General features: G+C 37.8%; 69 protein-coding genes, 1 tRNA gene and 4 pseudogenes (2 of these 74 cut by a window edge). 29 read left to right on the forward strand and 45 right to left on the reverse strand.

Annotated elements, in window-relative coordinates; translation table 11 throughout:
• From trpE to hybG, 6 genes and pseudogenes are all read left to right on the forward strand, one after another.
• A protein-coding gene (gene trpE / locus AT683_RS07020) for an anthranilate synthase component I (protein WP_005687196.1) crosses the window boundary here: on the forward strand, positions 1-482 show its 3' portion. It extends 1075 nt beyond the left edge of the window; the window shows 482 of its 1557 coding nt (coding positions 1076-1557); the start codon falls outside the window, past its left edge; the stop codon is at positions 480-482.
• Between the two features lie 12 nt (positions 483-494).
• Positions 495-1082 carry an aminodeoxychorismate/anthranilate synthase component II gene (locus AT683_RS07025; protein WP_005687195.1) on the forward strand — a complete coding sequence of 196 codons (588 nt, stop codon included), beginning with the start codon at positions 495-497 and terminating at the stop codon, positions 1080-1082.
• Positions 1083-1130: 48 nt separating this feature from the next.
• Positions 1131-1517 carry a tautomerase family protein gene (locus AT683_RS07030; RefSeq protein ID WP_005662273.1) on the forward strand — a complete coding sequence of 129 codons (387 nt, stop codon included), beginning with the start codon at positions 1131-1133 and terminating at the stop codon, positions 1515-1517.
• Positions 1518-1569: 52 nt separating this feature from the next.
• Entirely contained in the window at positions 1570-2571 is a 1002-nt protein-coding gene (gene trpD / locus AT683_RS07035; protein WP_005687194.1) for an anthranilate phosphoribosyltransferase, read from the forward strand.
• Between the two features lie 40 nt (positions 2572-2611).
• A complete protein-coding gene (trpCF, locus tag AT683_RS07040; protein ID WP_050846017.1) occupies positions 2612-4042 on the forward strand; it encodes a bifunctional indole-3-glycerol-phosphate synthase TrpC/phosphoribosylanthranilate isomerase TrpF in 1431 nt (476 codons plus the stop codon).
• A 130-nt stretch (positions 4043-4172) separates the two neighbouring features.
• Positions 4173-4437: pseudogene (hybG, locus tag AT683_RS07045) on the forward strand (hydrogenase maturation factor HybG).
• A 34-nt stretch (positions 4438-4471) separates the two neighbouring features.
• Here the strand turns inward: hybG and valS are convergent.
• From valS to AT683_RS09925, 8 genes and pseudogenes are all read right to left on the reverse strand, one after another.
• Positions 4472-7336: a valine--tRNA ligase gene (gene valS, locus AT683_RS07050; protein WP_050846014.1), complete on the reverse strand. Its 2865-nt coding sequence runs from the start codon at positions 7334-7336 to the stop codon at positions 4472-4474.
• Positions 7337-7366: 30 nt separating this feature from the next.
• Positions 7367-8110, reverse strand: coding sequence for a PDDEXK family nuclease (locus AT683_RS07055; protein WP_038441166.1), 744 nt, complete (start codon positions 8108-8110; stop codon positions 7367-7369).
• A gap of 1 nt (position 8111) precedes the next feature.
• Positions 8112-9080: a DNA (cytosine-5-)-methyltransferase gene (dcm, locus tag AT683_RS07060; protein ID WP_038441168.1), complete on the reverse strand. Its 969-nt coding sequence runs from the start codon at positions 9078-9080 to the stop codon at positions 8112-8114.
• Between the two features lie 206 nt (positions 9081-9286).
• Positions 9287-9577: a hypothetical protein gene (locus AT683_RS09460; RefSeq protein WP_080291967.1), complete on the reverse strand. Its 291-nt coding sequence runs from the start codon at positions 9575-9577 to the stop codon at positions 9287-9289.
• A 42-nt stretch (positions 9578-9619) separates the two neighbouring features.
• Positions 9620-9859, reverse strand: a complete 240-nt coding sequence (locus AT683_RS09465; RefSeq protein ID WP_080358920.1) for a hypothetical protein — start codon at positions 9857-9859, stop codon at positions 9620-9622.
• Entirely contained in the window at positions 9849-10019 is a 171-nt protein-coding gene (locus tag AT683_RS09700; RefSeq protein ID WP_011961939.1) for a hypothetical protein, read from the reverse strand. Before AT683_RS09700 ends, AT683_RS09465 begins: the two co-directional genes overlap by 11 nt.
• An 84-nt stretch (positions 10020-10103) precedes the next feature.
• The gene (locus tag AT683_RS07070) at positions 10104-10538 is read right to left on the reverse strand and encodes a DNA polymerase III subunit chi (protein ID WP_050949183.1); all 435 of its coding nucleotides are present in this window, start codon (positions 10536-10538) and stop codon (positions 10104-10106) included.
• 105 nt (positions 10539-10643) lie between these two features.
• Positions 10644-10997: pseudogene (locus tag AT683_RS09925) on the reverse strand (oxidoreductase); the annotation flags it as partial.
• Positions 10998-11193: 196 nt separating this feature from the next.
• Here AT683_RS09925 and AT683_RS07080 point away from each other — a divergent pair.
• From AT683_RS07080 to AT683_RS07090, 3 genes are all read left to right on the forward strand, one after another.
• Complete coding sequence (locus tag AT683_RS07080; RefSeq protein ID WP_050951526.1) at positions 11194-12099, forward strand: glycosyltransferase family 8 protein; 906 nt, start codon at positions 11194-11196, stop codon at positions 12097-12099.
• A gap of 190 nt (positions 12100-12289) precedes the next feature.
• Positions 12290-13684 carry a class II fumarate hydratase gene (fumC, locus tag AT683_RS07085; protein WP_005687184.1) on the forward strand — a complete coding sequence of 465 codons (1395 nt, stop codon included), beginning with the start codon at positions 12290-12292 and terminating at the stop codon, positions 13682-13684.
• 127 nt (positions 13685-13811) lie between these two features.
• A complete protein-coding gene (locus AT683_RS07090; RefSeq protein WP_005656697.1) occupies positions 13812-14420 on the forward strand; it encodes a chalcone isomerase family protein in 609 nt (202 codons plus the stop codon).
• 98 nt (positions 14421-14518) lie between these two features.
• Here AT683_RS07090 and rnm read toward each other — a convergent pair whose 3' ends face one another.
• From rnm to AT683_RS07125, 7 genes and pseudogenes are all read right to left on the reverse strand, one after another.
• Positions 14519-15343 (reverse strand): RNase RNM, encoded by an 825-nt coding sequence (rnm, locus tag AT683_RS07095; protein ID WP_042594661.1) that lies wholly within the window; start codon positions 15341-15343, stop codon positions 14519-14521.
• Positions 15343-16362 carry a quinone-dependent dihydroorotate dehydrogenase gene (gene pyrD, locus AT683_RS07100; protein ID WP_005687177.1) on the reverse strand — a complete coding sequence of 340 codons (1020 nt, stop codon included), beginning with the start codon at positions 16360-16362 and terminating at the stop codon, positions 15343-15345. Before pyrD ends, rnm begins: the two co-directional genes overlap by 1 nt.
• A 166-nt stretch (positions 16363-16528) precedes the next feature.
• Positions 16529-16702, reverse strand: a pseudogene (locus AT683_RS07105) (DUF2213 domain-containing protein); the annotation flags it as partial.
• Between the two features lie 140 nt (positions 16703-16842).
• A complete protein-coding gene (locus AT683_RS07110) occupies positions 16843-18153 on the reverse strand; it encodes a phage minor head protein (RefSeq protein WP_075913359.1) in 1311 nt (436 codons plus the stop codon).
• Positions 18053-19387 carry a DUF1073 domain-containing protein gene (locus tag AT683_RS07115; RefSeq protein WP_011272621.1) on the reverse strand — a complete coding sequence of 445 codons (1335 nt, stop codon included), beginning with the start codon at positions 19385-19387 and terminating at the stop codon, positions 18053-18055. The genes AT683_RS07110 and AT683_RS07115 overlap by 101 nt, the downstream gene beginning before the upstream one ends.
• Position 19388: 1 nt before the next feature.
• A complete protein-coding gene (locus AT683_RS07120) occupies positions 19389-20732 on the reverse strand; it encodes a PBSX family phage terminase large subunit (RefSeq protein WP_011272620.1) in 1344 nt (447 codons plus the stop codon).
• Positions 20719-21231, reverse strand: a complete 513-nt coding sequence (locus AT683_RS07125) for a terminase small subunit (RefSeq protein ID WP_011272619.1) — start codon at positions 21229-21231, stop codon at positions 20719-20721. The genes AT683_RS07120 and AT683_RS07125 overlap by 14 nt, the downstream gene beginning before the upstream one ends.
• Positions 21232-21275: 44 nt before the next feature.
• On the opposite strand from AT683_RS07125, the gene AT683_RS07130 reads away from it, so the two are divergent.
• Positions 21276-21554 (forward strand): helix-turn-helix domain-containing protein, encoded by a 279-nt coding sequence (locus tag AT683_RS07130; protein ID WP_011272618.1) that lies wholly within the window; start codon positions 21276-21278, stop codon positions 21552-21554.
• 1 nt (position 21555) lies between these two features.
• Here the strand turns inward: AT683_RS07130 and lysC are convergent, their stop codons facing one another.
• The 6 genes from lysC to AT683_RS07155 all read right to left on the reverse strand — a co-directional run bounded on the left by lysC (position 21556) and on the right by AT683_RS07155 (position 23997).
• Positions 21556-21837, reverse strand: a complete 282-nt coding sequence (gene lysC / locus AT683_RS07135; protein ID WP_005693951.1) for an Rz1-like lysis system protein LysC — start codon at positions 21835-21837, stop codon at positions 21556-21558.
• A complete protein-coding gene (locus AT683_RS07140; protein ID WP_011272617.1) occupies positions 21749-22072 on the reverse strand; it encodes a DUF2570 family protein in 324 nt (107 codons plus the stop codon). Before AT683_RS07140 ends, lysC begins: the two co-directional genes overlap by 89 nt.
• Positions 22065-22667: a glycoside hydrolase family 19 protein gene (locus tag AT683_RS07145; protein ID WP_032826234.1), complete on the reverse strand. Its 603-nt coding sequence runs from the start codon at positions 22665-22667 to the stop codon at positions 22065-22067. The genes AT683_RS07140 and AT683_RS07145 overlap by 8 nt, the downstream gene beginning before the upstream one ends.
• The gene (locus AT683_RS07150; protein WP_005650535.1) at positions 22636-22992 is read right to left on the reverse strand and encodes a phage holin, lambda family; all 357 of its coding nucleotides are present in this window, start codon (positions 22990-22992) and stop codon (positions 22636-22638) included. Before AT683_RS07150 ends, AT683_RS07145 begins: the two co-directional genes overlap by 32 nt.
• A gap of 123 nt (positions 22993-23115) precedes the next feature.
• Positions 23116-23253: a hypothetical protein gene (locus tag AT683_RS09705; protein WP_015702297.1), complete on the reverse strand. Its 138-nt coding sequence runs from the start codon at positions 23251-23253 to the stop codon at positions 23116-23118.
• 75 nt (positions 23254-23328) lie between these two features.
• Positions 23329-23997 (reverse strand): P22AR C-terminal domain-containing protein, encoded by a 669-nt coding sequence (locus tag AT683_RS07155; RefSeq protein ID WP_038441183.1) that lies wholly within the window; start codon positions 23995-23997, stop codon positions 23329-23331.
• Positions 23998-24354: 357 nt separating this feature from the next.
• Here AT683_RS07155 and AT683_RS07160 point away from each other — a divergent pair, with 357 nt between their 5' ends.
• Positions 24355-25320, forward strand: coding sequence for a P63C domain-containing protein (locus AT683_RS07160; protein ID WP_005666914.1), 966 nt, complete (start codon positions 24355-24357; stop codon positions 25318-25320).
• Between the two features lie 49 nt (positions 25321-25369).
• On the opposite strand, the gene AT683_RS07165 is transcribed toward AT683_RS07160, so the two are convergent.
• The 10 genes and pseudogenes from AT683_RS07165 to AT683_RS07210 all read right to left on the reverse strand — a co-directional run bounded on the left by AT683_RS07165 (position 25370) and on the right by AT683_RS07210 (position 30516).
• On the reverse strand, positions 25370-25741 hold the full coding sequence (locus AT683_RS07165) for an antiterminator Q family protein (RefSeq protein ID WP_005650528.1): 372 nt from the start codon (positions 25739-25741) through the stop codon (positions 25370-25372).
• A 30-nt stretch (positions 25742-25771) separates the two neighbouring features.
• Entirely contained in the window at positions 25772-26437 is a 666-nt protein-coding gene (locus AT683_RS07170) for an HNH endonuclease signature motif containing protein (protein ID WP_058222221.1), read from the reverse strand.
• Positions 26421-26974: pseudogene (locus AT683_RS07175) on the reverse strand (recombination protein NinG). The gene AT683_RS07170 and the pseudogene AT683_RS07175 overlap by 17 nt, the downstream one beginning before the upstream one ends.
• 92 nt (positions 26975-27066) lie before the next feature.
• Complete coding sequence (locus AT683_RS07180; protein WP_042593421.1) at positions 27067-27483, reverse strand: recombination protein NinB; 417 nt, start codon at positions 27481-27483, stop codon at positions 27067-27069.
• A 36-nt stretch (positions 27484-27519) separates the two neighbouring features.
• On the reverse strand, positions 27520-27744 hold the full coding sequence (locus AT683_RS07185) for a hypothetical protein (protein ID WP_005633909.1): 225 nt from the start codon (positions 27742-27744) through the stop codon (positions 27520-27522).
• Entirely contained in the window at positions 27741-28376 is a 636-nt protein-coding gene (locus AT683_RS07190; protein ID WP_038440679.1) for a replication protein P, read from the reverse strand. Before AT683_RS07190 ends, AT683_RS07185 begins: the two co-directional genes overlap by 4 nt.
• Positions 28361-29119: a helix-turn-helix domain-containing protein gene (locus tag AT683_RS07195; RefSeq protein ID WP_011272607.1), complete on the reverse strand. Its 759-nt coding sequence runs from the start codon at positions 29117-29119 to the stop codon at positions 28361-28363. The genes AT683_RS07190 and AT683_RS07195 overlap by 16 nt, the downstream gene beginning before the upstream one ends.
• Positions 29116-29790, reverse strand: a complete 675-nt coding sequence (locus AT683_RS07200) for a phage antirepressor KilAC domain-containing protein (RefSeq protein ID WP_011272606.1) — start codon at positions 29788-29790, stop codon at positions 29116-29118. The genes AT683_RS07195 and AT683_RS07200 overlap by 4 nt, the downstream gene beginning before the upstream one ends.
• Positions 29791-29838: 48 nt before the next feature.
• The gene (locus tag AT683_RS07205; RefSeq protein ID WP_011272605.1) at positions 29839-30279 is read right to left on the reverse strand and encodes a YmfL family putative regulatory protein; all 441 of its coding nucleotides are present in this window, start codon (positions 30277-30279) and stop codon (positions 29839-29841) included.
• Between the two features lie 48 nt (positions 30280-30327).
• A complete protein-coding gene (locus tag AT683_RS07210; protein WP_005650512.1) occupies positions 30328-30516 on the reverse strand; it encodes a transcriptional regulator in 189 nt (62 codons plus the stop codon).
• A 110-nt stretch (positions 30517-30626) separates the two neighbouring features.
• Between AT683_RS07210 and AT683_RS07215 the strand changes: the two genes are divergently transcribed.
• The 4 genes from AT683_RS07215 to AT683_RS07230 are packed head-to-tail and all read left to right on the forward strand — an operon-like array spanning position 30627 to position 33222.
• Positions 30627-31325, forward strand: a complete 699-nt coding sequence (locus tag AT683_RS07215; RefSeq protein ID WP_005650509.1) for a LexA family transcriptional regulator — start codon at positions 30627-30629, stop codon at positions 31323-31325.
• Positions 31326-31376: 51 nt separating this feature from the next.
• Entirely contained in the window at positions 31377-32456 is a 1080-nt protein-coding gene (locus AT683_RS07220) for a hypothetical protein (protein ID WP_011272604.1), read from the forward strand.
• Positions 32457-32458: 2 nt separating this feature from the next.
• Positions 32459-32794, forward strand: a complete 336-nt coding sequence (locus AT683_RS07225) for an STAS-like domain-containing protein (protein WP_005666912.1) — start codon at positions 32459-32461, stop codon at positions 32792-32794.
• Positions 32791-33222: a hypothetical protein gene (locus tag AT683_RS07230; protein WP_038441203.1), complete on the forward strand. Its 432-nt coding sequence runs from the start codon at positions 32791-32793 to the stop codon at positions 33220-33222. The genes AT683_RS07225 and AT683_RS07230 overlap by 4 nt, the downstream gene beginning before the upstream one ends.
• A gap of 313 nt (positions 33223-33535) precedes the next feature.
• Here the strand turns inward: AT683_RS07230 and AT683_RS09470 are convergent, their stop codons facing one another.
• Positions 33536-33706, reverse strand: a complete 171-nt coding sequence (locus AT683_RS09470; protein ID WP_005650502.1) for a YegP family protein — start codon at positions 33704-33706, stop codon at positions 33536-33538.
• 14 nt (positions 33707-33720) lie between these two features.
• Here AT683_RS09470 and AT683_RS07235 point away from each other — a divergent pair, with 14 nt between their 5' ends.
• Both AT683_RS07235 and AT683_RS09710 read left to right on the forward strand, forming a co-directional pair.
• On the forward strand, positions 33721-33942 hold the full coding sequence (locus tag AT683_RS07235) for a hypothetical protein (protein WP_005650500.1): 222 nt from the start codon (positions 33721-33723) through the stop codon (positions 33940-33942).
• A gap of 327 nt (positions 33943-34269) precedes the next feature.
• Complete coding sequence (locus tag AT683_RS09710; RefSeq protein WP_005650499.1) at positions 34270-34428, forward strand: hypothetical protein; 159 nt, start codon at positions 34270-34272, stop codon at positions 34426-34428.
• Here AT683_RS09710 and AT683_RS07240 read toward each other — a convergent pair.
• Positions 34406-34609 carry a hypothetical protein gene (locus AT683_RS07240; protein ID WP_005650497.1) on the reverse strand — a complete coding sequence of 68 codons (204 nt, stop codon included), beginning with the start codon at positions 34607-34609 and terminating at the stop codon, positions 34406-34408. The genes AT683_RS09710 and AT683_RS07240 overlap by 23 nt on opposite strands.
• A 600-nt stretch (positions 34610-35209) precedes the next feature.
• Here AT683_RS07240 and AT683_RS07245 point away from each other — a divergent pair.
• Positions 35210-36481, forward strand: a complete 1272-nt coding sequence (locus AT683_RS07245; protein WP_005666905.1) for a hypothetical protein — start codon at positions 35210-35212, stop codon at positions 36479-36481.
• 337 nt (positions 36482-36818) lie between these two features.
• Positions 36819-37070, forward strand: coding sequence for a phage antirepressor Ant (locus tag AT683_RS09480; RefSeq protein ID WP_011272603.1), 252 nt, complete (start codon positions 36819-36821; stop codon positions 37068-37070).
• A gap of 578 nt (positions 37071-37648) precedes the next feature.
• Here AT683_RS09480 and AT683_RS09930 read toward each other — a convergent pair.
• Together AT683_RS09930 and AT683_RS07260 are read right to left on the reverse strand one after the other, a co-directional pair.
• Positions 37649-37858 (reverse strand): tyrosine-type recombinase/integrase, encoded by a 210-nt coding sequence (locus AT683_RS09930; protein WP_224056841.1) that lies wholly within the window; start codon positions 37856-37858, stop codon positions 37649-37651.
• A gap of 396 nt (positions 37859-38254) precedes the next feature.
• Positions 38255-38340: transfer RNA gene (locus AT683_RS07260), tRNA-Leu, on the reverse strand.
• Positions 38341-38623: 283 nt separating this feature from the next.
• Here AT683_RS07260 and fnr point away from each other — a divergent pair.
• From fnr to AT683_RS07275, 3 genes are all read left to right on the forward strand, one after another.
• Complete coding sequence (gene fnr, locus AT683_RS07265; RefSeq protein WP_005662331.1) at positions 38624-39397, forward strand: fumarate/nitrate reduction transcriptional regulator Fnr; 774 nt, start codon at positions 38624-38626, stop codon at positions 39395-39397.
• Positions 39398-39518: 121 nt separating this feature from the next.
• On the forward strand, positions 39519-40448 hold the full coding sequence (uspE, locus tag AT683_RS07270) for a universal stress protein UspE (RefSeq protein ID WP_011272600.1): 930 nt from the start codon (positions 39519-39521) through the stop codon (positions 40446-40448).
• A 197-nt stretch (positions 40449-40645) separates the two neighbouring features.
• Positions 40646-41482 carry a DUF4198 domain-containing protein gene (locus tag AT683_RS07275; RefSeq protein WP_011272599.1) on the forward strand — a complete coding sequence of 279 codons (837 nt, stop codon included), beginning with the start codon at positions 40646-40648 and terminating at the stop codon, positions 41480-41482.
• Between the two features lie 83 nt (positions 41483-41565).
• Here the strand turns inward: AT683_RS07275 and purN are convergent, their stop codons facing one another.
• Both purN and purM read right to left on the reverse strand, forming a co-directional pair.
• Positions 41566-42204 carry a phosphoribosylglycinamide formyltransferase gene (gene purN, locus AT683_RS07280; RefSeq protein WP_011272598.1) on the reverse strand — a complete coding sequence of 213 codons (639 nt, stop codon included), beginning with the start codon at positions 42202-42204 and terminating at the stop codon, positions 41566-41568.
• Between the two features lie 54 nt (positions 42205-42258).
• Positions 42259-43293 (reverse strand): phosphoribosylformylglycinamidine cyclo-ligase, encoded by a 1035-nt coding sequence (gene purM / locus AT683_RS07285; RefSeq protein WP_011272597.1) that lies wholly within the window; start codon positions 43291-43293, stop codon positions 42259-42261.
• 179 nt (positions 43294-43472) lie between these two features.
• On the opposite strand from purM, the gene AT683_RS07290 reads away from it, so the two are divergent.
• The 3 genes from AT683_RS07290 to trpA are packed head-to-tail and all read left to right on the forward strand — an operon-like array spanning position 43473 to position 46247.
• A complete protein-coding gene (locus AT683_RS07290; RefSeq protein WP_005656623.1) occupies positions 43473-44231 on the forward strand; it encodes an SDR family oxidoreductase in 759 nt (252 codons plus the stop codon).
• Between the two features lie 16 nt (positions 44232-44247).
• Complete coding sequence (gene trpB, locus AT683_RS07295; protein ID WP_005656622.1) at positions 44248-45441, forward strand: tryptophan synthase subunit beta; 1194 nt, start codon at positions 44248-44250, stop codon at positions 45439-45441.
• Positions 45441-46247, forward strand: a complete 807-nt coding sequence (gene trpA, locus AT683_RS07300; RefSeq protein WP_005660361.1) for a tryptophan synthase subunit alpha — start codon at positions 45441-45443, stop codon at positions 46245-46247. The genes trpB and trpA overlap by 1 nt, the downstream gene beginning before the upstream one ends.
• Positions 46248-46390: 143 nt before the next feature.
• Here trpA and AT683_RS07305 read toward each other — a convergent pair whose 3' ends face one another.
• Complete coding sequence (locus AT683_RS07305; protein WP_005660359.1) at positions 46391-47344, reverse strand: oxidoreductase; 954 nt, start codon at positions 47342-47344, stop codon at positions 46391-46393.
• 58 nt (positions 47345-47402) lie between these two features.
• On the opposite strand from AT683_RS07305, the gene ybaK reads away from it, so the two are divergent.
• Positions 47403-47879, forward strand: coding sequence for a Cys-tRNA(Pro) deacylase (ybaK, locus tag AT683_RS07310; protein ID WP_005631703.1), 477 nt, complete (start codon positions 47403-47405; stop codon positions 47877-47879).
• A gap of 138 nt (positions 47880-48017) precedes the next feature.
• On the opposite strand, the gene cspD is transcribed toward ybaK, so the two are convergent.
• From cspD to thiI, 5 genes are all read right to left on the reverse strand, one after another.
• On the reverse strand, positions 48018-48236 hold the full coding sequence (gene cspD / locus AT683_RS07315) for a cold shock domain-containing protein CspD (RefSeq protein ID WP_005652728.1): 219 nt from the start codon (positions 48234-48236) through the stop codon (positions 48018-48020).
• A gap of 148 nt (positions 48237-48384) precedes the next feature.
• Entirely contained in the window at positions 48385-48543 is a 159-nt protein-coding gene (locus AT683_RS07320; protein ID WP_005656618.1) for a YoaH family protein, read from the reverse strand.
• Positions 48536-49255: a tRNA pseudouridine(65) synthase TruC gene (gene truC / locus AT683_RS07325; RefSeq protein ID WP_005656617.1), complete on the reverse strand. Its 720-nt coding sequence runs from the start codon at positions 49253-49255 to the stop codon at positions 48536-48538. Before truC ends, AT683_RS07320 begins: the two co-directional genes overlap by 8 nt.
• Positions 49249-49569 carry a YqcC family protein gene (locus AT683_RS07330; protein ID WP_005656616.1) on the reverse strand — a complete coding sequence of 107 codons (321 nt, stop codon included), beginning with the start codon at positions 49567-49569 and terminating at the stop codon, positions 49249-49251. Before AT683_RS07330 ends, truC begins: the two co-directional genes overlap by 7 nt.
• 14 nt (positions 49570-49583) lie before the next feature.
• Entirely contained in the window at positions 49584-51041 is a 1458-nt protein-coding gene (gene thiI / locus AT683_RS07335) for a tRNA uracil 4-sulfurtransferase ThiI (RefSeq protein ID WP_038441218.1), read from the reverse strand.
• Positions 51042-51199: 158 nt separating this feature from the next.
• On the opposite strand from thiI, the gene xseB reads away from it, so the two are divergent.
• The 3 genes from xseB to dxs are packed head-to-tail and all read left to right on the forward strand — an operon-like array spanning position 51200 to position 54263.
• Positions 51200-51454, forward strand: a complete 255-nt coding sequence (gene xseB, locus AT683_RS07340) for an exodeoxyribonuclease VII small subunit (protein WP_005656614.1) — start codon at positions 51200-51202, stop codon at positions 51452-51454.
• Complete coding sequence (ispA, locus tag AT683_RS07345; RefSeq protein WP_038441220.1) at positions 51454-52344, forward strand: (2E,6E)-farnesyl diphosphate synthase; 891 nt, start codon at positions 51454-51456, stop codon at positions 52342-52344. Before xseB ends, ispA begins: the two co-directional genes overlap by 1 nt.
• Positions 52345-52385: 41 nt before the next feature.
• On the forward strand, positions 52386-54263 hold the full coding sequence (dxs, locus tag AT683_RS07350; RefSeq protein ID WP_048949914.1) for a 1-deoxy-D-xylulose-5-phosphate synthase: 1878 nt from the start codon (positions 52386-52388) through the stop codon (positions 54261-54263).
• A gap of 35 nt (positions 54264-54298) precedes the next feature.
• Here the strand turns inward: dxs and AT683_RS07355 are convergent, their stop codons facing one another.
• Positions 54299-54751: a ClpXP protease specificity-enhancing factor gene (locus AT683_RS07355; protein ID WP_005650453.1), complete on the reverse strand. Its 453-nt coding sequence runs from the start codon at positions 54749-54751 to the stop codon at positions 54299-54301.
• On the reverse strand, positions 54751-54927 hold the final stretch of the coding sequence (gene sspA, locus AT683_RS07360; protein ID WP_005656607.1) for a stringent starvation protein SspA. 462 nt of this gene lie beyond the right edge of the window; only the last 177 of its 639 coding nucleotides appear in the window; its start codon lies beyond the right edge, outside the window — the gene reads right to left on this strand; it ends in the stop codon at positions 54751-54753. The genes AT683_RS07355 and sspA overlap by 1 nt, the downstream gene beginning before the upstream one ends.

The raw sequence follows: 54927 nt of genomic DNA on the forward strand, positions 1-54927 counted from the left end.
AAGCGGAACATTTAATGTTAGTTGATTTAGCGCGTAACGACATTGCTCGAGTTTGCCAAAATGGTACCCGTAAAGTGGCAGAATTAATGCAAGTGGATCGCTATTCTCACATTATGCATTTAGTGTCTCGTGTGGTGGGTAAATTACGCCCTGAATTAGATGCACTTCACGCCTATCAAGCCTGTATGAATATGGGCACATTAACTGGTGCACCAAAAATTAAAGCGATGCAGCTTATTTATCAATTTGAGCAACAAAAACGCCATAGTTACGGTGGTGCGGTGGGTTATCTCACGTCTGATGGACATTTTGATACCTGTATCGTGATTCGTTCTGCTTTCGTACAAAATGGGATAGCCCATGTACAAGCAGGTTGCGGTGAAGTATTGGATTCTGATCCACAAATGGAAGCCGATGAAACACGCCATAAAGCAGCGGCTGTCTTAAAAGCAATTCGTCAAGTTAATACACAAGCAAAATAAGGAAGAATTATTATGGCTAATATTTTATTTTTAGATAACTTCGATTCCTTCACTTACAATCTTGTGGATCAATTTCGTGTATTAGGTCACAACGTCACAATTTATCGTAATGACTGCGACTTAGAAAAACTGGTAGAAACCGCACTCAATATCAATACACTTGATACCATTCTTGCACTTTCTCCAGGGCCAGGAACACCATCAGAAGCGGGGATTTTACTGCCATTGATCGAACGCTTAAAAAATCAAGTGCCGATTATTGGAATTTGTTTAGGCCATCAAGCGTTGATTCAAGCCTTTGGTGGTAAGGTTGTTCACGCTGGCGAAGTGTTGCATGGTAAAGTTTCTCGTATATCCCATGATAACGAAGCTATGTTTAAAGATCTTGCTAATCCAATGCCTGCGGCGCGTTATCATTCTTTAATGGGACAAGATTTACCAAAAGAATTTATCGTCAATGCGGAATATAATGGCATTATCATGGCAATTCGTCATCGTGATTTACCCATTTGCGCATTCCAATTTCACCCTGAAAGTATTTTAACTGTGCAAGGTTCGCAATTATTACAACAATCAATTGAATGGTTGTTAAATAGATAAGACAGAAAAAAGTGCGGTGATTTTTAACCGCACTTTAAAGGAGAAAAAATGATCACCGTATTCGGACTTAAATCCAAACTCGCACCACGTCGTGAACAACTCGCGGAAGTAATTTATAACAGTCTTCATCTCGGATTAGACATTCCAAAAGGCAAGCACGCGATTCGCTTTTTGTGTTTAGAAAAAGAAGATTTTTACTACCCTTTTGATCGTAGCGATGATTACACCGTCATCGAAATTAACCTGATGGCTGGTCGTATGGAAGGTACAAAAAAACGCTTGATAAAAATGCTATTTAGCGAATTAGAGTACAAACTCGGTATTCGAGCTCACGATGTGGAAATTACGATTAAAGAACAACCGGCACATTGCTGGGGTTTCCGAGGAATGACAGGCGATGAGGCACGCGATTTAGATTACGATATTTATGTTTAATAAAATATAGAAAATTAACAAATCCATATACAAAGAAAAACAGGAATAAACTATGCAACACAACCAATTATTAGAGCAACTTTATAGCGGACATTCACTTTCAACCTCAGAAAGCACCGCACTTTTTAATGCAGTCATCCAAGGTGAGCTTTCCAATGAACAAATTGCTGCAATGCTTATTGCTTTAAAAGTGCGGGAAGCAAATACTGAGGAAATTACGGGTGCGGTTGCCGCCTCATTACAAAATGCCAAAGTATTTCCACGTCCAGATTATCCTTTTGCGGATATTGTAGGAACGGGTGGTGATGGACAAAACACCATTAATATTTCCACAGCCAGTGCGATTGTTGCGGCATCAATGGGAGCAAAAGTGGCAAAACATGGCAATCGTAGCGTGTCGAGTAAATCAGGTGCTAGCGATGTGCTTACCGCACTTGGCGTTAATGTGAACGTCACACCAGAGCAAGCTCGACAAGCATTAGATGAAATTGGTGTCTGTTTTTTATTTGCTCAACAATATCATTCTGGCTTCCGTCATGTTGCACCAGTCCGTACCGCTTTAAAAACGCATACTATATTTAATATTTTAGGGCCGCTTATCAATCCTGCTCGCCCAACTTATCATTTACTTGGCGTATATGCGCCTGAATTAGTAAAAACCTATGCTGAAACCGCAGTTGCCTTAGAACATCAACATTCCTTTGTTGTACATGGTTCTGGCTTAGATGAAGTCGCATTGCACGGCGAAACACAAGTGGCAGAAATTAAAAATGGCAAAATTGAATATTTCACTTTAACGCCTGAAGATTTTGGCTTAAAAACGCAATCCCTCGAAAGTCTTCGCGGTGGTGAACCACAAGAAAATACCCAATATCTGACCGCACTTTTACAAGGCAAAGGAAAGGCTGAACATGCTAATGCGGTGGCTGCAAATACGGCATTATTATTGAAATTATTCGGTTACGATGATTTAAAACAAAATGTGCAAAATGTATTGGCGCATCTTGCATCAGGTAACGCCTTTAAAACATTACAGAAATTAACCACATATTAATAAAAAGCTAATTTGATACACCACAATAAGAAGAAAAATGATGATCACTCAAGATTTTACCAAACCCATTGATTCCGCTACGGTGCTACAAAAAATCGTGCTTGATAAAGCACAATGGGTTAAAGCAAAAGAAAAGGAATTTCCCCTTTCACAATTTAAACAAAACATTCAAAACTCTGACCGCTCTTTTTATGATGCGTTAGCAAAAGGTACGCATCAAAAGCCCGCTTACATTTTGGAATGTAAAAAAGCCTCCCCTTCTAAGGGATTAATTCGTGCTGAATTTAATTTGGAAGAAATCGCCAATGTCTATAAACATTATGCCTCTGCTGTATCTGTTCTGACAGATGAAAAATACTTCCAAGGCAATTTTGAGTTCTTGCCGTTAGTTCGCGGTATCGTGAGCCAACCTGTGCTTTGCAAAGATTTTATGATTAGCGAATATCAAGTTTACCTTGCTCGCTACTATCAAGCGGATGCGATTTTATTAATGCTTTCTGTGGTAAATGATGAAACTTATCGTGTGCTGGCAGAGCTTGCACATTCTCTTGGCATGGGCGTATTGACAGAAACCAGCAATGAAGAAGAATTTGAACGCGCCCTTGCGCTTGGTGCGAAAATCATTGGTGTTAATAATCGTAACTTGCACGATTTAACTGTGGATTTAAATCGTGTTGTTAAACTCACTGAAAAATACGCCGACCGAATCCCTGCTGATGTACGTATTATTAGCGAATCAGGCATTTACAATCACAGCCAAATTCGTCACTTACAAAAAGTGGCGCATGGTTTCTTAATTGGGAGCAGCTTAATGGGCAAGCAAGATTTGAATAATGCGGTTCGCTCGGTGATTTTTGGAGAAAATAAAGTATGCGGTTTAACGCGCGTGCAAGATGTCAAAATCGTTTATGAAAACGGCGCACTTTACGGTGGATTAATCTTCGTAGAACATTCAAAACGTTGTGTGAGTTTACGCCAAGCGCAAGAATTGGTAACTGCCGCTCCACTTCGATTTGTTGGTGTTTTTCAGAATCAAGAAATTGACTTTATCGTAAAAATAGCCAACCAGTTACAGCTTTATGCGGTGCAATTACATGGTGCAGAAACCAAAGAATTTATTACCGCACTTCGCCAGCAACTACCCAAAAACACGCAAATTTGGAAAGCGATTTCGGTCAATACTGAAGCCCAAAGTGCGGTCGATTTTACTGATGATTTGAATGTGGATCGTTATATTTTTGACAGCCAGACAGCGAACCAACAAGGCGGCACGGGTAAAACCTTTGATTGGTCATTAATTCCCGAACATCTTAAGCACAAGATTATTTTAGCTGGAGGTATCTCGCCAAATAATGTAGAACAAGCCATTCAACAAAATTGCTTAGGCTTGGATCTTAATTCAGGAGTAGAAAGTTCCGCGGGCGTAAAAGATCAAGAAAAAGTACGGTTAGTTTTTAATAATATTTATTAATTTTAATAACATAGAAATCACTAAATAATCCGAAATGCGCAACTATTGATCCAGATTGTAATAATTTATTCTATCTAATAGTAAAATAAATCTGTATTTCAGCTTAAATGCCAATAGGAGTAAAAATATTATGTGTTTAGGCGTTCCGGGTCAAATTGTCAAAATTGATACAAATTATCTTCAACTTGCCACAGTAGATGTATGTAGCGTACAACGTGAAGTAAATATTTCTGGGAAATCCAGCCGATTTACTTGGCAAATGGGTGCTTGTTCATGTGAGCTTTGCAATGAGTGTTATTGATGAAGATGAAGCCAAGAAAACCCAAGAGGCTCTGATCACAATGAGCCAACTCGAACACGAAGTTGGAGATTTTTTAGGATTAAATCAAAAATAAAAAAGTAGGCATAATGCCTACTTTTTATGTTTTGTTACAATGCCTCAATCGCCTTATACTGCTCTTGGATTTTTTCTAATCCAGATTGGTATTCCGCTTGTTTTTCGCGTTCTTTCGCAATCACTGCTTCAGGTGCTTTAGCCACAAAAGCTTCGTTGCTGAGTTTGTTTTTGATACGTTTAACTTCGTTTTGATATTTTTCAATCTCTTTGGTTAAACGGGCAAGCTCTGCTTCTTTATTGATAAAGCCAGCCATTGGCACAAGCAATTCAGTATTGCCAACGAGTTTCGCTACCGCAAGTGGTGCGGTTTCGTTTTCCGCTAACACTTGAACGTTGTCTAACTTCGCCATGGCTTTTAAAAGAGCGGTCTGTTTTTCAAGAATTTTTGCATTCTCTGCACTTAAATTACGGAATAACAGATCTAAGCCTTTGCTTGGTGCGATATTGCTTTCTGCACGAATATTACGCACCGCAACGATCACTTCTTTTAACCACTCAATTTCAGCTTCTGCTTCTGGATCAAAGCCATTCTCTTCCACTTGTGGGAAAGGTTGCAACATAATGCTGTCAGCCGTAATGCCGACAAAACCTTTCACTTTTTGCCAAATTTCTTCGGTAATAAATGGAATAAGCGGATGTGCTAAACGTAATAATTTTTCTAATACGTGAACCAAAGTTTGGCTTGCTGCACGAATTTGTGCTGCATTGCCATTTGCAAATACTGGTTTGGTAAGCTCTAAATACCAGTCACAGAATTGGTTCCAAGTAAATTCATAAATCGCATTGGCACAAAGGTCAAAACGATATTGGCTTAATGAATTACGGAACGTTTCCACTGTGCGGTTAAATTCTGATTGAATCCAACGATCGGCTAATGAGAATTCGATCTCGCCTTCGCTGAAATCTAATTTGTCATTCGTTAATACGAAACGGCTTGCATTCCACAATTTGTTACAGAAGTTACGGTAACCTTCTAAACGTTTCATATCCCAGTTGATATCACGACCGTTTGAAGCCAACGCAGCTAATGTGAAACGCAATGCGTCTGTACCGTGAGCGGCAATACCGTCCGCAAATTCTTTGCGTGTTGCTTTAGCAATTTTCTCTGCTAATTGCGGCTGCATCATATTACCAGTACGTTTTTCAAGTAAATCTTCAAGGCTGATGCCGTCAATCATATCGATTGGGTCAAGCACGTTACCTTTCGATTTCGACATTTTTTGACCTTGCTCATCACGAATCAAACCTGTTACATACACCGTTTTGAATGGTACTTGTGGTTTGCCGTTTTCATCTTTCACAAAGTGCATCGTAAACATAATCATACGCGCAACCCAGAAAAAGATGATATCAAACCCTGTGATTAACACATCCGTTGGGTGGAACATTTTGAGCTCTTTAGTTTGCTCTGGCCAACCTAAAGTTGAGAACGTCCACAAGCCTGATGAGAACCAGGTGTCTAACACGTCTTCATCTTGTTTGAGTTCAACCGCAGAATCTAAGTTATATTTTGACCGCACTTCTTCTTCGTTACGCGCGACATAAACATTACCTTCCGCGTCATACCACGCTGGAATACGGTGTCCCCACCAAAGTTGGCGAGAGATACACCAATCTTGAATATCACGCATCCAAGAGAAGTAAAGGTTTTCATATTGTTTTGGCACAAATTGGATTTCGCCATCTTCCACCGCTTTAATCGCTACATCAGCAAGCGGTTTCACGCTCACATACCATTGGTCGGTTAGCATTGGCTCGATTGGCACACCACCACGGTCGCCATAAGGCACTTTCAAATCGTGTGGTTTAATTTCGTCTAATAAACCTAGCGATTCAAAATCTGCCACGATTTTTTTACGTGCAGCAAAACGCTCTAAGCCTCGGTAATCCGCAGGAATAGTCGCCTCATAACCCGCAAGTGGTTTGCCGTCAGTACCGATAATTTCCGCTTCATCACGAATATCTGCGTTTAAGGTTAATACATTGACCATCGGCAAGCCGTGACGTTTACCCACTTCGTAGTCATTGAAGTCATGAGCTGGGGTAATTTTCACTACACCAGTACCGAATTCACGATCCACATATTCATCGGCAATAATCGGAATTTCGCGATTAGCCAATGGCAGAACCACGGTTTTACCGATTAAAGATTGATAACGTTCATCTTCAGGATGCACCGCCACCGCTGTATCGCCCAACATAGTTTCTGGACGTGTAGTTGCCACCACTAAATAATCTTTACCATCTGCCGTTTTTGCACCATTTGCTAACGGATAACGGAAATGCCAAAGAGAACCTTTGCTCTCTTTATTTTCCACTTCTAAATCAGAAATCGCGGTGTGAAGTTTTGGATCCCAGTTTACTAAGCGTTTACCACGATAAATCAAGCCTTCTTCGTGCAAACGAACAAACACTTCTTTTACCGCGTTAGATAAACCGTCATCCATAGTGAAACGTTCACGTTCCCAGTCGATAGAGTTACCTAAACGACGCATTTGTTGGCTAATTGTGCCACCTGAATAGGCTTTCCAATCCCAAATTTTGTTGATGAACGCTTCACGACCATAATCATGGCGTGTTTTGCCTTCTTCAGCGGAGATTTTACGCTCTACCACCATTTGGGTTGCGATACCCGCATGGTCTGTCCCTGCTTGCCATAAGGTGTTATGTCCTTCCATACGGTTAAAACGGATTAAGGTATCCATTAAGGTTTGTTGGAAAGCATGTCCCATGTGTAGAGAACCTGTTACATTCGGTGGAGGAATCGCAATGCAATAGCTCGGCGCATTTTCATTTCCAGACGGTTTAAAATAACCGCTCTCTTCCCAATGTTGATAAAGGGCTTGTTCTACCGCAGACGGATTAAAACGATCTGCCATTTGGAGGTTTTTTGTCATTGTTTACTCTTTTACTTATTTTACTAATTTCTAAATATCAAATAACTCTGTTGGATCAATTTTGAATTGCAACATATTTGCGGTTTCTCTAGCATTATCTCCCCCTTTTCTTTGAATAGTTACTCGACCAAAGTTAATAGAGCCTCTTGGGGAAAGAGAAATATCACCTGAACCATAGTGTTGTAAAACCTCATTAATATTTCTCAATATCCATCTTGCATTATTACTTACTTTTTGTGCTACAAGTACCCATTCAGCGGCAAAATCGCCTCTTCCTCTTAATATATCGGTTAGCACAAGAACTCTGTTCTTTTCTAGCCAATCAAGAACGATATTTTGCTCTTCTTGAGAAAATTCTGTCATAAACATTCTTCGCTTATCTTTTGTATTTGAATGATATGGAGGAAGTTCACCCGTAAAATGTTTTAATATTCTTAATAGATTATCATCAAATTTCCACATTTCCTGATAATGAGCAAGCCAGCGTTTATCTATCTGATTAAAACCACGTTTATTACTAACGAGCTTAACTTGAATATTATGAATATCTAACGCGTCTTTATAAAAAACTAAAACTTGAACATTTATATCTGATTTATATCCACTTAATACAACAGCTTTAACAGATTTGATTTCATCTAAGTTATGTCCCATTGTAACTAACCAATCTTGGGCTTCTGAATTCTCTTTCCAATTTTCAAATCTATCTGCAATATCTTTTTCGTTTTTAAAACCATCTTTAGCTGTTTTAGATCCTAATTCTACCAGATTCATTTTATTTACCTTTATTTATAGAGATTAGTAATTTTTCTGCGATTTTCTGTATTACATTAACCGTCATCGCATTTCCAGCTTGGGATAAAATCTTACTATCGGGTAATTTATAATCAATGGCTTTTTGAGCAATCTCTTTCGGAAATCCTTGTAATAATAAAGCCTCGTAACCACTTAACTTATATAATTGATTATCCTTGACATATAAAATCCCGTGCCTACCTGTTCTAAGCGTTGGTATTTTATTTTCATAGATCCGTAAATCTGACTGTCTCCAATCTATTACCTGATAATTTTTCTCATATATTTGATCTAAACTTATTCTATCCTTATTGTATTTATTATTAATATAATTTTCAAAAGTTTTATTTATCAAAAATTTATATTTACCATCCCCAATTAAATAATTTGACAACTCATTTTCATTATTGCTTTTAGGCTCAGGAAAGACATAATCAGAATGATGTATATCTTTTCTTATTCCAACAAAATAGATCCTTTCTCTCATTTGTGGCGTACCATAAAATTGACTATCTAATACTTTATAATACACATCATAGTTACAACTTTCTAATATTTCTAAGATTGATTTTAAAGTTTCACCTTGGTTATGATTTACTAATCCCTTAACATTTTCTAAAATAAAAAATGGTACTTTTTTCACTTTCAAAATATTGCTTAAATAATATATTATTTGCCCTCTATTATCTAGAAAACCATCTCTTTTCCCAATGATAGAAAATGTTTGGCAAGGAAATCCTGCAATCATTAAATCAAAATCAGGTAAAGATTTTGGAGCAAGTTGAGTTAAATCACCTAAATTACGACTATCATTAAAAAATATTTCATATGTTTTTGCAGGATTAAGATCGACTTCGCTATGAGCAATACATTCCATTCCGTTAAACTCTAAGCCTAATCGCCCCCCACCAATACCTGCACAAAAATCAATAAACCTTAGTTTTTCCATTAAAAATCTCCTGAACTAAAAAATAGTTTTATTTTGCATACCTATAATTTTTCTGAATTACCAAGGCTGATGTTCAATAATAATCTCATCTTACTTTTGAAAAGTTACTACCTTATCTTTTATTTTTCTTTCAAAGAACTATTTAATAAAATTTTATTCGTGTAGTTTGCATAAAATGAAATCTCTTTACTCACTAATTTTAAACCCTAACAATAAAATCTCATCAATAACAATTTATACCACTCAACTAATTCCTCAGCAATTTGCGTAATTCTCTTATCATAAAAATGAAAAATAACTCCAGGCATTTCACCCGAGTTATCATAAATTAACGCTTCATCACAAGATAAAAGGGCTGTTATTAAATTCTCTCGACTGATATTAAAACGTTGTCGAATGGTTTGCTCATCAATAAAATGACCACCTGTTTTAACCCTTGCTTTTACACGATCTAAATTAATAGAAACTTTATTAAAGCCAATATAATTTAAATGCACATAAAAGCCACTTTATTTCGCCGTTTTCATTCTTTGAATAATTTAATTACCTGAAAGTGTCGATTTCATGGAAAAATCAATATGTTGCTTAATAGCAAAACGAAATAGCCCTATCGCTTTTCTGCCTGCATCAATATCAGCAAGTCTTGGATTTTGAGGATTAATCTGCATTGCAATATGATCAGAATCAATCACAATTTGCACAGCATCTTGGTTAAAAGAACGTAAAGTACTTTTTCCCGAACCATTTGTTCCACAATAAAAAATCGCTTTATTTTGCATAACCCACAATTTTTTCCGAACCATCAGGATAATGCTCGACTATCTTGCCATCAGTTTTTTGAAAGGTAACCACCTCGTGATTCATTTTTTCTTTCATCCAAACTGAAAATAACGCTTTAAGTTGTTTCTGTTGTTGAATAATTTTCTCACGTTCAGTCATCAATTATCCTCTTTAATTAATTCAAAACCTACTGCTCAATACTCAAAATTGAAAGCGTTGATAAAAGGTAATGTCATTCATTTATTAACCCACGTTTTCAGTAGAAAGATTCCAACCTTGCAGACGTAATTGTTTATAACGTTCTCGGGCTTGTGTTTTTAACGCATCATCTTTCGGTACAAAATCAATAAGTTGGGTAAAACTGTGGCTAAAATCTGGAATTTCTTGTTGCAAATTAATTAACATATCACGACGTTGTAAATTTCGTTTTCCAAGCCACGAAATCTCAATCGGTGTGGGATATTGTGTTGCCTCACCTGATAAATTATGCGGAACAAATTCATTGGGATCTCGTTGCCACAAAAGTTCATCAATTTCTAATGCTTGGCTCTCACTTTCGCAACTAATTAGTACTTTTTTCCCTGAACGCCATATTGAAGCAGCAAGATTACAGGCTATTTCTTCGACAGTTAAAGTACAATTTTCCGTAAGAATATAAAATTGTGCAGTTTTTGCCATTTTAGCCCCGTTATTTTCTCAATCTTGCCCCATATAAAACTGAGAATTTTAACGAAAAAACCTTAGAAGATAAATAATTAAATAGATATTATTAAAAATAATTCATTGTAATTGATTAGATAAACAGGGTGTTTGATGCGGATAGACATCAAATGCAAAGCGAGTATCTTCTTCGTCTAATGGAATACTGTTTAATAAATGGGCTGTTTGTCCAGCAAGTTTAGTTACGGTTTCCACACCTGTATAAGACGCTGGCAATAAAGAGGTAACAAACATTTGATTAAGATTAGTCCCTTGTAAAATAGGGGCAAGGGTTAAAGCAAGTTGGCTTATTTATGGATAAGGCAAACTAACAATGTTACGTTGTCTTAGTTCTAAAAGCTGTGATTCATTTACCGTTGGGACAACAACTGGCATATCCGAAAGCGCACTACAAACGCCTAACACATAAATGACAATTCTACTGATATCACAAATAAGGTTACTTTATTTTCTCTATGCTATAAAATAACCTGCATTATTTTGTTTTAACCAAAACCAAGAACGAAATAATTACACCAGCAATTATTGATTTACTGAAAAAACAAAAGATTGCTTTTACTTGTATACTTATAATCACGATCCGAATAATCAACATTAAAATTGAGGAGTAATAATGAACATTGTATTTACACTAGATTGTAATTTTGCTAGTCACTTAGACACCGTACTAAAATCCCTTTGCTACCATCATAATAACATCAATATTTATGTAATACACGATGGTATTCCTGCTGAAAGTTTAGAAAAATTAAAAATGCATTGTGCTAAATTTGATAACACACTGTACGATATTCAATTTAATATTAATCAATTCTCATTTCCAACTGTAATATCTCCTGCTCACATCCAAAGCACTGCTTCATTATTCCGTTTATATCTTCATCAAATTTTACCTCAGCATATTGAACGAGTTATTTATCTTGATATGGATCTTATTATTCATCAGGCTATAGACGAATTATGGGATATTAATTTAGAAGATAGCTTAATTGCGGGTGTGAGTGACTTTTTTTCTGAATATTTATGGGAACATCCATTTTATGAAAAACAGCAATATATTAATACGGGAGTGATGTTAATTAATCTAAATAAATGGCGAGAAAATAACATTGAGCAGTATTTTATTGAGTACGCTGCCAAATATGGTGAATTTTTTGTGTATGGAGATCAAGATGTTATTAATTTTAGCATACCTACGAATTTGATTAAATTATTACCTGTAAAATTTAATATTCAGGTTAAATTTATTGAATATTTATGGATGGAACATAAAGAGAAAATAAAATTTACTCCGCATATTATTCACTACATTGGTAGCAACAAACCTTGGTTAAAGGAACATTCAGCTAACTCTCCTCGTTTTTATAATGAAGAATACTTGTTTTATCATCATCTTTCTTGGGATAATCTTAGACAGACAGACAGACAGACAGACAGACAGACAGACAGACAGACAGACAGACAGACAGACAGACAGAAAAATATAACCCAATTGCCTTGTATGTCAAAGTGCGGTTAATTTTGACCGCATTTTTTCTTTTGGAAGGAAAATTACATTGAGTTTATTTTATATTTAATCCATATCTTACCTAGCATTTTGTGATCTACATCATAAAACCAACATAAAATTATCGCTTGAACAAAACAAAATCGCTACTATATACCCTAAATTTTGTTATTCCACCTTTTCAAAACTAACGGAGTATTTTATGGCATTTCGTATTGAAAAAGACACAATGGGTGAAGTTCAAGTTCCAGCAGATAAATACTGGGCTGCACAAACTGAACGTTCACGCAATAACTTTAAAATTGGCCCAGCCGCATCAATGCCACATGAAATTATCGAAGCTTTTGGCTATTTGAAAAAAGCAGCCGCATTTGCTAATCATGATTTAGGTGTATTACCTCTTGAAAAACGTGATTTAATTGCTCTGGCTTGTGACGAAATTTTAGCAAATAAATTAGATGATCAATTCCCACTTGTTATTTGGCAAACTGGTTCTGGTACACAATCTAATATGAATGTGAACGAAGTAGTTGCCAATCGTGCACATGTGATAAACGGTGGAAAATTAGGTGAAAAATCTATTATTCACCCAAATGACGATGTGAACAAATCACAATCTTCAAATGATACTTTCCCAACGGCAATGCACATTGCGGCATATAAAAAAGTAGTTGAGCACACCATTCCTTGTGTTGAACGTTTACAAAAAACTTTTGCGGCAAAATCTGAAGCCTTCAAAAACGTGGTAAAAATTGGCCGCACTCACTTAATGGATGCAACGCCACTCACATTAGGTCAAGAATTTTCGGCTTATGCAGCTCAATTAGATTTCGGCTTAAAAGCATTAAAAAATACGCTGCCACATTTAAGCCAATTAGCATTGGGTGGAACTGCGGTTGGCACAGGTTTGAATACGCCGAAAGGCTATGATGTTAAAGTGGCAGATTACATTGCAAAATTCACCACACTTCCGTTTGTCACTGCAGATAATAAATTTGAAGCATTAGCCGCTCATGATGCGATTGTTGAAACTCACGGTGCATTACGTCAATTAGCAATGAGTTTATTTAAAATTGCGAACGATATTCGTCTATTAGCATCAGGCCCTCGTTCGGGAATTGGCGAAATTTTAATTCCTGAAAATGAACCAGGTTCTTCAATTATGCCAGGTAAAGTAAACCCAACTCAATGCGAAGCGATGACAATGGTCTGTGCACAAGTATTTGGTAATGACACTACAATCGCATTTGTGGGTTCACAAGGTCACTTCCAATTAAATGTGTTCAACCCTGTGATGATTGCAAACTTCTTACAATCTGCTCAATTATTGGGCGATGCTTGCGTATCTTTCGATGAACACTGTGCAGTGGGTATTGAGCCAAACTATCCACGCATTAAACAACAACTTGAAAATTCATTGATGCTGGTGACCGCACTTAATACGAATATCGGTTATGAAAATGCAGCTAAAATTGCAAAAACCGCACACAAAAATGGCACCACATTACGTGAAGAAGCGATTAATTTAGGTTTAGTGTCTGCCGAAGATTTTGATAAATGGGTTCGCCCAGAAGATATGGTGGGTAGCTTAAAATAATTCATCGCACAAATTAACATTACAACGATCAAAGGCGAGTAAAATTACTCGCCTTTTTACTGATTTCTAATTTGCTTTTTGATGCGGTTTGTTATAATCAACAAAATTTTATTCACGGCTATTTATTATGAAAATGAAATCCCTTTTTGTGGCAATGATAACGTTTTTTTCTGCCGCACCTTTTGCTCATTGGCAACCCATCGGAAATGCCGAATACACTTGGGGGCCGTTCCATGTTTATACCATTGGTTTGTTTTCTGAAACTGGCACTTATCAAGAAAATGAACGTCCATTAATGCTCTCTTTCAAATATGAAAAACCCATTGAAGGAAAAAATTTTGCGATTACGCTCATTAAAGAAATCGAAACCTTAAAACTTAATGATGGCGATACTCAAAGCTGGCTTAAAGAAATGCAAGCGACCTTTCCTGATTTCTCACCAAACGATATTTTGAACTATATTGCCTTACCCGATAGAGGCTACTTCGTCTTAAATGATACAGTTTTAGAACACGATTTTGATGCTAAATTTAATCAAGCATTTATCGGCATTTGGCTTGCACCGAATAGTACTTTTGTAAAACTTCAGCCACAATTATTAGGCAAAACGAAAAGCAATCATGAAGCGACAGAGTTTTATCTCAAACCTGAAATTGAATCCTTTGATGAACAAGATTCTACACCTGAATTACCGCCAAATTATTTATTAGATAGTCAGAAAAAATCTCAAGGATAAATTCAGTTTTTTATATTTTGTGCCATAAAAAATACCTGTTTCCCAATAAATTATTATCAAGGAAACCGGTATTTATTATTTGAACATTCTCTATCTGACTAAAATTTTTCCCAAACTGGGATAACGCTATCAACTAAATCTAAATTTTTTCCTAACTCAATCCAGCCACAAGGGAAATGAAAATCGGAGCCAACGGATCCCAGCAGATTAAATTCTTTTGCCCAACGAGCAAGCATTTGACGCTGATCTTTTGTTTGACCACAATCCGCCATTTCCATTCCATCACCGCCCCAAGCCTTAAAATCGACTATCAGCTTACGCACCCATTTCCCCGTCATGTTATAACGTAATGGATGCGCAATAACGGCTACACCGCCTGCGGCATGGATTGTCTCAATCGCTGTGGGAATATCAGCCCATTCAGCTTTAACAAATGCCGATTTTCCTTGCCCTAAATAGCGTTTAAAAGCCTGACCATCATTAGATACCTTACCAATCTGCACCAAATAACGTGCGTAATGAGCACGCGTAACTTCACCATCAGCTAAGGCTTTTGCCCCGTCATAAGCATTAGGAATCCCTGCTTTTTCTAATTTATCGCCAATTTCCACCGCTCTTTTTTCCCGTAATGCTTTTTGACTTTGCAAAAGTGCGGTCATTTTTGGATGAGTTTTATCGAAGTTTAATCCTACAATATGGATCCCTCGCCCTTCCCAATTTGTCGAAATTTCTACTCCAGTAATCAATTCAATGCCTACTTCTTTCGCTGCAATCTCAGCTTCATCAATGCCCGCAATCGTATCGTGATCGCATAATGCCAACACGTTCACGCCTTGCGCATAAGCACGATGCACTAATTCGGTTGGACTCAACACTCCATCTGATGCGGTGCTGTGGCAATGTAAATCGTATTTTTTTGCCATTATTTAATATTTTTTACTAATTCTTTTACTAATTTTGGACCGTGATAAATCAATCCTGAATAAACTTGCAACAACTCGGCGCCAGCCTCAATTTTCTCTTGCGCATTTTGCAAACCATCAATGCCACCGCTACCAATAATGGGAATCTGACCTTTCAGTTCTTGATGTAATCGCTTAATAATCTCTGTGCTTTTATGCTGCAACGGCTTTCCACTTAATCCGCCTTGCTGTTCGGCATTTTTCATCCCCATCACAGTATCACGAGAAATTGTAGTATTCGTTGCAATAACGCCATCCATTTTATGACGAACCAACGTATCCGCAATTTGCACTAATTCACTTTCCGTTAAATCTGGTGCAATTTTTACCGCAATCGGCACATATTTATTGTATTGGTTTGCCAAAATAGTCTGACGATCCTTGATGCTTCGCAATAAATCATCGAAATAATCACCATATTGTAATTGACGCAAATCTGGTGTATTGGGAGATGAAATATTCACCGTAATATAACCTGCGTAGTTATAGGCTTTGTTCAAACAGAAAATATAATCATCTTTGCCTTGTTCCAAAGGTGTGAATTTATTCTTACCAATATTGATGCCTATCACACCTTTATAACGGGCGTTTTTCACATTTTCTATAAGATAGTCAATACCATTATTATTAAAACCATTACGGTTAATAATGCCTTCAGCTTCAATCAAGCGAAACTGACGTGGCTTTGCATTCCCATCTTGTGCAACGGGCGTGACAGTTCCCAGTTCTAAAAAACCAAAACCCAATGCACCAAAGCCCTCAATCGCATCGCCATTTTTATCTGCCCCTGCCGCCAATCCAATGGGATTAGGGAAATTCACACCCATTACCGTTTTCGGAAAGCCTTTTGGAGCATGAATAAGAGATTTTAAGATCGGTTGAAATAAAGGATTACCTGCTAATTTCAAGCATTGAATCGTGAAATCATGAGCCTTTTCAGCATCCATTTGGAAAATGCCGTGACGGAATAATTGATACATACTCGTTTATCTCTCAGGATAGTTTACTGTAAGAAAAGTGCGGTCAATTTTCACCGCACTTTAAAGGTAAGGTTGCTCGTATTCTACGAGGAACAAAAATGATGTGCAAATAATAAAGAAATAATTAATGGAAAATATTGTAAAATTAAGCTCTACACGAGCATTACAACGATTTCTCTGTGCGAGCGACCTTTTTAATGCCGTCTTCTTTTAAGCCTAGTTCTGTAGCAAGGTAATCAAATACCCCAACTTTAGAAATGGTTGCGGGCACAACTAAAAAACCATCTTTAGTGATGGTTCTTTGTGTAGCTGCTTGAGTGGTTTTGTCTGTAAATTTCATTTATTTACCCCAATAAAAAACTCGGCAATTTCAGGCCGAGTTGAATTTAGTATCTTAAGAGTGATAAAATAAGCCAAGCCACAGGCAATAGGGCATAGCACGTTTCGGACGTTAAGCAGACGCCATTTGTGAGTCAAGCACTATGCGGAGCTTGTGGCTTTCTTTTTCCTTTTAATCCACATTGTTTTAACTGCAATCTTCTTGTGTCTCTTCCTAACTTCCTGCACGCTGAATATTTCGTCATCAATCTCTTTTTTAATCAAAAACGTTTCATTCCCTGAATCGCTTGTCCCAGTGTACTCAATGCTATCAAATGCGGAGACAACCAAAGGCAATAATAAAATGTCTTTTTTTGTAACGGCTCTTTGCCCTCGTTTATTTTCCGCTTTTTCGTTTCCATGTTGTTTCAATATGTGTCGGATGCTTGATTCATCAATACTGTGTTGCCAATCTGTAATATCCAAACCAATACTCTCTTTCGCTAACGTAATTAATTCAGAATTAACCCCACCAAAGTTAGAAAATGACTTATTACCACCTCCACCGATAGAGCTTTCAAATAACTCATCGAGATCCATTTTCCCTGTCTTATTAGGTTCTGCGGCCTGGTAGCTTAATTCGGTTTCTTCTGATTTTAAGTTAACTACATCATCAAGCACTGGAATCTGAACGCATCGACAATTAACATCATGACCAGGGTGACCAGTATCGGCAGGCGGATTGGCATATTCGAATATCTGCCCATCTTTTTCCGCATGGCTTTCTCGCACACGCTCATCACCCGATGTTGACCACATGTATTTTTTTATACCAACCTCTTCATGTCTCGCTTGCGTTAAGGCGGCATTTAATTTTGAGGACTGGTCTCGAGCAATAAACATCGCTCGTTTTTCGGTTGTTTTACCTAAGTCTTTTACTTGTGCTGCAAGGTCTTTATTTAAAGAACCCCGAACCATTGCTTGCATGACGGTATTTTGCACTTTATCAAGATATTGCGAGCGAATAGACTTGATTAACTGGATATTACCAGCGGTCAATGCATTCACTCTTTCAGCAATATTTGGACTATTGCGTAAATAAGCGGATAAATCGATGCCAGTTTGGTTTTTCAAATTGGTTGATACTTCAGCATGGTTTTGTGCATCACCACGACCAACGAAGCCATTGGCGATATTTTCAGCTTGAGAAGTGCGGTCAGATTTTTCGTACTTTTCTAATACTTTCATCAGCGCTTTCGCACTAATCGCCTGGAACCCTTTCGCATCATCCATAAAAAAAGAGCCTTGCGGTTGTTGCATAGCTCTTTCTACATCATCGGTCATCGTTTTGACGAACTGTTTAAGCTGTTGTCTATACCAAAGCTCCGTTCTCTTGCTCATCTTCACTGGCTTGAACTTGCGCATCTTCCGTGTTTTCTGGCTCTTCAAAATTTCCGGCAAATTCATTAACATTTTTCATTTCCTCAATGTCTTCAGCGGAGATATTGGCAAACAAGCCACTTTCGCGCAGTTCGTTTGCTACTTGATATTCATTTACTACGCCATTTTGAATTAACGTATTTGCCGCTGTAGCAAAGGTATTAAGCATATTGACTTGTTGTTCTTGTTTAACCACCGTCAATGGTAAAAACTCAAACCACCAGTCATCAGGTTGCCCACCAAATAATTCATTGCATAGTAATGTATCAAGCACTTCAAGCACAGGACGCAATCTTGTTTCTTGCAATCGATGAATGGATTCGTGGTAGTTTTGAATATCCTCATCTCCACTTGCCAATCCCGAAACAGATTGCCCAAACAAAATGGTGACTGGCATATCTGCCGCACCTGCCACCGCATTGCGAAACTCTGTCAATAAATCTTTTAACCCACCAAAAGATAATTCTTTTCGGTCGTACTCATTTTCCGCATCAAGCAACAGACTATTGGTTGCTGATTTAATCGACTGCACCGCTGAAATAACGTGAGCCACATCATTTTCTAACCCAGCTGAAATCTTGTCAGATAACCCTGCAATTTTGAAAATATCGATTTTACTTTCAAAAATAAGGTCGCCGACATTCGCTGAGGCACTATCAAAGCGTTTAAGTACATCAATAATCTTTTCAAAGTCTGACACACCCCAAACATCATTATCAGATAAAGGTGCATCATTGGCATTGATAATTAATAAACGTGAATGATGCACTAAAACAGATTGTGTGCCGCCAATAATGGTATATTCACTATATCGACCAAAGTTTGGCGAAAACACATCATCATCTCGTTGTCCTGTAGGTGAAATTTTCCATTTAGGTAAGATAATCAACCGCTTTAATCGTTCTGTAGGCTGCAATGGCGAAGTGATGTTAATTGTGTCAGTGACAAGTAATAAACCCACTGCCCCATACAAACTAGACCATTGCAACGCTTTAGTTAATGTCTCACGCAGTTTTAATCTGCGCTCGAGCTTAGTGAACTCGTCTAGCTGTTCAGATTTCAAGTCATTCGAGAAAATATCGCGCCAATTACGCACCATATCTTCCGAACGTTTAATACAAACCTTATTTGCAATCCAGTTATCACGCCATAATGCTTCGATTTGCATTAAGTCATCGGTTAAGCTAAGCCCACGAGCATAATATGTCTGGTCTTGTTTGCTGCCTAACTTTAACGCAAGTGATTTGATGCCATCTAAAATATTCATCTTATAAATCCAGTAGTGATTTAGGTTTTGTCGTGGCGTAGCACATGACTAAAGCATCCGCCATATTTGGAGAAGGTATGCCACGTTTTTTCATATCCTTTTTGCTTTCAACCTTTACCCGCCCGTTATTGTCATAATCAACACGAGGACGTGATAATTCTGCTTTCAAATACTCAAGCTCTTTGATATTGCTCGATAGGCTTATCAGTTCATCGTCAGGGTAAACATCCCCATGCTTTACTGCTCGATAGGTTTTATAGAATCTATCTCGCAACGCCCACCAAGATTGGGCTTTAATGTTCGAAAACATATCTTGATTCTTTTTTCCTTTGATATATTCACGCTCGGGATAAGCAACTGCACCACCAGCATTAAATCCTTCCACTTGTAAAGATTTTGGCAAGCGTTTAAAGTGAGCTTTTACTCCCGCCCCCACGCCAATACTATCGAATATAATCAAATCAGCTTTAAATTTGACCGCACTTTGATTTGTTCGGTTGGCGGAATCAATCACATCGCCATTCTTCCAAACTTCAATGTCAAGCACCACAGAACCGTGAACAAATGCATTATCGTTACTATCCGCACCCTCATCAGCCACATCAAAGCCAACTTTCTTCATTCCTTTAGCGGTAAAACCGAGCTTGAGATGCGCATCCACCGCACATTCAATCCATACAGGCTTAATAATGGCTAAATCGGAATCAGCCACAGGCTCGCCCTCATAAACGTGACGATAAAGTTCATAATCACGCTCACGCATCTGCTCCATATCTTCCATTAATTCTTTCGGAAAATATGGGTTGTCTTGCCAATTCACTAAGACCGATTTACACCGCTCAGGCGGATGAATCACAAAACGCTGATAGGTATCATCAAGAATATTCTTCGGGTTAAAGCTCACAATAATCTGCGAACCGTCTTCACGAATGGTTGGAATCAATATATCCCAACTTTCTTTTGAAACATTCTCGCCTTCTTCTACCCAAACTACATCAATGCCCGTCATTGACTTGATTGATGTGATGTTGGTTTTCAGCCCAGCAAACGTGAAGCGTGAACCGTTTTGCCCGATAATTTGCGTTTTCTGAACATCGAAGAAATTTTGTAGACCTAACATTTCAATCTGATCTGCCAACATCTGAATAACCGAATCAGAAATGGATTTTTGGATCTCACGGCAACACAAAACTCGAACAGGCGATTGATAGGCTCGCAATACTAATGCTCTAGCGATACTAAAACTTTTACCTGAACCTCGCCCACCGTAGAAAATAATAAACGGCCAAATAGATTCAAAGAGCGGTCGGAATTTCGTAGGAAATTGAATATTAAGCTGGCTCATCGCTAAATGTCACATTAATCACAGTAGGTAAGGGCTTGCCATCAGTTGTTACATCAACTTTATTGGTAAACATCCCTAAATGCTTCCCAAGCAATTCAAGGGCTTTATTTGCACCTGTCGGTTCAAAAACGAAACATTCGGTATTAACGCTTTGTGCCGTTCCTTCTTGAGCATTTTTTACCACAGTGGTAATAGTAAGTGGCTTTCTTCCCATACAAATATCACGATACTCTTGCAAGTCCGCAATGATATTATCTAGGGTAAGATTATGGCGTTGTCGGTGCTCTTGTTGAAGCACATCAACCCTTGATCTAATCTTGATCTTATCTAATTCTTTTTTAGCCAATCGGTTTATACTTTCGGACTTCATATCTTGGCAATCATAACTCTGCCGATATGCTTCACTGGCATTCCCCAGCTCAATATAAAGCTGGCAAAATTTTTCTTGTTTAGGTGTTAATCCACGACCAGACGTAGATTTTCCTTTCACGTCTGACATAGGAAATCCTTAAAATACTTGAATAAAACTTATAAAATAGAAAGATGAACCATTTATTAACATTTTATGAAAAAATCATCTTTACCAATCCACTTGAGACAGGTATTCCAGAAGCGGTTGCCAAATTAGCTTTATTGAACGATTATTCTGCATTGCGTGCTTGGCGTGAACACTTAGGTTTAACACAAGCGGAAGTGGCAAGCCGTTTAGGCATTTCTCAAGCTGCTTATTCACAACACGAAAATTCACAGACCTTGCGTAAAAGCACTCGCATTAAAATAGCGACAGCACTTGGCATTAATTCCGCTCAATTAGATTTTTAATCTATTTACCGCCTTTTGCTTGATTAATCCACTTATTAAGATGATCTACTTGGCTTGCGCACTTATCTCGCTCTGCGGTTACCTTAACTAACTGTATGACTACATCGCCGTATGTTTCCCCAGTAAATGCTGTTTTGACACAAGGTGCAGTATAGGCTTGAGGCGGATAAATATATTCTGGTTTAGTCGTGATTTTATTCGTGCAAGCGGTCAAGAACAGACTGAGGCAAACGAGTGTGAGCACAAGGTTGAGTCTTAATGATTGTTTTAACTGATTCAGCATTTTCTGTTGCTATCCTTTCTATTTCATTATTACGCTCTTGTTGCTCAATAATGGCATAACGCTCTTGTTGTAACGCAAGACTTAATGATTTGTTAGCATCTTCTTGTTGCTGGATAGTATTTTCTTGTTGTTTTGTCGTTATTTCCAACTCATCTATAACGCTAGATTGGTAACGCAATGCACCAATCAAAACCACGACAACACCCGCTAACGCCATGTAAATGTACTTAGTCATTATCCGTTACCATTAATGCTCGATAGAGCTTGCAACGCTCATCAATGCCATTTAGTCCACCATTAATTCTTCGCGTAACTTTTTCCACAGAATTAAGCTCAGCCAACTCATAGCATTTCCAATACCACACTGCAGTTTTAACAGATAAATCTAAATTCCCTGCCACATCATCTGGCTCAATATCTCTACCTAACCATTTTCTAAACGCGGCATAATTATCCTTACCTGTGATCTGAATCAGTCCACGACCACGATACTTCCAACCATCTCCACTTTTCTCATCGCCATTACCTAGACGATTAGCATAAACACGATTGGCAATAAGTTCAGGTTTGCGCTCATATTTCTTCGCTATAAGAGGGTCTGGGAAATATTTACGGAAAGTTTTAGAAAGCCCAAGCCAAGAATAATTTAAATTTTCTTTAAATCTTGTAAATCCGCCACTTTCATGTCCACATTGAGCCAAAAACATCGCTTGCTGCATCTTATTCACACAACCTGCTTTTTCTATCTGCGCCGAAATAGCTTGATAAACACCTTTAACTGCGTGTGGAAAAATTTTATTAAATGTCACTTCGGAAATCATCATTGTCATCTTTTTCAATTCTCCGATTAATGAATTTAAATAAAAACTCGCGAATTTTTTCAGTACCAACAAAACCAATCATCGTGCCAAGAAATGAAGAATATTCTGTATGCCCAAATAAATGCGTACAAATTGGCACTGCAACACCCGCAATGGATGCACACATAGCCGCATCAATTAAAACATAACGAATAGCTGGCTTTTTACGCATAAACCCAAATCTTAAAAGAGAAATAAATAACGCCCAAAAAGCACTCTGTGCTGAGCTAGAACTAAGATTTGTTTGCAACCAAGACCATATTAACGCCCACACATCAGGCTCTTTAATTGGCATATATTTTCTCCCGCCTGTTCTTTAGGCAATAAAAAAGCCCCGACCGTTTCCGATCAGGGCTGTAAAATTCTTTCTTGCGTTTGCTATGCACTAAAACCGCAATATAGTACATATGATACACTTTTAGTGTGCACTGTCAAGCGGTTTATGAAGTGCGGTAATTAGTGATGACGTGTCGCAAATATACCCATCGCAATCTTGGTTTAAATTGAGTTCGTATGCTGCCCATAACAACGCCACCGCAAAGAGAATTCTGAACATAATGTATCCTTTTTCGTGAATTTGAGGTGTAAAAATCCGCCACACGGTAAAGTGCGGTCGGATTTTCCGTTGTTTTTAGAAGTCGATTTTGACTGCTTTTGGATTAAAGCCTCGCAAGTGTTTTAATACACGCCAGTTTGTCATTTGGTCGATGTCAAAATCACTTGTGATGCGGTTTAAGATTTGATTGGTAGAGCGTAGCACGCTTAGATACTCGTAAGCCTGCCCGTAGATTTGTGAACTCATATTTGAGCCTAAAACTCTAAAGGCTTTTTCGATATGTTGGAATGTGACGATGCCACGCATGAAAGCGAACCACAACCAAACAAGCTGTTGAAGTTCATACTCGGTAAATTCAAAACTGAATTTCTTTTCGGGTTCTGGCAAGGCGAGCTGTTGCGGTTGAAGTTGATATTTTCCTGTTTTACGAATTTGCGGAAGAACTTCTTCAAATACCCACGCTTCAAATGGTTCAGCTTCTGGTTTACGAGATTTGATGATCAGACGGTAAAGATTTGGTTCATTGATAAAGATCGCTTCCTTTCTACCGCTTGGATAGCTGATATAGCGTTTTGCTATACCAGCTTCTTTACAATGTTTTTTCATTGCATCAGGCGCATTTACATAACCGAGAATATCGCACACATCTGTGCCACAGAACCAAATTTCACTATTAGGATCGGTAATCGTGCGAACTGGGGAATTTTTGAAATTAAATATTGAGAATTGGATTTGAGTAGTCATCTTGATTTCCTTTTGATGGAAGCCCCCGATAAATCGGGCGTTCGACAGCTCAAAACTGGTCAAGAATCCAGCGGACTTATTCCCTTTCGGTATTGTATTAGTCGCACTGTCGAACATTGATTGATAATTTTCTTTTTATGCGTTGTAAGTCTTAATGGCAATAAAACAAACAAGGTAAATTTTACGCATAAAAAAATCACGCTGACGGGGTGAGTTACCGTTCTTGATAAGGCTTTTGAGACCTTGAATAAAATAGTAGAGGAAAATTTTGAGAATGTAAAGCATAAAATAATGCTTTACTTAAATATAATTTAGCATTATGCTAATAAAAGTTATAAATAAGCAATGGAGCAACATATGGTTTCTACCTCCTTAACGGCTGAAAAACGTAAAGAACGAGCCGAGAAAGCAGCGTTAGCACGCTGGGAACATAAAAAAGCACTAGAAGAACTCCCTTTAGCTATTCACGAAGGCGTATTAAGCATTGGTGATAAATCGCTTGATGTGGCAGTGCTTCAAAATGACTTACGCATTATTTCAAGTGCTTCTGTTTTTGAAGCATTAGATCGCCCAAATCGTGGTTCTCGTGGTGGCGCAATAACAGAAAACGAAGAATTGATCAAACTCCCTGCGTTTATGGATGCAAATAATCTAAAACCATTTATTAATCAAGATGTTATAGATGTGATCAAAGGGGTTAAATATCGCACCAAAGACGGTAAAATTAAGGAAGGATATGATGCGACTATTTTACCTGTCGTGTGTGATATTTATCTACGAGCACGTGAAGAAGGGGCGTTGGTTGGTAAGCAACAAAACACCGCCCAAAAAGCAGAAATTCTAATCCGCTCTTTAGCCAAAGTGGGCATTGTGGCATTAGTGGATGAAGTCACCGGCTATCAAGATGCACGAGCCAAAGACGCACTCGCAAAAATTTTTGAAGCCTTTGTCGCAAAAGAATTACAACCTTGGGTTAAAACCTTTCCTTTAGACTATTACAAGGAATTATGTCGTTTATATGGCGTTCAATTCCCTCCGAAAAATAATAATCAATTTCCACAATTCTTCGGGCATATTACAAACAACGCCGTGTATGCCCGACTCGCTCCAGAGTTATTACCAGAACTCAAAAAATCGGCAAGTAAACAAGCAAAAAAAGTAAAATTACACCAGTTTTTAACGGAAGACGTAGGGCACCCTAAATTGCGTGAACATTTATCTTCTATCGTTACACTTTTAAAGCTATCTAAAGATAAAGATAATTTTTATGAAATGTTAGATAAGATACACCCCAAACTCACACTTCAAGAAGGACAAGAATAGAAAGAATACCTACCCTTGAAATAAATGCGGTCAAAATAGACCGCACTTTTCAGGCAATAAATAAACATTGCTTGCCTTCTGTTGATAATAGCAATAAAAGTGATGTTTTTACCGTTTTCAATCGATTGAAATATTCACGCCGTGAAATATGTAAATATCGCCAAATTTCTTGTTTTTCCCATCTCTTGATATAAGTCAGAACGAATACATCATAAAGTTCTGGTGTGACTTTTCTAATTACACCAAGGTAGCCATCAATTTCCATGCCTAATTCATCGCTTATAGGACGCATACGATATTTTTCAGCATAACGAGCATCACATTTCATCTCTGCAAACCCTGCGGCTACACGTGGAAATTCAGTCTCATAACGAGGTGTAGCCCAATAACCAAATTCAACTGAAATCACATCAATATTCACGTAAGCTCCTTAATTTTTGCCTTGTAATGCTTAATCATCGCCTTGCAATCTTAAATCTAAGCTTATTCCAGTAGATTTCACTTCAAATCTATTTTTATACTTAGTAGTAGTGTGCTTAACTGCTGCATTTGGATGTGTTGAACTTGTCTCAAATAATGCTATTTCTATGCTCCACCCATCTCTAATTCTTCTCAAGATTGTATTCCCAGCTACTGTTACGCCATCTTGTCTAGCCCACTCAGCTGCTGTCATTGTTAATCCATTAAAAGTTATTTTAGAATGACCTTTGTGTGTATATTTAGGTATTAATGTGTGACTTCTCATTACGTTACAAGCTCGGCAAATTGGTCTAAGGTTTTCTAGCGTGTTGTTGGTAATGTCATTATCAATATGATCGATGTGACAACTGCTCCAAGTTAGCTTGCAGCCACAAAGCTTGCAGTTAGGTAAATTATTTTGATAAATGCTATAAATCACAAATCTATGCTCATAAACATACCCATCGCTCATTGCTAATTGGTGTCTTGGTTCGAAAATTAACTGATAACCCTTTCCATTGTGTCTTCTGTATTTTCGGATTGGTTTCGGAAGAAGATCATAAGTTCCGTTTCTCATAAATCTAAAATAGTGCATTTGGCAAACGCAATCAGCTTTATACATAGCCTCTCTGTTGCAACCATCAATCTTGCATTTCATTTTCTAATTCCTTGTTCTTCAATCTGTATAGTTTTAGCATTTCTTTAAGCTCAGAAATTTCCCATTTTTTAATTCGATGTTGATTTTCTTCCAACCACTCAACCTCTTGCTCGCCAATCTTCTCGACTAGTCTTGGTCTATATCCATGTATATTTCCGCCACCTACGTCTGATACAGCCAGAATGGATATTCCTCTCATCAAATCTTAAAAATGAGCTTCTTCCCTGCGGAATAAAATGAGACGCTTGAAAACTAGGTTTCCATACCGTTCCACAAGCAATACAAGGTTGTCCTTTATCTCTCAATCTTATAAATTTATTTACCTCTTTTTGAAGAGCTTTTAGCCAATGCCCTCTCACCATCTAGTAATCTTTTTTTACGCTCTATCTGTTCTTGTTTTTCCGCTTTCTTTTGCCTTTTTCTTGATTGTTCTCGGACTAATTTAATCGCACATTCAGGCGAGCAAACTTTTTGTGTTGAGCTAAAGGTTTTTACAAACGCTTTGCCACAAACTTTGCATTTATACTCTTTCGCCATTAGCCAAACACCATATTAAAAATTACCCAAACTGCCACAATAAAAAGCACGATTTTTAACTCTAAGATCTCGTCATCATTTAAGCGTTTCATTTAAAGCCCCCATCTATCGTTAAATCTCACGCCATTTTGCACGCCCCAACTGGTAATGTACTCTATTAGGCTTGCTAGTCGTTTTACGCTCATTTGAGCGGTGCTTTCTCGTAGATTGATAACTTCCCCCTCAAGCCCGATTACCATTTCAGCCTGACCGCCTGTTGCAATTTTGTGAGCCGATACCATAATCATTTTCCACGTGTCGATGTCTCGCTTTTTACCGTTAAATTCGCACTGTTTGCTAATATCGCTTAGTAGTGCGTGAAGTTTTGAGTTCTGCTCAAGTGAGCGTGTTATTGGTTGGATTTTGACTACCAACGGCTTTTTATCGTCTATTGGCAGCTCTTTGATTAAATCCAAGCAATTATTTTTAATGCGTTGATCACGTAAAAAGAAAGGTTTGTATTGGCTCATAACATCATTCCCAACGCTTGAATAACATCGCAATACTCATTCTTTATACTCCACACCTAAATCTTCCAACCCAAAATAACCGCAAGATTTTGTTCGATTTACTGCGCTGTATTTACTTACCTGCGGAAACGGTATCGGCTCAATTAAGTGACCGTTACAACGAAAACGATCGTCATCCCATTCGCTGCTCGATATAAAATAATCTGGCGTATAAAAATCCTCTAATTCCGCACCGCACTTTGGGCATTTGTAGCTTGTCATTGCAATACCCCTTTCATCATTGCCATCAAGCTATCGCGCGCCTTATCAGCCTTCGCTTTATCGTAAAAACTTGGTTTTACTGGAATCATTTTCGGAATATCCTCAAAAGGAAAATTCGACCGCACTTTTTCTGCCGCTTCTATGAGTAATTTCGGAATAGCTTTCAACGTGTCCTCTTCCGATTTTTTCTTGCACTTTTCGTACAGATTTTTAAGCAACCAAAATTCCACTTTTGAACGATATTGAAATTCATCCCGATTGAATCGGGCATAGCCTAAGAAAGTGTTATAACGTTGGTATAGTTCCGCTTCGTTCGGTAAACCTAGTGCGTGATAGTCGTAGGCTTTGCACCAATAAACAAACAACCCTACGCTAGGTAAAAATTTATCAAGCGATTTTTCCGCTTCACAAATCCCATTCTCCAACTGAGGTCTCGTAATTTTTTCTCGTACCAACACACGCAACCAAGTTTTTTTAGCAGAGAGATAATCCGCTTCGGTTTCAAAGGCTGCACGCCAACCAGGAAAAATCGATTTAAGCTCTTGAAAGAGCCAGTTAATCGTCTCTTCCGCACGCTGTGTGCGTTCTGGTGGGAGCGTGTTAATTTGGTTTTGTGTTATGGAATTTGCCATTGTGTACCGTCCACTATGAAATTCATTCCTGCAGACCAGCCTGTCTGCGTATCGTCAAATTTGGGTTTGTTGCGGTGTGATTGCCCTAAGTGCGGTGAATTTGGTCGCAGTTTTTCATCACGCCAATCCCACGATGCGTTAAATCCCTGCCAGTTGCGTTCGATGCAAATTTCCACCGCTTCACAAATCGAAATCCCAGCCTTGTCCGCCTGTTTTTGCAGACGGTTGAGTTGCGTTTGATTAATGACGCCCTTTTTGGCTTTGCGGTGTGCGATAAAATCTTTCGCCAGTTGTCCGGTAATACCGAACTGCTCAAGCAACATTTCGGCTTCGCTTTTTTGCGTAGTTTTTTTAGGTTCATTGACTGGTTCTAAAGAGTGACTGGTTCTGGGTGAAATATTTTCACTACCCCCTAGTGCAAAATTTTCACTACCTAGTGAAATATTTTCACTACCCAGTGCAAAATTTTCACTACCTTGTTCAAGGTGTAAAAAGTATAAATTTGAGATGGAACCATCTTTATTTTTACGTTCTTTTTTGCTTACTAATCCCATTTTGATTAAATATTCAATGTGATTGATTGCACTACGTCGGGTCATCTCGCATTTATCGGCAATGTATTGATAACTTGGGAAACAAATTCCATCATCATTGGCATTATCAGCCAGTTTTAAAAGCACAAGTTTTCTAGCAGGATTACCAACCTTACAATTCATTGCTTGAACCATTAATCGCATACTCATAACATCAACTCCGAAGCATAACGTGACGCAATAAATTCAATGCCTTTGCTTGTTACACGTGTCTGTGTGTAATTGTGACCGTGTTCAGCGGTACCTGTTTTAACCGTAAAAAGATCTTTGGTGCGTGCCGATTGATAAGGCAAAAGCACGCCAGATTGACGATACAAATATTTATCTTCCACCAAGCGATTGACTAATGCACGCTCAGGCATTTTTAAAATCTTCGCCGTCTCACGAAATGATTTACTCGTCCCTACTTCCACATAGTGATCAACAAAAGCGACTTTAGGCGCATTACGCTCTTTTTCTGCTTGTAACTGAGCGGCTAACATCAACGCCTCAGAAAAAGATTGCGGAATAAGTGCGGTTGGTTTTTGTTGATTTTCCAACGCTTGCCAGCGATCGACAATTGCCGCAGTAAATTCAGGACAATTCTGAGCAACAACAATTAAACTATCTCGTTTGGTTAGATGGTACTCATAATAAGTCTGACCGTTCTGTGGATGGGTGTAAGCCATTGGCTGATACCCCCAAATCACCTCTTTTGCGATAAGTCTTTCGATTGAACGACACAGATCGCTGTGGTTTTTATTGATTAATTCCGCAATTTCACGACTACTCATCGTCAAAGTGCTTGTGTTTTCTTTCGAAATCGTTAATAATTGATTCATCTGTATATTCCTTAATGAATTAGCCACGAAATCTCCTCGTGGCTTTTTTTATTTCTTGTGTAACACAATCGCACATTCAATCGAATGTTGCGTCGCTGCCAAATGTTTACTCAATGCTTGACGTATTTTGTCTTCTTCTTTCGAAGTGATTTCGCCGTCTTCTAACGCTGTTTCTAATGCAGCAAATAACAAGCCTCGTGCGGAAAGCTCGTGCAGTTGTAAATTAGCAAGCTCAACCTTGTCTAATTCATTCTCTGCTACATCAGGTACAAAACGCCCACCAGCCAAACGGCATAGTTCATCAATAAATTGCGTGCAGCCATATTCTTGCTGAATCGCAATTAATTCTTCATTTTTGAATCGCTGACCCTTTGTTTGATAAAGACGATTCTTTAATTCACTTTCGGTAAAACCTAGGAATCCAGCTACCGCACTTCTCCCCCCAGGAATCCGATCAACCATTTCGATAATAACTTTCTTCATTTCCATAATTTTTGCCTTATTTTTATGGTTTTCTTTTTGGTAAAGGTTGGTAAATTAATCCCACAAATCAGGACGTAATTCGGATTTCTTGACTTTTCCATCTGTAAGTTCTTCAATCTTTGCGCAACGTTCCGCAGGTACTTTTTCACGCCACTTGGAAACAGCCCAAGGGGTAAGATTGAAATGTCGAGCCATAGCCGAAATACCGCCCACGATTTCATAAGCTTTTTCGATTGGTAGCATTTTAACCTCTTTATTCTATTTAAAGTAGTATAATTCTACTATTAAAAATAGAATTGAATCAACCATTTTAATTTTGTATCTTCTACCTTTAGTAGAATAAAGGAGTGTCTATGACAGATTTAGCAAGCCGACTTAATGAATTAATGGCTAAACAAGGCAAAAATATTGTGGATTTACAAAAAGCTGTTGGCGTAACCTATGAAATGGCTAGACGTTACACTTTAGGCACTGCAACCCCGAGAGATAATAAAATTGAAGCTATAGCGAAGTACTTTGGAGTTACCCCTGCTCATTTGAAATACGGAACAGTCGATTCTTTAGAAAATCAAGTAACTTCTAATGTGAAAGACGTTGGCTCATTCGACTTATGGGATCGCAATACTCCACTAAATAGCGATGAATACGCCGTTCCGTTTTATCAAGACATTCGCCTTGCTGCTGGAAACGGATTTGCTGATGACATAGCGGACTATAACAACTTCAAATTGCGTTTTTCCAAATCAACACTACGTAAACAAGGCGTACAGTACGAAAATGCGGTATGTGTGATTGCTGACGGAAACTCGATGGAGCCTGTTATTCCGGATGGAACAACAGTTGGCATTGATCTTGGTAATAAAACAATCCGAGATGGGAAAATATACGCAATAAATCACGGTGGGCTACTACGCATAAAGCTACTTTACAATATGCCAAACGAACAAGTGAAAATCCGCAGTTATAACACCGAAGAACACCCTGATGAAATAGCAGAACTACAAGATATTTCTGTGTTAGGGAAAGTGTTTTGGTATTCAGTATTATTATAGAAAACATAATAACTAAAACGACTTCTACATAAGTTACCCAAGGAACCAACTATGGATATTCGATTATGGAGATCTATTGTTAGACAAAGAACATTACGAGCTCTCACAAGTAAAGAAAAGAAAATCAGACAAAGAGGCGGAAAGCCTAAATATAAACATCTTGCTCATAAATCCTTTAATCTTTTTGAGGTTATCGCCCCATATAAAATTATTTTAGCTAAAGAAATAGGGTATGAATTTGTAGCATTTAAAGAAGAGCTCGAAGAAAAAGCAAAACTAGCAGCACGAAGTCGAAGTCGCCTGAAACTAAATTTTCGGGACACTGATATTATCGATGCTGCCGCTTGTAGCGTTTTAATAGCTGTTTTAGATACGATAAAATCGCAATATAGAACCTTGAAATTTCAAATTGTAAGACCAAAATCAAAACCAGCAGATCATCGTAAACATATTCCCTATGATGTTGATGCTATATTTTGTCATATAGGACTATATAAATCCTTAGGGTTTAATTATACATCTTCATCTTCTCAAGAAAATGTGAAATGTTGGCATTATGTTTATAGTGATAGTGCAGATGGCGAAATCACAAAGCCACTATTAGATGAACTTAAAAGTATGGGGGTGAAAGGGATATATCCTAGTTACATTGAAGCGATTGCAAATGCGGTAGAACATGCTTACGCCCAAAATATTTATAGTGAACGAGAATTTCCTATAAAACGTTGGTGGATGTTGCTTGCTATCCTAGAAGGAAAATTGTCACTTTTTGTTTGTGATTTGGGTCACGGGATCCCTAATACCCTAGAAAAAACACAGAAAGCAAATGTACTTTCTGCTATTTGGAATAGACTAAAGCAGCTGGGGAAACCGACAAAAGATTGTTTATATATAAAAGCCTCTACCCTCATTAAAGAAACCCGAACAGGATTGGGACATAGAGGAAAAGGGGGAAGTGATATTCGAGCATTTATTGACAAAACACCAGGAAGCAGGCTAATAATTCGTTCAAATCGAGGAATGTATGTGTATAATGGCAAAGATAAGCCAGATTTAACCAAAGAATCTAGATACTCTATTAATGGTACTGTTGTTCAGTGGAACATTCCGCTACAAGAAATTAAGGAATAATAATGCAAACTATTTATGTAAAAGATTTCAGCCAATATCCAGGTCCACGTTACATTAAAGATGGTAAAGCTAGTGGAGAGGAATTTAGAGATTCTATTCTTATCCCAGCAATAAAAAGGGATCCTGATATCATTCTTAATTTAGATGACACAGAAGGATATGGCTCTTCATTTCTTGAAGAAACTTTTGGAGGAGCAATTAGAAAAGGTATTTCTCCAGAGGTTGTTTTAAATCTTGTTAAAAACCTTATTTCAAATGACGACCATGATATTATTGACGAAATTAAAAGTTATGTAGAAAAAGAGATTGAGATTTTATCTTTGAAGGATAATAAATGACTCTTTCTGATCTAATAGCTTTCTCCGCGCTTATAGTTTCTATCTTTGCGTTACCTATAAGCTATATATTAGGCGCAAGGGGTTTAAAAAATACAGCTTATAATGGAGAGCTCTCAAAATTATCTGATTTGTGCGATCTTGTTTTTACAGAAGCGTTAAATATCCACAAAAAGACACAATCAAATTTAAGTGATGAAATGGATTACCACCTTATGATTGCATTTCATAAAAGATTGCAATCAAAATGTCTGGAAATTAAAAGCCTATCAAATTCAGAACGTTACCCTAGAATGGAGTTAAGAGAAGTAAAACAAGCAATTACAGATCATCTTGTATCAGATAATCTTGAGGTAAGGAACACTGCAATGCGTGGACTAATTTATAAGTTAGATGCACTAAAGACTTTCTTTACTCCTAAATTTATATGACACCTAAACCGCCTTCGTGGCGGTTTTCTTTTTCCTAAAACTCACCGAAACACCTCAAAAATCGACCGAACTTTTCACCTCCCTCACCTAATTTGCCTAAAAAACAGGCAATCAAACAACTTTTCTCAAAATTCTTTTCTTTTTAAATCAACGGATTACAAATTAAAGTAGAGAATAAATCTACTTTTGTGCAAATTTTAGTTGCAATTAAATCTACTTTAAGTAGAATTAGCCACATCAAAACGAGATACACAATCTCAATGCTCTTTAAAAATTTGTGATGAAAAAAAGCCCTGCGAACAGGGCTTAGTTATTAAGATTCATAAATAGGTGTCTTTCTATCAGTATCCATAACTAGACCAATGCAATGTAGGCAGTTTTGTTTGGTTGTATAACCCTCGCTAACTGCAATGGTTTCATGATTGGCGGCTTTTAGTCGCCAATACCACTGATTGTTTACACCCTGAAATATCTGAAAATACATAGAGGTAGTTCCTTATGCAAGAAGAAATGAAACGCTATGCAATTTCTTATCACTTCGACGGCAAAAGGTGGGCGACAGATGTTTACGCCCATTCATTCGAAGAAGCGGAAGAAAAGCTAAAAGCAATGTCCCAAGGTACTGTTGACGGCGAGATTCACCTTTCAGTTTACATTCCTGAAAATCCGCTATCGAAAGTATCAAGGTTGATTACAAGAATAGCTAAAAAGTTTATGTAAGTCAGTGACTTTCATCACAAATTTTAAACAATTTGGTTAAAGAAACTCACTCGGCGGAAGCGCAGACGGAAGCCCAACGGTGCTAAGCGGTCGTTAGATTGAAAGCCCTAACCTACTTAGTTAAGAGTGAGTTTTAAAGTCTGCCCATGCAAAGCCAATGAAAAACGGTGCAGTTGCCGAAAGTGGAGCTCAAGCAGGCGAATATCCCAATGTGGATATTTCAAAACACATTTGCTAGTACAGAGACACAACGGCATGTGAAACCGTTGCGAATGATAGATGAAGTGTGTTTTGAAATGGCAGACATAAAACAAACGAGGTTCAAATATGGAAGAAAAACAAGAAAAAAGCCTATCTGATAAAGATAAAAATCTAATCAAACAGGCTGTATTAGAAAGTGCTGATAAAAATACAAATTTAACACCAAGTGAATTAGCTGAGAGTGTATGTTCGGCAGTGATGTTTATTGATTCTTATGGGCGTTAAAAATATCTGAACTGGAAATGCTATCATCAATAGATTCTTGCAATCTTGATGATAATGTTGAAACAAATCTGGCAATATCTTCGGCCACATACTCATTAACTTCTCGCAAATATTGAGAGTTTGTTTTTAAAATATCTCTTGCCATAACAAGAGCTATTTTATCTGCTGCTATTTTTTTCATGATGCTTCCTTATTTTTTGTGTTGTGGTTGAGGGAAATTATATTCCTTATGTGTTGTGGTGACAATAAGGACTTGAGCCTTACAAGTATAAAGAAAGGCACTCATCATTAACCTGTTTTGAGTTTTAGACAATTTGGCTACAGAATCACAGTGCATAACGGTGCTAGGCGGTCGTTAGATTGAAAGCCCTAACCTACTTAGCAACACTGTGTTTTGAATATCTGTCCAAGTGGAAGCCTGTGAAAAACGGTGCAGTTGCCGAAAGTGGAAACAGACAGGTAAACCGAACCACACCTTTTGGTCTGTTTTCAAGTTGGTTAAAAATGGGAAAGCGACAGACAGCAAACGTTAGCTAAAGGCGTGACATACCGGAAAGACGGTAAATTTCAAAGCGTACTCAGCAGAGAGTGAATCCAAGCGCACAGAAACACAAATGCAAGACAGAGTGCGCTTTGAAATGGCAGACAAACGAAGTTAGCCGAGCATGAGGGCTTAAAACTTATGCGGTTCCTTAGTTTTTCCCTCTGTAAAACGAGGGCTTTTTTATCCCGAAAAATTACCTTACAATCAGAATAATTTTTAATATATAAAGGGAATGCTATGAAAACCGTTAAAGCAAGACTGACTGAGTTAAAAAACTTAATTAATACAAAAATCAACGAAGACTATGAGTGGATGGGCGAAATAAAATCACCCGAAATTATCAAAGAAATAGAGCAACTTTATCCCTTAATAGAGAAAATAGAAAAATCTGGAAAAAGTCTTGAAATTTCCTATGCAAAATATATTTCTCTTCAATTAATTAAAAAAATAATTCGCATCCTCAATAAAAAAAGAGCGAGTAATAAATGGGATGAATATGATGTAAATTCATTTATTTTATCTCTAATCAAACTAAGAATGACAATCAAGGAATTATATTTAATTGAAGTTAAGGGTGAATTAAGAACAGAAGAAGAACTCAATGCTATTGCTGCAGATATATCCAAAGCAAAATTGAATTTAGAAGAGCACATCTCACTTGAAGAGCAATTAGTAGAGAATAAAAAGGAGTTCGAAAATTTAAAAAACTCACTGATTACACTCAAAAAATCTTATAACGACGCACAAGAACAAATAACTGAAATTTCCCAGTGGCACGAACAGTCAGAGAAATTAAGTGGCGACATTTCGAACTATGAATTCACCGCACAAAATAATCTTACTAAAATTACGACATTAGCAACCACAGCGGAAACCAATAAACCCCAAATCGAAAAATATCATGAAGATATTGAAGGTATGATTAAATTATTCAATAAACAAAAAGAGGAGATTGAAATGATTATTGAAGACGCCAACCGAGCAAGCATGGCAGGTTCGTTTAAAACTCAATCTGAAAATATCGATAGTAAAATGAAAGCTGTAGATAAAATTTTGCTTGGGTCACTTGTTGCAACATCTGTTATTTCATTGTTCAATTATTCAACAAGCCTGAGTGCAGCAGACAGCCTTAATATTTTACAATTTCTTGCTAAGTCCATTGTGACAATCCCGTTACTTGTCATCGCCTGGTTAAAAGCAAAAGAACGGGCTTATCTCTTTAGATTAAGGGAGGATTATAACTACAAATATTCCTCAGCAATGGCATTTGAAGGTTATAAGAAACAAGTACAAGAACAAGACCCTAAATTACATCAGCAACTTCTGCAAATTGCCGTGGATAATTTGGGGATAAATCCAACCAAAGTCTTTGACAAAGATTTAAAAAGCACACCACTTGAAACAATTATCGATGGAGTAGGAAAACGCCTGGATAAAGCTGTTGATGGTATTAAAGGAGAGGTGAATGACATTCCAAAGAAAACAAAAGAATTAATTGATGATGAATAACTCGCTCCCTCAAATTCTCAGCGCTTTTTATTTGACACCGCCCTCACTTCGGATTAAGATAACCACACTTTCAACAGAAAGTCGGGAATGTCGCAGTTTCTGAATAACTTGGAGCGGTGGAAAGACAGACGCTCAATGCGTCTTTTTTTATCGCCACAAAACAGCTATTCTACCTTTTTCATAAATTTATGAAAAAGCCCAATGATGAACTGTTTAGGAGGATCGAAAGATCCGCCGTTTTGCTCTAAGTACGGTACTGCGAATCCTATTCAGTTCATCACCAACTATTCGCAGTGGTTCGTGATGAGTTTTAAAACTTAACTTAGAGTACATCACAATGACACACTTAAACTTAATTCCTGTTTTTAATGGCTTAATCCAAAATCAACCCGTTCAACTTTGCAACGCTCGTGAACTTCACGCATTCGTAGAAAGCAAACAGCAATACACTGATTGGATCAAAAACCGCATCAACGAATATGGCTTCATCCAAAATGAAGACTACCTCGTCATCACCGAACGCACCAACGGACGCCCACGCAAGGAATATCACATTACCCTCGATATGGGCAAAGAACTCAGAAATTAATTGCACCATTTAAAGCGTCTAATCAAATGAATTGGGAAAGAGCGAAAAACCTCATTGCCCAATAAAACATCACAAAATCCGACCGCACTTTTTTAAGCCTGCGGCGGATTCTCACACCTAAAATCCGACAAAAGGAACAGAAAATGAACAAATTAATCATTACGCTCGTGTGTGCATTTGTGGTGTATATGGCGCACGCCCTAAATCTTAATCAAGACTGTGACGGCAAAATCTGTCATGCCGAACAGACACAACAATATTAACAAACCACCGCTCTTATGGGCGGTTTTTTATTGGAGGAAATATGGAACCAATTAAACTTTCGCAGAAAGCCGAAGAAGAAATTGTGAATGCGGCAAAAATGGCGGCGTTATCTAATTTGACCGAGAAAAGCCAAAATTTAATTACGCTTGAGGATATCGCAATATATTTTGGGCGACACTATCAAACCGTTGCCAAGATTATTTCAAAACTGCCTAATTTCCCAAAACCCGTTACAGTCGATCAACAAAATTCTCGCCCACGCTATATCGCAGGCGAAGTTGTTCGTTGGGGCGGATCAATGCTAAACATATTAGCTAATCGAGTAATTCCGCCACCTCCGCCATATCAGGGGCATAATAGACATTTTGTAAAATCGAAATATCTTTATGCCCAGATATTTTGGCTAATGTCATCACATCTACTTTTTTAGATAGTCTAGTCAATGCCTCACGCCGTGTGTCGTGAAAATGCAAATATTCTCGCTCGGCAAGTTTTTTGAGTTTTCGGAATGTTGCATCAAGCACACTAGACTTAATATCAAAACACAATTCCTCATCCCCTATCCGACTAACATCAGATATATATTTATCCGTAACTGGATGGCGTAAAAAGCGATTCAGCCGATTAAATTCGTGCTTTTCTCCACGCTTTGTTGGCGTAATTTCGTTCAAATAGAAAATAATGTATCAGGTTGCAATCCTTGCGCTTGCAATTCTATTTTCTTTTCCTCTTCCGCACCCCATTTCATGTTGCATTGGCGTAATTTTGGCGTAATCGATGCATAAAAATACTTAAAAAATGGCAATATTTGAGGTTGGGATTGGTGATGAATTTATAGCGGATATGAACGTAACTTATTGATTTTACTGGTTGAAATGCATAAAAGAAAAACCCCTGACCAACGATCAAGGGTTTGTATGTGGTGCCTAGGGTCGGACTCGAACCGACACGTTTATTCAACGGCGGATTTTGAATCCGCTGCGTCTACCAATTTCGCCACCCAGGCTTAATGGGGTTGAATTATACGTATATATAAGAATGTGACAAGCAAAATTTATTGGAAATAATCCATTTGTTTTAAAAATAAGCAAGAATTTTCTGTTTTCTAAAAATATCGCCAAACAAATGCAATAATTAAAATGCACAACATAATTAAAATTTGAGCTAAACGTTTTTTTGTTAATTTTTCAGCTGCCATAATGCTTTACTCTTCTTAATCTGACTAATTAGTGGTAGAATATTTGCGTTAGATCAATTTTACACTATTTTTTTCAATATTTGAGACGTACATGAAAAATTTCGTTGCAGGAGCTCAATCAGGGCGCAAAATTCAATCAGGCGGTTGTGCGATTCATTGTCAGGATTGCAGTATTAGTCAGCTTTGTATTCCTTTTACCTTAAATGAACAAGAATTAGATCAGCTTGATAATATCATAGAGAGAAAAAAACCGATTCAAAAGTCTCAAGTATTGTTTAAAGCAGGAGATTCTCTCAATTCAATTTATGCTATTCGTTCTGGCACAATAAAAAGCTATACGATTAGTGAATCTGGCGAAGAACAAATTACTTCATTTCATTTGCCCGGTGACCTAGTTGGTTTTGATGCCATTACTCAAATGCAACACCCTAGTTTTGCACAAGCTCTAGAAACGGCTATGGTATGTGAAATTCCTTTTGATATTTTAGATGATTTGGCAGGAAAAATGCCAAAACTACGCCAGCAAATTTTACGTTTGATGAGCAGTGAAATTAAAAGTGATCAAGAGATGATTTTATTGCTATCTAAAATGAATGCAGAAGAACGTTTGGCTGCTTTTATTCATAATCTTTCTAAACGCTATTCTGCTCGAGGTTTTTCAGCAAGAGAATTTCGTTTAACAATGACACGTGGCGATATTGGTAATTATCTAGGTTTAACAGTAGAAACCATCAGCCGCTTATTAGGCCGCTTTCAAAAACTCGGCGTGATTAGCGTACAAGGCAAATATATTACAATCAATGATTTAAATGGTTTAATTGAATTAACTGGTACGAATAAAACAAAAATTACATTAGTTAAATAAATTTAAGGCGTGAATATCACGCCTTTTTGTGCTTGATAAAAATAAATTTATCCAAATTAATCTTGTACCTTGCCATTTTTGCTATTCTTTTTTATCCTATGCCTCAATTTTGGAGGCTATTATGAAATTTAAAAATATTCTCGTTGTACTTAATCCTAGTAATGAAAAACAGTACGCCCTAGCTCGTGCAGTGCGTTTAGTTGAAGAACAAAAAAATGAAACTAAGGTAAAAATCACCGCACTTTTATCAGTCTATGATTTATCTTATGAAATGTCAGCTTTACTTTCTTCTGAAGAACGTTCAGAAATGCATCAACAAGTAATTGAAAAACACCGCCATGTGGTTCAATATTACTTAGATAAATATGCAAATCCAGAAATTGAATTACAATCTCATATTGTGTGGAATAGCAATGAAGCTGATGCAATTAACGAAGAAGTAGAAAATAATAATTACGATCTAGTCGTAAAATATACTAAAGACGAAGAAAAACTGACGTCTCTTATCTTTACTCCCATTGATTGGCAACTTCTTCGTAAATGCCCTATTCCTGTCTTAATGGTTCGTGATGGCGATTGGAAACATCAACGCCGTATTCTTGTGGCGGTGAATGTTTCTGGAGAACAAGAATATCAAGATGAATTTAATCAAGAGCTGGTAGAAACAGGTATTTCACTCGCGGAAAATCTAAATCGTGGTAATGTCCATTTGGTGGCAGCCTACCCTTCCGCGCCAATCAATATGGCGATTGATTTACCTGAATTTAATACTTCAGGTTATGAAAACGGTATTCGAGGTCAGCATCTCATTAATATGAAAGCGTTACGTCAGAAGTTTGGGATTGATGAAGATCATACTCACGTACGCGAAGGTTTCCCAGAGGAAGTTATTCCTGAAGTGGCGAAAGAAATTGAAGCTGAATTAGTGATTTTAGGCACAGTGGGACGAACAGGTTTATCTGCCGCATTATTAGGCAATACTGCAGAACATGTGATTAGTAAATTAAGTTGTAATTTATTAGGCATTAAACCATCTAAAAAAGACGATTAAAACATTTTCCTCAATTTATAAGACGCCCTAAATATTTTGTATTTAGGGTATTTTTATACTATTTCTTATGGTATTTTTCATTTTGTGATCTCGATCACAAATCTTAAAATTTTATTTAAATAGCTATTTAAATGATAGCTCTTTTCATTTAGTATTCACACTCATTTTTAACTCCTCCATTCTTATTAAGGAAATATATGAAAAAGACATTGATTACAGGATTATTGGTTTTAGCTGGCACAGCACAAGCTCATGAAGTTTGGGTTCAAGCACCGACGAAATTAACATCTGGTTCTGTATTAAAAGCAGAATTAGCTTATGGGGATTACCCTTATGTAGAAAAAATTCCTGAAGCACGTTTAAAAATTTTTGCACCAATGGAAATTATTCGTCAAGATGGAGAAAAACAAACCTTAATCCAAAAAGGCGAAAACTATCAATATCAATCAGAGAAAGCATTGTCCGATGGTTCTTATTGGGTAACAGCGACTTATAAACCTACTTTTTGGTCACAAAATGCTGAAGGTTGGAAAATGGATAATTTGAAAGAATTAGAAAATCCCACTTATTGTGAACAAACTCAAATGTTTGGCAAAAGTCTTGTTACCGTTGGTAAAAAACCATTAAATGCAGAAATGGCAATGACAAGAGTTGGTTTACCACTGGAAATTGTTCCTTTGCGTGATCCTAGCAAAGCGAAATCAGGCGAACCGTTCCCTGTTCAAATTTTCTACCAAGATCAGCCATTAGCAGGCGAAACTGTCATCGCAACCGCTGATACTATTATCGTGAAAGATCTTGAAGCAAGTACAGGTCATCGTGAACCACAAGGTTTTTCAGGTAAAACAGATAGTCAAGGACGTGTGAATATCATTCCATTAATTGATGGTATTTGGAAAATTAAAGTTATTCATAAAACACCATTTGCAGATCAACAAATTTGTCAGCAATCTGCAAGCTATAGCACATTAATTTTACCGGTTGGTAAAGGATTAGCTAAACTACCTCCAAAACCAGAACACCATCATCACTAATTTTAAAAGTGCGGTAAAATTTCACCGCACTTTTACATCCTAATTAAATAAAAAATACAGAAATAGTCTGTCTAAATTCTAAGTTATTCATTTGCATATCCAGATTTTGGCAGAGCTTTCCCATCTAGATATGCCAAATTATCTTTAAGTCTTAATCGCCCTTCGGTAAACCATTTAATCACAAGCGGATAAATTTGATATTCTTGCTCACGGGTTTTAGCCTCCACTTCTTCGATGCTATCTTCAGGGAAGATTGGCACTTTCGCCTGTAAGACAATCGCACCACCATCTACTTCTTCATTGACAAAATGAACGGTTGTACCGTGTTCATTGTCGCCTGCTTCAATCGCACGTTGGTAGGTGTTTAAGCCTGCGTATTTAGGAAGAAGAGAAGGATGGATATTTAAAATTTTCCCTGCAAAACGTTGGGTAAATTTTGGGGTAAGAATTTTCATATAACCAGCAAGGACGATCAAATCTACGGCTAGGCTTTGCAAATAATCGCCAATGGCGTCGTCCATTTCGAGGTTATTGGAAAAATTTTTGCGAAGAAAGACCGCTTGCGGAATCTGTGCTTGTTTGGCTCGAACTAAGCCGTAAGCATCAGCTTTGTTACTTACCACACAAGCAATTTTGGCGGGAATATCGCCTAAATGGCAGGCATCAATAATAGTTTGTAAATTTGTTCCTTGACCAGAAATAAGGACGGCAATTTTTTTCATTTTCTTCCTTATAGAAATCAGCCCAAAAGGGCTGAATTTAAATTTAAGATTTTATTATTGAATCTCAACCTGTGCTTCGCCTTCGCCAAGATGTTCAATTTTGCCGATAACCCACGCTTTTTCGCCCGCTTGTTCAAGCAATGCAAGAGCGGTTTCAACCTCTTTTTCTGGTAATGAAATTACCATACCTACGCCACAGTTAAAGGTGCGATACATTTCATAACGACTGATGTTGCCTTTTTCTTGTAACCAGTTGAAGATCGCAGGCCATTGCCAGCTTGATTCATCAATCACTGCTTTTGTGTTTGCAGGTAATACACGCGGGATATTTTCCCAGAAACCACCACCTGTTAAGTGAGCAATGGCGTGAACTTCGGTCTGCTTGATCAACTGTAAAATCGATTTTACATAGATTTTGGTTGGTGCTAAAAAGTGTTCGCTAAGTGGTTTACCTTCTAATAAATCCGCTGGATTTGCACCACTTACTTCAAGCACTTTGCGAATTAACGAATAACCGTTTGAGTGTGCACCGCTTGAGCCGAGTGCGATAAGCGTGTCGCCTGTTTTCACTGCTGTGCCGTCAATAATCTCTGATTTTTCTACCACGCCTACGCAGAAACCCGCCAAATCATAGTCGCCTTCGTGATACATTCCTGGCATTTCGGTGGTTTCGCCACCCACTAACGCACAGCCAGACATTTCACAACCATCTGCAATACCTTTGATCACACTTGCTGCCACATCAACGTCTAATTTCCCTGTAGCATAGTAATCTAAGAAGAAAAGCGGTTCTGCACCTTGTACGATTAAGTCATTCACACACATTGCCACTAAATCCTGACCAATGGTATCGTGTTTTTTCAAGTCAATCGCAAGACGTAATTTTGTGCCAACGCCATCTGTGCCAGAAACTAAAATTGGCTCTTTATATTTGGTGGGTAAAGCACATAATGCGCCGAAACCACCCAATCCGCCCATAACTTCAGAGCGGCGAGTGCGTTTTACATCGCCTTTGATACGTTCGACTAATTCATTTCCAGTGTGAATATCGACGCCAGCATCTTTATAGCTCAGTTGTGTGTTGCTCACGATTAACCTCAATCAGTTGAAATAAAAATTGGGCAGATTATACCATCAAGCAAACGTTTGCGATATTGTTAAATTAATTCATTTAATGACATTTTTAAAATTAAAATGAAATTGCTTGCAATCAAAACTTATTTGTACTACCTTAATAGTACAAATAAGCTCAAGATTTAGGAGAAAAAATGAGAACCACAACTGCATTAGTAACAGGTGCAACCGCAGGCTTTGGCTTAGCGATCTGTAAAAAATTGATCGAAGCAGGCTATAAAGTGATTGGCACGGGTAGACGTGCAGATCGATTGGCAGAAATCCATTCACAATTGGGCAATAATTTTCTACCGCTTGCCTTTGATATTCGTGATGAACAAGTCACAATTAACGCTCTAAATACCCTTCCTGAAGGTTGGCAAGCGGTCGATTTATTAGTGAATAATGCAGGTTTAGCCTTGGGATTAGAGCCAGCACATAAAGCGGATTTACAAGATTGGTATCAGATGATCGATACCAACATCAAAGGATTGGTTACTATCACTCGCCTTGTGTTGCCAAATATGGTCGCTCGTAATCACGGGCAGATTATCAATTTGAGTTCAATTGCAGGTACTTATCCTTATGCGGGCAGTAATGTATATGGTGGAACTAAAGCTTTTGTCACACAATTTAGCTTAAATTTACGAGCCGATCTGGCAGGCACAAAAATTCGAGTAAGCAATGTTGAACCGGGTTTATGTGGCGGTACGGAGTTCTCTAATGTGCGTTTTCACGGCGATGATGAAAGAGCCGCAAAAGTCTATGAAAACGTGCAATCGGTTCAGCCTGAAGATATTGCGAACATTGTATTATGGCTTCATCAACAACCTGAACACGTAAACATTAATCGTATTGAAGTAATGCCAACCGCTCAATCTTTTGCAGGAATGAGCGTTTCAAAAGAAAAATAAAATAATAGGAAAAAATATGTCAGACACACTTCTTAACCCTTATTTTGGCGAATTTGGCGGAATGTATGTACCCGAAATTTTAGTGCCTGTTTTGAAGCAATTAGAACAAGCCTTTGTGGAGGCTCAAAATGATCCTACATTCCAAGCAGAATTTGCTGATTTACTCAAAAATTATGCGGGCAGACCGACCGCACTTACTCTTTGTCGTAACTTAACCAAAGGCACAAAAACTAAACTTTATCTTAAACGTGAAGATTTATTACACGGTGGTGCACACAAAACAAACCAAGTGTTAGGGCAAATTTTATTGGCTAAACGTATGGGCAAAACGCGTATTATTGCCGAAACAGGTGCAGGGCAACACGGCGTGGCAACCGCCCTAGCTTGTGCTATGTTAGATATGCCGTGTCGTGTTTATATGGGTGCAAAAGATGTTGAGCGTCAATCACCAAACGTGTTCCGTATGCGTTTAATGGGGGCTGAAGTAATTCCTGTAGAAAAAGGCTCTTGTTCTTTAAAAGATGCCTGTTGTGAAGCGATGCGTGATTGGTCAGCAAACTATGAAACCACCCATTATTTACTTGGAACGGCGGCAGGCCCTCACCCCTTCCCGACGATTGTGAGAGAATTTCAAAAAATGATTGGCGAAGAAACCAAACGTCAAATTCTAGAACGAGAAGGTCGTTTACCTGATGCTGTGATTGCTGCGGTTGGCGGTGGTTCTAACGCAATTGGTATGTTTACTGATTTTATTGATGAACCAAATGTGCGTTTAATTGGTGTTGAACCTGCAGGGAAAGGCATTGAAAGCGGTGAACATGGCGCACCATTAGGTCATGCAAAAGTGGGCATTTATTTCGGGATGAAATCCCCTTTAATGCAAACCGAAGATGGTCAAGTAGAGGAATCTTACTCTGTTTCAGCTGGGTTAGACTTCCCTTCTGTCGGGCCGCAACATGCTTATTTAAATGAGATTGGTCGTGCTGATTATGTATCGATTACCGATGAAGAAGCCCTTAACGCATTCCAAGAATTGGCAAAACACGAAGGCATTATTCCTGCATTAGAAAGCTCACACGCCTTGGCTTATGCCTTGAAATTGATTAAACAAAATCCTGAAAAAGAACAACTTTTAGTGGTTAATCTTTCAGGACGAGGCGATAAAGATATTTTTACTGTTGATAAAATTTTAAATGGAGGAACGAACTAATGAGCCGTTTTGAAACGCAATTTGCGACACTTAACGCAAAAAATGAAGGGGCTTTCGTGCCGTTCGTTACCCTTTGCGACCCTACTTTCGACTGCTCTTTTGAGATCATTTGCACACTTGTGGATAACGGTGCAGATGCTTTAGAACTCGGTTTTCCTTTTTCCGATCCGCTACTCGATGGCCCAGTTATTCAAGCCGCGAATAATCGTGCTTTAACTGCAGGTCATAGCAGTGAAGATAGCTTTAAACTATTGGAAAAAGTGCGGTCAAAATATCCCGAGATTCCGATTAGCTTATTACTTTGTGCCAATTTAATTTTTGCTAAAGGTTTAGATGCTTTTTATCAACGCTGTGCAGAAGTTGGTGTTGATGCTGTGCTTGTAGCAGATATTCCGTTACTCGCAAAAGAAGATTATGTACAAGCGGCCAAAAAACACGGCATTCAACCCGTCTTTATTTGCCCGCCAAATGCGGATGAGAAAACAATTCAAGGCGTAGCGAAAAATAGCGAAGGCTATACCTATTTAGTCTCACGTGCAGGCGTAACCAGTGCTGAAAATCAAGCTCACGCAGCAAATTTAGATACCCTTGTAGAACAACTTAAAGCCCACTATGCCCCGCCAATTTTACAAGGCTTCGGCATTGCACAGCCTGCACAAGTTAAAGAAGCCTTAGCTTTGGGAGCGGCTGGTGCAATTTCAGGTTCGGCAACAGTAAAAATTATTGAGCGAAATTTAGATAATCACGAGCAATGTTTAGCTGAATTAGCTGAATTTGTTCAAACGATGAAAGCTGCAACAAAATAAGCAAAAAAGAACCCGCACTTGTGGCGGGTTTCTTTTAGCTATCGAGAAAATTAAAAATTTAATACTTTGTCAGCTTCCATCCACCATAAGGGGCTGAATGGATTATAAATAGAATATTTTGCATACTATTCTCCTTAATTTCATTAATAACCTTGCTGATAAATTCCTTCCAACAATTTCACTGAAAGTAAAGCGAGATTAAAGCGTTGTTCATCTGCCACAGACCAAAATTCTACGCCATTTTCTACCGCACTTATTTGACTTAAATGAAGTTTTACTGATTCTTCGCCATTTTCTTGTTCTCCATTAAGCACAGGCGTAATTAAGGTTTCTTCTAAAGCGACAAGCTCGCTATTTTGAGGCTGATAGTCGAAATCATAATCTGAAAGTGCGGTGACTTTTTGTGCCAATCCATAAAATACAGGCACTTGGATTGAGTGGAATGTAGCACGATCTAATTGCGGAAAAATTCGTTGTAATTGATTCGATAAATTAGGTGCTTGATGCGGATAAACATCAAAGGCTAAGCGAGTTTCTTCTTCGTCTAATGGAATACCATTTAATAAACGGGCTGTTTGTCCCGCAAGTTTCGTCACGGTTTCCGCATCCGTATAAGAAGTCGGCAATAAAGAGGTGACAAATACTTGATTGAGATTCGTTTCTTGTAAAATCGGGGCAAGCGTTAAAGCAAGTTGGCTTACTTGAGGATCAGGCAAGCTAACAATGTTACGTTGTCTTAATTCAAGTAATTGTGATTCATTTACCGTTGGAACAACAACAGGCACATCCGAAAGCGCACTACAAACGCCTAACATATCAATGACAATACAGCCCTGCTCTGCTGCTTGCGCAATATGGGCAACTTGCTCAAGTTTTCCTGCAAAAAAGACATAATTAAAATCAGCCCACTCTACTTCATTTGGCGCAAGTTGTTCAACGCCTTTATTGCGAAAACGAATATTTTGTTCTTCTTCAAAAGGTATTATTTCAACAATAGAAACTTTGCTAATTTCAAGCGTACTTTGTTCTAAACGCTCTACAATTTTTTCACTTAATTCAAATTCTGCTGCTATCGCAATATTTAAGGTTGCGTCCATTTTTCTCTCCGCTGTAAAATAATCAGCATTATTTTACACCAAAACCAGGAACGAAATAATGACACCCGCAATTGATTTACTTAAAAAACAAAAAATTCCTTTTATCTTGCACACTTATGATCATGATCCGAATAATCAACATTTTGGTGATGAGGCAGCCGAAAAATTAGGCATTGATCCTAACCGCTCTTTTAAAACCTTACTTGTGGCGGAAAATGGCGATCAGAAAAAACTCGCTTGTTTTGTGCTTGCAACGGCCAATATGCTGAATTTAAAGAAAGCAGCAAAATCTATCGGTGTGAAAAAAGTGGAAATGGCGGATAAAGATGCAGCACAAAAAAGTACAGGTTATCTTGTAGGAGGAATTAGCCCGCTAGGTCAAAAGAAACGCGTGAAAACCGTGATAAATTCAACCGCACTTGAGTTTGAAACGATTTATGTTTCAGGCGGAAAACGTGGGCTAAGCGTAGAAATTGCGCCACAAGATTTAGCAAAAGTATTAGGTGCAGAATTTACTGATATTGTTGATGAATAAGTGATGGACTTATAAATTTAAAGGCGGATTTCTTATTTAATACGAACTAAAAGGACTAAGCTTAGTCCTTTACTGACTTTCTAACTTTAATTCTTGTCTTTTAAGTTAGGATTAATAGAAAAAAATTTAGGGTATTTATTATTCTTGAGTATCCGCAATTGGGATTATTTTTGTGGCGTGAGATCCTTTATCGCTGTGGAGAACTTCAAATTGTACTTTTTGACCTGCTTTTAATGAACGATAGCCGTCCATTTCAATCACTGAATAATGTGCAAAAATATCGGCATCTACACCTTCTGCGGAAATGAAACCAAATCCTTTTGCATTATTGAACCATTTTACAATACCAATTTCCATAAAAGACCTCTCTAGGCTTAGCCTATTAAAACAATAAATCAACAAGACTCTCGCCTTATCACCTACTAATTAGGTCCGTTATGTTTAAATATTTTGAACGGTTATGCAACGAGCAATATTCAAAAATGATAAGTAGATCACAAAAAATTTAATTATCTGGAGTTTTTTTATCATTTTTATGAATTTCTCGTAGTGCTTTCGCCACTATTTGAATCGCTTCTCCACTACTAATTCCTTTTGCCATAAGTTCTTGAATTTGCTCAACTGCTTTTTGTTGCTGTTCGTGTGTTAAGTTAATATCAAACATTTTCCCACCCAAATTGATTTATTAATTGATGCCATTGTTCATCTAAACCTGCTGTAATTGTTATTTGCTCTTTCGTTATTGGATGAATAAAAGACAAACTATTAGAATGTAAAAATAATCGAGAACAACCTAAATGTGACATTAATGCACGATTTTGATGTAAGTCACCATATTGCGTATCCCCTAAAATCGGATGAAAAATATGTTTCATATGGCGACGTAATTGGTGTTTTCTACCTGTATGAGGGATTAATTTAACTAAAGAATAACGTGCCGTTTGATAACGCCCAGCAGGATAAGGCATTTCGACTATTTTTAATCCTTCATAATCAGTCACTGCTTCTTGAGGCTCTTTATCTTCTTGAGAAAATTTATCTGCGATTTTATCCAATTGAATTTTTAGTGGATAATCTATCCGCTCTTTTCCCTGTAGATACCCTCGCACTACAGCCAAATAAGATTTCTGAACGCACTTTTGTTCAAACTGTTCACACATTAAATTCGCAATTTCACTGCTCAATGCAAATAACAACACGCCAGATGTCGGTCGATCTAAACGATGAATAGGAAATACGTGCTGACCAATCTGATCTCGTAAAGTTTGCATCACAAATTGAGTTTCGTGAGGATCTAACCAACTGCGATGAACCAACATACCATCAGGCTTATTCACCGCAACGAGAAACTCATCTTGATATAAAATTTCTAGCATTGGTTATTGTTCAGAAGTTCTTCTAAAGCAACTAAAGGAGTTAATAGTTGTTGTAACTCATCAAATTCCTTCATTGCTTCTTCAATATAAGGAGAAATAGCAATTTTATGTGGCAAGGCTGAACCACTTTCTAATAATGCCTGCATGCGTGGAATAAATACCCACTGTAGCCACTCTTCGGCAGACATCGTATCAATTGAAAAAGGTTCTTCACTTAAAAACGCCTCTGCAGCAGGGGGCATCGTTTGCCATAAATTAAGCTGCTGCATGGTAATTTGAAGCTGTTCAAGATGCTGTTTAGTTTGATTACGCATATTTTATATCCTAATTAATGAATGTTTTTTGCAAATACACGCACATTTGAAAAACCATTTTCTTTCAAATATAAGGCTTGTAATTTACTCATCACACCACGTTCACAATACAACACGTAATTTTTACTTTGATCAAGGCTACCAAATTGAGAAGAAAGTTTGTAGAACGGCATTTGAATGACGTCATGTGTACCTGATTCAAATGGCTTTTCATCCGTTTCTTCTGGGCTACGAATATCCAAAATCACTTCATTTTCACCTAATACAGAAATTGCCTCGACTTCCACGACTTCTTTTTCTGTTTCTTCTGCTATCTGGCGAATATCTAAATATTTCGCATTTTGTACCGCACTTTCAAGAATCTCAAAATTAAAATACCTTTCTTCTGTAACAATTTTCTCGCGAACAGCTTTAATCGTAGGATTTTTTGAAATCACACCACAAAATTCAGGCATAGATTTTGCAATATCGTCAGTACCAATTTCTTTCGCCATCGCAATAATTTGTTCTTTATCGTGCGTAATTAACGGGCGTAATACTAAGGCATCAGCGGCTTCATCAATCAAGCGTAAATTGGTCAAAGTTTGGCTGGAAACTTGTCCTAATGCCTCCCCTGTCACAATCGCTTCAATATTAAAACGTTGAGCGACTTTACTTGCTGCCCGCACCATCATCCGTTTTAATACAACCCCCATTTGGCCGTTATCGACTTTCTCTAAAATCTCACCGACAACTCCTTCAAAGTTAATCGCAATAAAGCGTACTTTATGTGAAGCGCTATAGCGTTGCCAAATATGATAAGCCATTTGCTTTACGCCAATTTCATGGGCTGCGCCGCCAAGATTAAAGAAACAATAGTGAACTCGAGAACCACGACGAATCAACATGTAACTCGATACACCTGAATCAAATCCCCCAGAAATCAAAGAAAGCACATCCTCTTGCGTACCAATCGGATAACCGCCAATCCCTGCGTGACGTGCTTTAACTAACATCATTTTGTCATCTTCAATATCAATACGAACTGTCACATCTGGATTTTTCAACCGCACTTTTGCGCTTTCAATATGTTGATTTAATCCACCGCCGATATAACGTTCTGCTTCAATCGAACTAAATTTATGTTTTCCTTTACGTTTTACTCGAACGCAAAAGGTTTTGCCTTGAAGTTGTTGCACGACATCAGCAAGCGTCAATTCAAAAATATGATGTAAATCGGTAAACGGTTTTTCTTCAACTTCTAAAAAATGATGAATACCAGGAATACGTTGTAACAAAGCAATTAATTCTTCACGATTTTCTTCATTTTTTGACCGCACTTCAATGTAATCCCAGTGACGTACAACTGCAGTTTCTTCATCATATTTCTGTAAAATATTGCGGATATTAGAGGTTAAAATTTTTGCGAAACGTTTACGCACAGTTTCGCTTTTAATCATGATTTCAGGAAAAAGTTTAACGATAAATTTCATATAAATAGCTTAGGTATTTCTCGGGTATTTAAAGTGGCGAGTATTTTACGCAAAGATAGTGAAAAGTCCACTGGTCCTAGCTTGAAATAATTTTTTAACAACTCAAGTAAAATACAGTACAATGGCAAGCAATTTTTACCGTGAAAAAGGACGATTAAATGGCACGTAAACCTGCATCTTCACAAGATTTTGAAACAACGTTAGCGCAGTTAGAAAATATTGTTACACATTTAGAAAATGGCGATCTACCATTAGAAGAAGCATTAAAAGAATTTGAACAAGGTGTGCAATTAGCCAAGCTAGGACAAGAACGTTTACAACAAGCAGAACAACGCATTCAGATCTTATTGCAAAAAACAGAAGATGCTCCACTGAATGATTATAAAGGGAATGATTATGAAGGGAATGCTTAATGGGTCACTTTTCTGAAGAATTACAACAGGTTCAAACTCGTATTAATCGCTTTTTAGAAGCTCAATTTGAGGGCATTGAAAGTCATAATGCACCTTTGCTTGACGCGATGAAATACGCATTATTACTTGGTGGTAAACGAGTTAGACCTTTTTTGGTTTACGCAACAGGTCAAATGCTTGGTGCAGAGAAACAAACCTTAGATTACGCTGCTGCTGCCATTGAAGCCATTCACGCCTATTCCTTAATTCACGATGATTTACCTGCGATGGACGATGACAATCTACGTCGTGGACATCCTACTTGTCATATCCAATTTGATGAAGCTACAGCTATTCTTGCGGGCGATGCACTGCAAAGTTTCGCATTTGAAATATTAACCAAAACACCGAATATTTCTACTGAACAAAAACTGGCTTTAGTTCAAATTTTAGCGCAAGGCTCTGGCGTACAAGGAATGTGCTTAGGGCAAAGTTTAGATCTTATTTCTGAACATAAACAAATTAGTTTAAGCGAATTAGAATTAATCCATCGTAACAAAACGGGCGCATTGCTAATTGCCGCATTGAAATTAGGTTTCATTTGTTCTCCGCATTTTACCGACAAAAAGTTAGAACAATCCTTAACGCAATATGCGGAAGCCATTGGCTTAGCCTTTCAAGTTCAAGATGATATTTTAGATATTGAAGGCGATAGTGCAGAAATTGGCAAACAAGTCGGTGCCGATCTTGATTTAGATAAAAGCACATATCCAAAATTACTTGGATTAAGTGGTGCAAAACAAAAAGCACAAGATCTATATCAAAGTGCTTTGTCTGAATTAGAAAAAATTCCTTTTAATACGACCGCACTTCGTGCATTAGCTGAATTCATTATTACCAGAAAAAGTTAAACACTCACAAAAGTGCGGTCAAAATTTATAACGTTTTTAAAATGACTAACAATATGAACAATTATCCTCTTTTATCTTTAATTAATTCTCCAGAAGATTTACGTCTTTTAAATAAAGACCAGCTACCACAACTCTGCCAAGAATTACGTGCTTATCTTTTAGAATCAGTTAGTCAAACTAGCGGGCATTTAGCATCAGGTTTAGGCACGGTGGAACTGACTGTTGCGCTACATTATGTGTATAAAACACCATTTGATCAGTTAATTTGGGATGTTGGACATCAAGCTTATCCACATAAAATTTTAACGGGTCGCCGAGAGCAGATGTCCACAATTCGTCAAAAAGGCGGTATTCATCCTTTCCCTTGGCGTGAAGAAAGTGAATTTGATGTATTAAGTGTTGGTCACTCCTCCACGTCTATTAGTGCGGGATTAGGTATTGCAGTCGCTGCAGAACGAGAAAATGCAAGTAGAAAAACAGTATGTGTCATCGGTGACGGCTCAATTACGGCGGGAATGGCATTTGAGGCATTAAATCACGCTGGGGCATTGCATACAGATATGTTAGTTATTTTAAATGATAACGAAATGTCTATTTCAGAAAACGTTGGTGCATTAAATAATCATCTTGCGCGTATTTTCTCTGGCTCTCTCTACTCTACACTTCGTGATGGCAGTAAAAAAATCCTTGATAAAGTTCCTCCAATCAAAAACTTTATGAAAAAAACCGAAGAACATATGAAAGGTGTAATGTTTTCGCCAGAAAGTACATTATTTGAAGAACTCGGTTTTAACTATATTGGCCCAGTGGACGGGCATAACATTGAGGAATTAGTGGCAACACTTACGAATATGCGTAATCTGAAAGGCCCGCAATTTTTACATATAAAAACAAAAAAAGGTAAAGGATATGCGCCTGCAGAAAAAGATCCGATTGGTTTCCACGGCGTACCAAAATTTGACCCAATCAGTGGCGAATTACCCAAAAACAATAGTAAACCAACTTATTCGAAAATTTTTGGCGATTGGCTATGCGAAATGGCAGAAAAAGATGCCAAAATTATTGGTATCACACCTGCAATGCGTGAGGGTTCAGGTATGGTAGAATTTTCCCAACGCTTCCCAAAACAATATTTTGACGTAGCAATTGCAGAACAGCACGCTGTCACTTTTGCTACAGGACTTGCAATTGGCGGATACAAACCTGTTGTCGCAATTTACTCGACATTTTTACAACGTGCTTACGATCAATTAATTCACGATGTTGCCATTCAAAATCTCCCTGTGCTATTTGCGATTGATCGAGCGGGAATAGTTGGCGCAGATGGTGCTACACACCAAGGGGCATTTGATCTCAGCTTTATGCGTTGTATTCCCAATATGATTATCATGACACCAAGTGATGAAAATGAATGCCGTCAAATGCTCTATACAGGTTATCAATGTGGCAAACCAGCGGCAGTGCGTTATCCTCGCGGAAATGCCGTTGGTGTAAAACTTACTCCTTTGGAAATGCTACCTATCGGTAAATCACGTTTAATTCGAGGGGGTCAAAAAATTGCGATTTTAAACTTTGGTACCCTGTTACCATCTGCGTTAGAAGCATCAGAAAAACTCAATGCAACGGTTGTCGATATGCGTTTTGTGAAACCGATTGATATTGAAATGATTAATGTGCTTGCACAAACTCACGATTATTTGGTCACATTGGAAGAAAATGCAATTCAAGGTGGAGCGGGATCTGCTGTTGCGGAAGTACTAAATTCATCAGGAAAATCAACCGCACTTTTACAACTTGGTTTGCCAGATTATTTTATTCCACAAGCGACACGGCAAGAAGCATTGGCAGATTTAGGATTGGATACAAAAGGCATTGAAGAAAAAATTCTCAACTTTATTGCAAAACAAGGTAATTTATAAAAATAAACGCGATGATAATTTCATCGCGTTTTTTCTTAATCCACAATTCTTAAATGGGAAACTGATTTTGTTTTCTTTTTTTCTTCTCGTTTTTTAGGCTTATCTACTGCTTCATAAAAACCTGTTGGTTGTTCAGTATCTGGCTCAATGTTAAGTTCATCATAAATTTCCTCAGGTTCAAACATCACGCCATCGCCATTCTCACGAGCATAAATCGCAAGGGCTGCGCCCATTGGAATATACAGTTCACGAGAGACACCTTTAAAACGCGCATTAAACTGGATGAAATCATTTGTAAGTTGTAAATTGCCCGTAGCACTGGCAGACAAGTTTAATACAATCTGTCCATCTTTTACATATTCGACAGGAACATTCACACCTAAGTAAGTCGCATCAACAACTAAATAAGGCGTAAAACTATTATCTACTAGCCAATCATAATAGGCGCGTAATAAATAAGGGCGTTTAGGAGAAGATTTATATTCCATTATTTATCATCCATTAAATTTTTTGGTGCAGCTTCACCTACAGATTGCAAAAAAGAATCACGTGTAAACACACGTTCCATATAAGCTTTAATCGCTTTACTTCCTGTGCCTGTAAATTCCACACCTAAATGTTTTAATTTCCATAATAATGGTGCAACATAGCAATCAACCAAACC

The organism is Haemophilus influenzae, assembly GCF_001457655.1.
In the GTDB taxonomy this organism is placed as follows: domain Bacteria; phylum Pseudomonadota; class Gammaproteobacteria; order Enterobacterales; family Pasteurellaceae; genus Haemophilus; species Haemophilus influenzae.

Excerpts from the sequence above, each read along its gene's own strand:
- AT683_RS07025 (WP_005687195.1), top strand. The coding sequence starts at position 495 with ATGGCTAATATTTTATTTTTAGATAACTTCGATTCCTTCACTTACAAT.
- AT683_RS07030 (WP_005662273.1), top strand. The coding sequence starts at position 1,131 with ATGATCACCGTATTCGGACTTAAATCCAAACTCGCACCACGTCGTGAA.
- trpD (WP_005687194.1), top strand. The coding sequence starts at position 1,570 with ATGCAACACAACCAATTATTAGAGCAACTTTATAGCGGACATTCACTT.
- trpCF (WP_050846017.1), top strand. The coding sequence starts at position 2,612 with ATGATCACTCAAGATTTTACCAAACCCATTGATTCCGCTACGGTGCTA.
- valS (WP_050846014.1), bottom strand. The coding sequence starts at position 7,336 with ATGACAAAAAACCTCCAAATGGCAGATCGTTTTAATCCGTCTGCGGTA.
- AT683_RS07055 (WP_038441166.1), bottom strand. The coding sequence starts at position 8,110 with ATGAATCTGGTAGAATTAGGATCTAAAACAGCTAAAGATGGTTTTAAA.
- dcm (WP_038441168.1), bottom strand. The coding sequence starts at position 9,080 with ATGGAAAAACTAAGGTTTATTGATTTTTGTGCAGGTATTGGTGGGGGG.
- AT683_RS09465 (WP_080358920.1), bottom strand. The coding sequence starts at position 9,859 with ATGCAAAATAAAGCGATTTTTTATTGTGGAACAAATGGTTCGGGAAAA.
- AT683_RS09700 (WP_011961939.1), bottom strand. The coding sequence starts at position 10,019 with ATGACTGAACGTGAGAAAATTATTCAACAACAGAAACAACTTAAAGCG.
- AT683_RS07070 (WP_050949183.1), bottom strand. The coding sequence starts at position 10,538 with ATGGCAAAAACTGCACAATTTTATATTCTTACGGAAAATTGTACTTTA.
- AT683_RS07080 (WP_050951526.1), top strand. The coding sequence starts at position 11,194 with ATGAACATTGTATTTACACTAGATTGTAATTTTGCTAGTCACTTAGAC.
- fumC (WP_005687184.1), top strand. The coding sequence starts at position 12,290 with ATGGCATTTCGTATTGAAAAAGACACAATGGGTGAAGTTCAAGTTCCA.
- AT683_RS07090 (WP_005656697.1), top strand. The coding sequence starts at position 13,812 with ATGAAAATGAAATCCCTTTTTGTGGCAATGATAACGTTTTTTTCTGCC.
- rnm (WP_042594661.1), bottom strand. The coding sequence starts at position 15,343 with ATGGCAAAAAAATACGATTTACATTGCCACAGCACCGCATCAGATGGA.
- pyrD (WP_005687177.1), bottom strand. The coding sequence starts at position 16,362 with ATGTATCAATTATTCCGTCACGGCATTTTCCAAATGGATGCTGAAAAG.
- AT683_RS07110 (WP_075913359.1), bottom strand. The coding sequence starts at position 18,153 with ATGTTAATGAATTTGCCGGAAATTTTGAAGAGCCAGAAAACACGGAAG.
- AT683_RS07115 (WP_011272621.1), bottom strand. The coding sequence starts at position 19,387 with ATGAATATTTTAGATGGCATCAAATCACTTGCGTTAAAGTTAGGCAGC.
- AT683_RS07120 (WP_011272620.1), bottom strand. The coding sequence starts at position 20,732 with ATGAGCCAGCTTAATATTCAATTTCCTACGAAATTCCGACCGCTCTTT.
- AT683_RS07125 (WP_011272619.1), bottom strand. The coding sequence starts at position 21,231 with ATGTCAGACGTGAAAGGAAAATCTACGTCTGGTCGTGGATTAACACCT.
- AT683_RS07130 (WP_011272618.1), top strand. The coding sequence starts at position 21,276 with ATGAACCATTTATTAACATTTTATGAAAAAATCATCTTTACCAATCCA.
- lysC (WP_005693951.1), bottom strand. The coding sequence starts at position 21,837 with ATGCTGAATCAGTTAAAACAATCATTAAGACTCAACCTTGTGCTCACA.
- AT683_RS07140 (WP_011272617.1), bottom strand. The coding sequence starts at position 22,072 with ATGACTAAGTACATTTACATGGCGTTAGCGGGTGTTGTCGTGGTTTTG.
- AT683_RS07145 (WP_032826234.1), bottom strand. The coding sequence starts at position 22,667 with ATGACAATGATGATTTCCGAAGTGACATTTAATAAAATTTTTCCACAC.
- AT683_RS07150 (WP_005650535.1), bottom strand. The coding sequence starts at position 22,992 with ATGCCAATTAAAGAGCCTGATGTGTGGGCGTTAATATGGTCTTGGTTG.
- AT683_RS09705 (WP_015702297.1), bottom strand. The coding sequence starts at position 23,253 with ATGTTCAGAATTCTCTTTGCGGTGGCGTTGTTATGGGCAGCATACGAA.
- AT683_RS07155 (WP_038441183.1), bottom strand. The coding sequence starts at position 23,997 with ATGACTACTCAAATCCAATTCTCAATATTTAATTTCAAAAATTCCCCA.
- AT683_RS07160 (WP_005666914.1), top strand. The coding sequence starts at position 24,355 with ATGGTTTCTACCTCCTTAACGGCTGAAAAACGTAAAGAACGAGCCGAG.
- AT683_RS07170 (WP_058222221.1), bottom strand. The coding sequence starts at position 26,437 with ATGAAATGCAAGATTGATGGTTGCAACAGAGAGGCTATGTATAAAGCT.
- AT683_RS07180 (WP_042593421.1), bottom strand. The coding sequence starts at position 27,483 with ATGAGCCAATACAAACCTTTCTTTTTACGTGATCAACGCATTAAAAAT.
- AT683_RS07185 (WP_005633909.1), bottom strand. The coding sequence starts at position 27,744 with ATGACAAGCTACAAATGCCCAAAGTGCGGTGCGGAATTAGAGGATTTT.
- AT683_RS07190 (WP_038440679.1), bottom strand. The coding sequence starts at position 28,376 with ATGGCAAATTCCATAACACAAAACCAAATTAACACGCTCCCACCAGAA.
- AT683_RS07195 (WP_011272607.1), bottom strand. The coding sequence starts at position 29,119 with ATGAGTATGCGATTAATGGTTCAAGCAATGAATTGTAAGGTTGGTAAT.
- AT683_RS07200 (WP_011272606.1), bottom strand. The coding sequence starts at position 29,790 with ATGAATCAATTATTAACGATTTCGAAAGAAAACACAAGCACTTTGACG.
- AT683_RS07205 (WP_011272605.1), bottom strand. The coding sequence starts at position 30,279 with ATGGAAATGAAGAAAGTTATTATCGAAATGGTTGATCGGATTCCTGGG.
- AT683_RS07210 (WP_005650512.1), bottom strand. The coding sequence starts at position 30,516 with ATGCTACCAATCGAAAAAGCTTATGAAATCGTGGGCGGTATTTCGGCT.
- AT683_RS07215 (WP_005650509.1), top strand. The coding sequence starts at position 30,627 with ATGACAGATTTAGCAAGCCGACTTAATGAATTAATGGCTAAACAAGGC.
- AT683_RS07220 (WP_011272604.1), top strand. The coding sequence starts at position 31,377 with ATGGATATTCGATTATGGAGATCTATTGTTAGACAAAGAACATTACGA.
- AT683_RS07225 (WP_005666912.1), top strand. The coding sequence starts at position 32,459 with ATGCAAACTATTTATGTAAAAGATTTCAGCCAATATCCAGGTCCACGT.
- AT683_RS07230 (WP_038441203.1), top strand. The coding sequence starts at position 32,791 with ATGACTCTTTCTGATCTAATAGCTTTCTCCGCGCTTATAGTTTCTATC.
- AT683_RS09470 (WP_005650502.1), bottom strand. The coding sequence starts at position 33,706 with ATGTATTTTCAGATATTTCAGGGTGTAAACAATCAGTGGTATTGGCGA.
- AT683_RS07235 (WP_005650500.1), top strand. The coding sequence starts at position 33,721 with ATGCAAGAAGAAATGAAACGCTATGCAATTTCTTATCACTTCGACGGC.
- AT683_RS09710 (WP_005650499.1), top strand. The coding sequence starts at position 34,270 with ATGGAAGAAAAACAAGAAAAAAGCCTATCTGATAAAGATAAAAATCTA.
- AT683_RS07240 (WP_005650497.1), bottom strand. The coding sequence starts at position 34,609 with ATGAAAAAAATAGCAGCAGATAAAATAGCTCTTGTTATGGCAAGAGAT.
- AT683_RS07245 (WP_005666905.1), top strand. The coding sequence starts at position 35,210 with ATGAAAACCGTTAAAGCAAGACTGACTGAGTTAAAAAACTTAATTAAT.
- AT683_RS09480 (WP_011272603.1), top strand. The coding sequence starts at position 36,819 with ATGACACACTTAAACTTAATTCCTGTTTTTAATGGCTTAATCCAAAAT.
- fnr (WP_005662331.1), top strand. The coding sequence starts at position 38,624 with ATGAAAAATTTCGTTGCAGGAGCTCAATCAGGGCGCAAAATTCAATCA.
- uspE (WP_011272600.1), top strand. The coding sequence starts at position 39,519 with ATGAAATTTAAAAATATTCTCGTTGTACTTAATCCTAGTAATGAAAAA.
- AT683_RS07275 (WP_011272599.1), top strand. The coding sequence starts at position 40,646 with ATGAAAAAGACATTGATTACAGGATTATTGGTTTTAGCTGGCACAGCA.
- purN (WP_011272598.1), bottom strand. The coding sequence starts at position 42,204 with ATGAAAAAAATTGCCGTCCTTATTTCTGGTCAAGGAACAAATTTACAA.
- AT683_RS07290 (WP_005656623.1), top strand. The coding sequence starts at position 43,473 with ATGAGAACCACAACTGCATTAGTAACAGGTGCAACCGCAGGCTTTGGC.
- trpB (WP_005656622.1), top strand. The coding sequence starts at position 44,248 with ATGTCAGACACACTTCTTAACCCTTATTTTGGCGAATTTGGCGGAATG.
- trpA (WP_005660361.1), top strand. The coding sequence starts at position 45,441 with ATGAGCCGTTTTGAAACGCAATTTGCGACACTTAACGCAAAAAATGAA.
- AT683_RS07305 (WP_005660359.1), bottom strand. The coding sequence starts at position 47,344 with ATGGACGCAACCTTAAATATTGCGATAGCAGCAGAATTTGAATTAAGT.
- ybaK (WP_005631703.1), top strand. The coding sequence starts at position 47,403 with ATGACACCCGCAATTGATTTACTTAAAAAACAAAAAATTCCTTTTATC.
- cspD (WP_005652728.1), bottom strand. The coding sequence starts at position 48,236 with ATGGAAATTGGTATTGTAAAATGGTTCAATAATGCAAAAGGATTTGGT.
- AT683_RS07320 (WP_005656618.1), bottom strand. The coding sequence starts at position 48,543 with ATGTTTGATATTAACTTAACACACGAACAGCAACAAAAAGCAGTTGAG.
- truC (WP_005656617.1), bottom strand. The coding sequence starts at position 49,255 with ATGCTAGAAATTTTATATCAAGATGAGTTTCTCGTTGCGGTGAATAAG.
- AT683_RS07330 (WP_005656616.1), bottom strand. The coding sequence starts at position 49,569 with ATGCGTAATCAAACTAAACAGCATCTTGAACAGCTTCAAATTACCATG.
- thiI (WP_038441218.1), bottom strand. The coding sequence starts at position 51,041 with ATGAAATTTATCGTTAAACTTTTTCCTGAAATCATGATTAAAAGCGAA.
- xseB (WP_005656614.1), top strand. The coding sequence starts at position 51,200 with ATGGCACGTAAACCTGCATCTTCACAAGATTTTGAAACAACGTTAGCG.
- ispA (WP_038441220.1), top strand. The coding sequence starts at position 51,454 with ATGGGTCACTTTTCTGAAGAATTACAACAGGTTCAAACTCGTATTAAT.
- dxs (WP_048949914.1), top strand. The coding sequence starts at position 52,386 with ATGACTAACAATATGAACAATTATCCTCTTTTATCTTTAATTAATTCT.
- AT683_RS07355 (WP_005650453.1), bottom strand. The coding sequence starts at position 54,751 with ATGGAATATAAATCTTCTCCTAAACGCCCTTATTTATTACGCGCCTAT.